Annotated in this window: 65 protein-coding genes and 2 tRNA genes (2 of these 67 cut by a window edge); 12 read left to right on the top strand and 55 right to left on the bottom strand. The window is 65.1% G+C overall.

The window, feature by feature from the left end; translation table 11 throughout:
• Nucleotides 1-292, bottom strand: partial view of an outer membrane protein gene (locus RPPS3_RS13285; RefSeq protein WP_234819949.1) — the start only. It extends 2,627 nt beyond the left edge of the window; 292 of the gene's 2,919 nt are visible here — the first part of the coding sequence; the start codon lies at nt 290-292; its stop codon lies beyond the left edge, outside the window.
• A gap of 272 nt (nt 293-564) precedes the next feature.
• On the opposite strand from RPPS3_RS13285, the gene RPPS3_RS13280 reads away from it, so the two are divergent.
• Nucleotides 565-912, top strand: a complete 348-nt coding sequence (locus RPPS3_RS13280; RefSeq protein WP_107344530.1) for a GrlR family regulatory protein — start codon at nt 565-567, stop codon at nt 910-912.
• A 43-nt stretch (nt 913-955) separates the two neighbouring features.
• Here the strand turns inward: RPPS3_RS13280 and RPPS3_RS13275 are convergent, their stop codons facing one another.
• Complete coding sequence (locus RPPS3_RS13275; protein WP_107344529.1) at nt 956-1,195, bottom strand: pentapeptide MXKDX repeat protein; 240 nt, start codon at nt 1,193-1,195, stop codon at nt 956-958.
• Between the two features lie 268 nt (nt 1,196-1,463).
• On the opposite strand from RPPS3_RS13275, the gene dctP reads away from it, so the two are divergent.
• The 3 genes from dctP to RPPS3_RS13260 are packed head-to-tail and all read left to right on the top strand — an operon-like array spanning nt 1,464 to nt 4,386.
• Complete coding sequence (gene dctP / locus RPPS3_RS13270; protein WP_107344528.1) at nt 1,464-2,483, top strand: TRAP transporter substrate-binding protein DctP; 1,020 nt, start codon at nt 1,464-1,466, stop codon at nt 2,481-2,483.
• Complete coding sequence (locus tag RPPS3_RS13265) at nt 2,480-3,031, top strand: TRAP transporter small permease (RefSeq protein ID WP_107344527.1); 552 nt, start codon at nt 2,480-2,482, stop codon at nt 3,029-3,031. The genes dctP and RPPS3_RS13265 overlap by 4 nt, the downstream gene beginning before the upstream one ends.
• A complete protein-coding gene (locus tag RPPS3_RS13260) occupies nt 3,028-4,386 on the top strand; it encodes a TRAP transporter large permease (RefSeq protein ID WP_107344526.1) in 1,359 nt (452 codons plus the stop codon). The genes RPPS3_RS13265 and RPPS3_RS13260 overlap by 4 nt, the downstream gene beginning before the upstream one ends.
• Before the next feature lie 107 nt (nt 4,387-4,493).
• Here the strand turns inward: RPPS3_RS13260 and RPPS3_RS13255 are convergent, their stop codons facing one another.
• From RPPS3_RS13255 to RPPS3_RS13235, 5 genes are all read right to left on the bottom strand, one after another.
• Nucleotides 4,494-5,351, bottom strand: coding sequence for a hypothetical protein (locus tag RPPS3_RS13255; RefSeq protein ID WP_107344525.1), 858 nt, complete (start codon nt 5,349-5,351; stop codon nt 4,494-4,496).
• Nucleotides 5,352-5,542: 191 nt separating this feature from the next.
• The gene (locus RPPS3_RS13250) at nt 5,543-6,457 is read right to left on the bottom strand and encodes a hydroxymethylglutaryl-CoA lyase (protein ID WP_107344524.1); all 915 of its coding nucleotides are present in this window, start codon (nt 6,455-6,457) and stop codon (nt 5,543-5,545) included.
• A 117-nt stretch (nt 6,458-6,574) separates the two neighbouring features.
• The gene (locus RPPS3_RS13245) at nt 6,575-8,590 is read right to left on the bottom strand and encodes an acetyl/propionyl/methylcrotonyl-CoA carboxylase subunit alpha (RefSeq protein WP_199852138.1); all 2,016 of its coding nucleotides are present in this window, start codon (nt 8,588-8,590) and stop codon (nt 6,575-6,577) included.
• A gap of 16 nt (nt 8,591-8,606) precedes the next feature.
• Nucleotides 8,607-10,211 carry a carboxyl transferase domain-containing protein gene (locus RPPS3_RS13240; RefSeq protein WP_107344522.1) on the bottom strand — a complete coding sequence of 535 codons (1,605 nt, stop codon included), beginning with the start codon at nt 10,209-10,211 and terminating at the stop codon, nt 8,607-8,609.
• Nucleotides 10,212-10,408: 197 nt separating this feature from the next.
• Complete coding sequence (locus RPPS3_RS13235; protein ID WP_107344521.1) at nt 10,409-10,714, bottom strand: ETC complex I subunit; 306 nt, start codon at nt 10,712-10,714, stop codon at nt 10,409-10,411.
• A 243-nt stretch (nt 10,715-10,957) separates the two neighbouring features.
• Between RPPS3_RS13235 and RPPS3_RS13230 the strand changes: the two genes are divergently transcribed.
• Nucleotides 10,958-12,232 (top strand): OpgC domain-containing protein, encoded by a 1,275-nt coding sequence (locus RPPS3_RS13230; protein ID WP_107344520.1) that lies wholly within the window; start codon nt 10,958-10,960, stop codon nt 12,230-12,232.
• Here the strand turns inward: RPPS3_RS13230 and RPPS3_RS13225 are convergent.
• The 5 genes from RPPS3_RS13225 to RPPS3_RS13205 all read right to left on the bottom strand — a co-directional run bounded on the left by RPPS3_RS13225 (nt 12,166) and on the right by RPPS3_RS13205 (nt 15,883).
• On the bottom strand, nt 12,166-13,284 hold the full coding sequence (locus RPPS3_RS13225; protein ID WP_107344519.1) for a glycosyltransferase family 4 protein: 1,119 nt from the start codon (nt 13,282-13,284) through the stop codon (nt 12,166-12,168). The two genes, RPPS3_RS13230 and RPPS3_RS13225, sit on opposite strands and share 67 nt — an antisense overlap.
• A 99-nt stretch (nt 13,285-13,383) precedes the next feature.
• Nucleotides 13,384-13,460: transfer RNA gene (locus RPPS3_RS13220), tRNA-Pro, on the bottom strand.
• A gap of 80 nt (nt 13,461-13,540) precedes the next feature.
• Nucleotides 13,541-14,026 carry a DUF192 domain-containing protein gene (locus RPPS3_RS13215; protein WP_199852137.1) on the bottom strand — a complete coding sequence of 162 codons (486 nt, stop codon included), beginning with the start codon at nt 14,024-14,026 and terminating at the stop codon, nt 13,541-13,543.
• Between the two features lie 184 nt (nt 14,027-14,210).
• Nucleotides 14,211-14,918, bottom strand: a complete 708-nt coding sequence (locus tag RPPS3_RS13210) for a cold-shock protein (RefSeq protein WP_107344517.1) — start codon at nt 14,916-14,918, stop codon at nt 14,211-14,213.
• Nucleotides 14,919-15,121: 203 nt separating this feature from the next.
• Complete coding sequence (locus RPPS3_RS13205; protein WP_107344516.1) at nt 15,122-15,883, bottom strand: SIR2 family NAD-dependent protein deacylase; 762 nt, start codon at nt 15,881-15,883, stop codon at nt 15,122-15,124.
• A 482-nt stretch (nt 15,884-16,365) separates the two neighbouring features.
• On the opposite strand from RPPS3_RS13205, the gene RPPS3_RS13200 reads away from it, so the two are divergent.
• Nucleotides 16,366-16,815 carry a VOC family protein gene (locus RPPS3_RS13200; RefSeq protein ID WP_107344515.1) on the top strand — a complete coding sequence of 150 codons (450 nt, stop codon included), beginning with the start codon at nt 16,366-16,368 and terminating at the stop codon, nt 16,813-16,815.
• A 279-nt stretch (nt 16,816-17,094) separates the two neighbouring features.
• Here RPPS3_RS13200 and RPPS3_RS13195 read toward each other — a convergent pair whose 3' ends face one another.
• Nucleotides 17,095-17,352, bottom strand: coding sequence for a PilZ domain-containing protein (locus tag RPPS3_RS13195; RefSeq protein ID WP_107346590.1), 258 nt, complete (start codon nt 17,350-17,352; stop codon nt 17,095-17,097).
• A gap of 337 nt (nt 17,353-17,689) precedes the next feature.
• Between RPPS3_RS13195 and RPPS3_RS13190 the strand changes: the two genes are divergently transcribed.
• The 3 genes from RPPS3_RS13190 to RPPS3_RS13180 all read left to right on the top strand — a co-directional run bounded on the left by RPPS3_RS13190 (nt 17,690) and on the right by RPPS3_RS13180 (nt 18,694).
• A tRNA-Glu gene (locus RPPS3_RS13190) sits at nt 17,690-17,764 on the top strand.
• Between the two features lie 6 nt (nt 17,765-17,770).
• Nucleotides 17,771-18,319, top strand: coding sequence for a thermonuclease family protein (locus tag RPPS3_RS13185; protein WP_234819947.1), 549 nt, complete (start codon nt 17,771-17,773; stop codon nt 18,317-18,319).
• 21 nt (nt 18,320-18,340) lie between these two features.
• Nucleotides 18,341-18,694: a hypothetical protein gene (locus RPPS3_RS13180; RefSeq protein ID WP_107344514.1), complete on the top strand. Its 354-nt coding sequence runs from the start codon at nt 18,341-18,343 to the stop codon at nt 18,692-18,694.
• A 60-nt stretch (nt 18,695-18,754) separates the two neighbouring features.
• On the opposite strand, the gene RPPS3_RS13175 is transcribed toward RPPS3_RS13180, so the two are convergent.
• Nucleotides 18,755-18,949, bottom strand: a complete 195-nt coding sequence (locus tag RPPS3_RS13175; RefSeq protein WP_107344513.1) for a hypothetical protein — start codon at nt 18,947-18,949, stop codon at nt 18,755-18,757.
• Nucleotides 18,950-19,225: 276 nt separating this feature from the next.
• On the opposite strand from RPPS3_RS13175, the gene RPPS3_RS13170 reads away from it, so the two are divergent.
• The 3 genes from RPPS3_RS13170 to RPPS3_RS24505 all read left to right on the top strand — a co-directional run bounded on the left by RPPS3_RS13170 (nt 19,226) and on the right by RPPS3_RS24505 (nt 20,323).
• Entirely contained in the window at nt 19,226-19,621 is a 396-nt protein-coding gene (locus RPPS3_RS13170) for a hypothetical protein (RefSeq protein WP_107344512.1), read from the top strand.
• 113 nt (nt 19,622-19,734) lie between these two features.
• Nucleotides 19,735-19,920: a hypothetical protein gene (locus tag RPPS3_RS13165; protein WP_159060683.1), complete on the top strand. Its 186-nt coding sequence runs from the start codon at nt 19,735-19,737 to the stop codon at nt 19,918-19,920.
• Nucleotides 19,921-20,062: 142 nt separating this feature from the next.
• Nucleotides 20,063-20,323 (top strand): hypothetical protein, encoded by a 261-nt coding sequence (locus RPPS3_RS24505; protein ID WP_159060682.1) that lies wholly within the window; start codon nt 20,063-20,065, stop codon nt 20,321-20,323.
• 13 nt (nt 20,324-20,336) lie between these two features.
• On the opposite strand, the gene RPPS3_RS13160 is transcribed toward RPPS3_RS24505, so the two are convergent.
• The 41 genes from RPPS3_RS13160 to RPPS3_RS12955 all read right to left on the bottom strand — a co-directional run.
• Nucleotides 20,337-20,693, bottom strand: a complete 357-nt coding sequence (locus RPPS3_RS13160) for a hypothetical protein (protein WP_107344510.1) — start codon at nt 20,691-20,693, stop codon at nt 20,337-20,339.
• A complete protein-coding gene (locus tag RPPS3_RS13155) occupies nt 20,690-23,107 on the bottom strand; it encodes a hypothetical protein (protein ID WP_159060681.1) in 2,418 nt (805 codons plus the stop codon). The genes RPPS3_RS13160 and RPPS3_RS13155 overlap by 4 nt, the downstream gene beginning before the upstream one ends.
• Nucleotides 23,108-23,120: 13 nt before the next feature.
• Nucleotides 23,121-23,357, bottom strand: a complete 237-nt coding sequence (locus tag RPPS3_RS13145) for a hypothetical protein (RefSeq protein ID WP_107344507.1) — start codon at nt 23,355-23,357, stop codon at nt 23,121-23,123.
• A 66-nt stretch (nt 23,358-23,423) separates the two neighbouring features.
• The gene (locus RPPS3_RS13140) at nt 23,424-23,612 is read right to left on the bottom strand and encodes a hypothetical protein (protein WP_107344506.1); all 189 of its coding nucleotides are present in this window, start codon (nt 23,610-23,612) and stop codon (nt 23,424-23,426) included.
• A gap of 21 nt (nt 23,613-23,633) precedes the next feature.
• Entirely contained in the window at nt 23,634-24,194 is a 561-nt protein-coding gene (locus RPPS3_RS13135) for a hypothetical protein (protein WP_107344505.1), read from the bottom strand.
• A 51-nt stretch (nt 24,195-24,245) separates the two neighbouring features.
• The gene (locus tag RPPS3_RS13130; RefSeq protein ID WP_107344504.1) at nt 24,246-24,578 is read right to left on the bottom strand and encodes a hypothetical protein; all 333 of its coding nucleotides are present in this window, start codon (nt 24,576-24,578) and stop codon (nt 24,246-24,248) included.
• 62 nt (nt 24,579-24,640) lie between these two features.
• A complete protein-coding gene (locus tag RPPS3_RS13125; RefSeq protein WP_159060680.1) occupies nt 24,641-24,829 on the bottom strand; it encodes a hypothetical protein in 189 nt (62 codons plus the stop codon).
• A gap of 16 nt (nt 24,830-24,845) precedes the next feature.
• Nucleotides 24,846-25,286, bottom strand: a complete 441-nt coding sequence (locus RPPS3_RS13120; protein ID WP_107344502.1) for a hypothetical protein — start codon at nt 25,284-25,286, stop codon at nt 24,846-24,848.
• A gap of 104 nt (nt 25,287-25,390) precedes the next feature.
• Nucleotides 25,391-25,891 (bottom strand): lysozyme, encoded by a 501-nt coding sequence (locus tag RPPS3_RS13115; protein ID WP_107344501.1) that lies wholly within the window; start codon nt 25,889-25,891, stop codon nt 25,391-25,393.
• On the bottom strand, nt 25,888-26,160 hold the full coding sequence (locus RPPS3_RS13110) for a hypothetical protein (protein ID WP_107344500.1): 273 nt from the start codon (nt 26,158-26,160) through the stop codon (nt 25,888-25,890). Before RPPS3_RS13110 ends, RPPS3_RS13115 begins: the two co-directional genes overlap by 4 nt.
• A 57-nt stretch (nt 26,161-26,217) precedes the next feature.
• Nucleotides 26,218-26,811 carry a DUF4376 domain-containing protein gene (locus RPPS3_RS13105; RefSeq protein WP_107344499.1) on the bottom strand — a complete coding sequence of 198 codons (594 nt, stop codon included), beginning with the start codon at nt 26,809-26,811 and terminating at the stop codon, nt 26,218-26,220.
• Between the two features lie 14 nt (nt 26,812-26,825).
• The gene (locus tag RPPS3_RS13100; protein ID WP_107344498.1) at nt 26,826-28,214 is read right to left on the bottom strand and encodes a hypothetical protein; all 1,389 of its coding nucleotides are present in this window, start codon (nt 28,212-28,214) and stop codon (nt 26,826-26,828) included.
• Nucleotides 28,207-28,824 (bottom strand): hypothetical protein, encoded by a 618-nt coding sequence (locus tag RPPS3_RS13095; RefSeq protein WP_107344497.1) that lies wholly within the window; start codon nt 28,822-28,824, stop codon nt 28,207-28,209. The genes RPPS3_RS13100 and RPPS3_RS13095 overlap by 8 nt, the downstream gene beginning before the upstream one ends.
• Nucleotides 28,825-28,832: 8 nt before the next feature.
• Nucleotides 28,833-29,963: a baseplate J/gp47 family protein gene (locus RPPS3_RS13090; RefSeq protein WP_107344496.1), complete on the bottom strand. Its 1,131-nt coding sequence runs from the start codon at nt 29,961-29,963 to the stop codon at nt 28,833-28,835.
• Nucleotides 29,963-30,556 carry a phage GP46 family protein gene (locus RPPS3_RS13085; protein WP_107344495.1) on the bottom strand — a complete coding sequence of 198 codons (594 nt, stop codon included), beginning with the start codon at nt 30,554-30,556 and terminating at the stop codon, nt 29,963-29,965. The genes RPPS3_RS13090 and RPPS3_RS13085 overlap by 1 nt, the downstream gene beginning before the upstream one ends.
• The gene (locus RPPS3_RS13080) at nt 30,556-31,065 is read right to left on the bottom strand and encodes a phage baseplate assembly protein domain-containing protein (RefSeq protein WP_107344494.1); all 510 of its coding nucleotides are present in this window, start codon (nt 31,063-31,065) and stop codon (nt 30,556-30,558) included. Before RPPS3_RS13080 ends, RPPS3_RS13085 begins: the two co-directional genes overlap by 1 nt.
• Entirely contained in the window at nt 31,065-32,111 is a 1,047-nt protein-coding gene (locus RPPS3_RS13075; protein WP_107344493.1) for a phage baseplate assembly protein, read from the bottom strand. The genes RPPS3_RS13080 and RPPS3_RS13075 overlap by 1 nt, the downstream gene beginning before the upstream one ends.
• A gap of 4 nt (nt 32,112-32,115) precedes the next feature.
• Nucleotides 32,116-33,333, bottom strand: a complete 1,218-nt coding sequence (locus tag RPPS3_RS13070) for a DNA circularization N-terminal domain-containing protein (protein ID WP_107344492.1) — start codon at nt 33,331-33,333, stop codon at nt 32,116-32,118.
• Nucleotides 33,334-33,336: 3 nt separating this feature from the next.
• On the bottom strand, nt 33,337-35,223 hold the full coding sequence (locus RPPS3_RS13065; RefSeq protein WP_107344491.1) for a phage tail tape measure protein: 1,887 nt from the start codon (nt 35,221-35,223) through the stop codon (nt 33,337-33,339).
• A 127-nt stretch (nt 35,224-35,350) separates the two neighbouring features.
• Nucleotides 35,351-35,764: a hypothetical protein gene (locus tag RPPS3_RS13060; RefSeq protein ID WP_107344490.1), complete on the bottom strand. Its 414-nt coding sequence runs from the start codon at nt 35,762-35,764 to the stop codon at nt 35,351-35,353.
• 7 nt (nt 35,765-35,771) lie between these two features.
• Nucleotides 35,772-36,161, bottom strand: coding sequence for a phage tail tube protein (locus tag RPPS3_RS13055; protein ID WP_107344489.1), 390 nt, complete (start codon nt 36,159-36,161; stop codon nt 35,772-35,774).
• 66 nt (nt 36,162-36,227) lie between these two features.
• Nucleotides 36,228-37,736 (bottom strand): phage tail sheath C-terminal domain-containing protein, encoded by a 1,509-nt coding sequence (locus tag RPPS3_RS13050; protein ID WP_107344488.1) that lies wholly within the window; start codon nt 37,734-37,736, stop codon nt 36,228-36,230.
• 6 nt (nt 37,737-37,742) lie between these two features.
• On the bottom strand, nt 37,743-37,967 hold the full coding sequence (locus RPPS3_RS13045; RefSeq protein ID WP_107344487.1) for a DUF2635 domain-containing protein: 225 nt from the start codon (nt 37,965-37,967) through the stop codon (nt 37,743-37,745).
• Between the two features lie 7 nt (nt 37,968-37,974).
• A complete protein-coding gene (locus tag RPPS3_RS13040; protein ID WP_107344486.1) occupies nt 37,975-38,727 on the bottom strand; it encodes a hypothetical protein in 753 nt (250 codons plus the stop codon).
• Between the two features lie 12 nt (nt 38,728-38,739).
• Nucleotides 38,740-39,153, bottom strand: a complete 414-nt coding sequence (locus RPPS3_RS13035; RefSeq protein ID WP_107344485.1) for a hypothetical protein — start codon at nt 39,151-39,153, stop codon at nt 38,740-38,742.
• 110 nt (nt 39,154-39,263) lie between these two features.
• Entirely contained in the window at nt 39,264-40,292 is a 1,029-nt protein-coding gene (locus RPPS3_RS13030; RefSeq protein WP_107344484.1) for a major capsid protein, read from the bottom strand.
• Nucleotides 40,293-40,306: 14 nt separating this feature from the next.
• Nucleotides 40,307-40,957, bottom strand: coding sequence for a head decoration protein (locus RPPS3_RS13025; protein WP_107344483.1), 651 nt, complete (start codon nt 40,955-40,957; stop codon nt 40,307-40,309).
• Between the two features lie 15 nt (nt 40,958-40,972).
• A complete protein-coding gene (locus RPPS3_RS13020) occupies nt 40,973-41,383 on the bottom strand; it encodes a hypothetical protein (RefSeq protein WP_159060679.1) in 411 nt (136 codons plus the stop codon).
• A gap of 116 nt (nt 41,384-41,499) precedes the next feature.
• Entirely contained in the window at nt 41,500-42,423 is a 924-nt protein-coding gene (locus tag RPPS3_RS13015) for a S49 family peptidase (protein WP_107344481.1), read from the bottom strand.
• 13 nt (nt 42,424-42,436) lie between these two features.
• Nucleotides 42,437-42,697, bottom strand: a complete 261-nt coding sequence (locus RPPS3_RS13010; protein ID WP_104512780.1) for a gpW family head-tail joining protein — start codon at nt 42,695-42,697, stop codon at nt 42,437-42,439.
• The gene (locus RPPS3_RS13005) at nt 42,697-44,352 is read right to left on the bottom strand and encodes a phage portal protein (RefSeq protein WP_199852136.1); all 1,656 of its coding nucleotides are present in this window, start codon (nt 44,350-44,352) and stop codon (nt 42,697-42,699) included. The genes RPPS3_RS13010 and RPPS3_RS13005 overlap by 1 nt, the downstream gene beginning before the upstream one ends.
• Nucleotides 44,353-44,366: 14 nt before the next feature.
• Nucleotides 44,367-44,885, bottom strand: a complete 519-nt coding sequence (locus RPPS3_RS13000; RefSeq protein WP_159060678.1) for a hypothetical protein — start codon at nt 44,883-44,885, stop codon at nt 44,367-44,369.
• Nucleotides 44,882-46,996 (bottom strand): phage terminase large subunit family protein, encoded by a 2,115-nt coding sequence (locus tag RPPS3_RS12995; RefSeq protein WP_107344479.1) that lies wholly within the window; start codon nt 46,994-46,996, stop codon nt 44,882-44,884. The genes RPPS3_RS13000 and RPPS3_RS12995 overlap by 4 nt, the downstream gene beginning before the upstream one ends.
• The gene (locus RPPS3_RS12990) at nt 46,993-47,622 is read right to left on the bottom strand and encodes a hypothetical protein (protein WP_107344478.1); all 630 of its coding nucleotides are present in this window, start codon (nt 47,620-47,622) and stop codon (nt 46,993-46,995) included. Before RPPS3_RS12990 ends, RPPS3_RS12995 begins: the two co-directional genes overlap by 4 nt.
• Before the next feature lie 193 nt (nt 47,623-47,815).
• Nucleotides 47,816-48,385 carry a hypothetical protein gene (locus tag RPPS3_RS12985; protein ID WP_104512776.1) on the bottom strand — a complete coding sequence of 190 codons (570 nt, stop codon included), beginning with the start codon at nt 48,383-48,385 and terminating at the stop codon, nt 47,816-47,818.
• Nucleotides 48,382-48,612 carry a hypothetical protein gene (locus RPPS3_RS12980; RefSeq protein WP_159060677.1) on the bottom strand — a complete coding sequence of 77 codons (231 nt, stop codon included), beginning with the start codon at nt 48,610-48,612 and terminating at the stop codon, nt 48,382-48,384. Before RPPS3_RS12980 ends, RPPS3_RS12985 begins: the two co-directional genes overlap by 4 nt.
• A gap of 597 nt (nt 48,613-49,209) precedes the next feature.
• Complete coding sequence (nusG, locus tag RPPS3_RS12975) at nt 49,210-49,920, bottom strand: transcription termination/antitermination protein NusG (protein ID WP_159060676.1); 711 nt, start codon at nt 49,918-49,920, stop codon at nt 49,210-49,212.
• Nucleotides 49,921-50,439: 519 nt separating this feature from the next.
• Nucleotides 50,440-50,709, bottom strand: coding sequence for a hypothetical protein (locus RPPS3_RS12970; RefSeq protein WP_159060675.1), 270 nt, complete (start codon nt 50,707-50,709; stop codon nt 50,440-50,442).
• Nucleotides 50,706-51,068, bottom strand: coding sequence for a hypothetical protein (locus RPPS3_RS12965; protein ID WP_107344474.1), 363 nt, complete (start codon nt 51,066-51,068; stop codon nt 50,706-50,708). The genes RPPS3_RS12970 and RPPS3_RS12965 overlap by 4 nt, the downstream gene beginning before the upstream one ends.
• Before the next feature lie 33 nt (nt 51,069-51,101).
• On the bottom strand, nt 51,102-53,465 hold the full coding sequence (locus RPPS3_RS12960; RefSeq protein ID WP_107344473.1) for a DNA primase family protein: 2,364 nt from the start codon (nt 53,463-53,465) through the stop codon (nt 51,102-51,104).
• On the bottom strand, nt 53,462-53,476 hold the 3' portion of the coding sequence (locus RPPS3_RS12955) for a DNA adenine methylase (RefSeq protein WP_107344472.1). Its footprint extends 861 nt past the window's final position; only the last 15 of its 876 coding nucleotides appear in the window; the start codon falls outside the window, past its right edge — the gene reads right to left on this strand; its stop codon occupies nt 53,462-53,464. Before RPPS3_RS12955 ends, RPPS3_RS12960 begins: the two co-directional genes overlap by 4 nt.

Genomic DNA, 53,476 nt, shown 5'->3' with positions numbered 1-53,476 from the left:
CATAGGTGCCGCGCAGGCATCGCGCCAGGCCGTTGATGGAACCGAAGCTGGCGTCGCCTTCGATGCCGAGCACGTAATTGCCGAACTGCGCGTTGTAGCCGCCTTGAATGCCGGCGATCGCATTGCCGCTCACGCCATGGCCGTAGAAGGCCTCTGCGGCCAGCGCGGCACCGCCGCCCGAGATGCTGTTCCACGCGCTATCCGACGCGGCGGCGCCGACGTGGCTGCCGACGTAGAAGCCGGTCCAGTTCGTGACTGCAACTGCTGATGACGGAAACGGAGCAGACGGCAAATCGGCAGCGTGCGCGCCGCTGCATCCAACGGCCACGATTGACCACACACTCAGCCACGCTGGAACCTCCTTCATCCTGTCCCCCTCGCTCGAAAAGCGCACCACCCAATCCAGGGCAAACATGATTCTGTCAGGGAACTCTACGGTCACGCACGCATGGTGACTGAGCAGAACACAACAAAGTTCCGCAGCCGTACGCTGCCGCGCAAAATCAGCGAAGGTTGTGAGCGCGGCTGATCTCAGTACACTTAGGAAAGGTACGGGGCGGCACGATGCGGAACGGGATGTACTCAATTCACATCCGGATGCTCGACGGCGTCCGCGCCCGTTCGAACGGCGTGATCCTGCTGCGCGATGGCCGGCTGCTCGGCGGCGATCCGTATTTCTTCACCACCGGCCACTACACCGTCGCCGACGGCCGCTGGAAAGGCGAGCTGCTGACACGGCAGCACACACCTTACAGCGAGACGCCGGGGCGACCGCTATTCTCCGGACATGACGTGACGACCGGGTTCTCCGGCAGCTTCGTTGATGATGAGTCCGAGGTGTTCGGCACGTCGCTGATCGGCAGCCGCAGCGTCAGCTTTCGCGCCACGCTGCGGCTGCTAGTGACGGACTAATCGGACGACGAACGTTCGTCGCCCTCGTCACGGACGATGCGAACTACTTCTTCATCTGGTCCTTGGACATGCCATCTTTGGACATGGCATCCTTCTTCATGCCGTCCTTCGCCATCGTATCTTTCTTCATGCCGTCCTTGCTCATCGAGTCCTTGGCCATGGAGTCGTGAGCCATGCCGTCCTTCTTCTCCATCTTGTCCATCGCGTTGGCGGCCGGCGCCATCGCGAGGCTGGAGGAGAACGCGGCGACCATCAGGGCGAGAACGATGCGGGTGCGGGTCATGTGATGTGATCCTTGTCGAAATCGATCGGTGCGGCGATTGCCGCCCTCTTGCTCGACGGATCGGGAACCCGGCTTGTTACGCCGCGCCGAAATAATTCTCGGTCGCAGCTATCCGGGACAACGGTGGTTCGGCACCGCAACAACACCCACGCCGCACTGCAACTAATAAAACCTGTCGCAATCGGCCGGATCTCTGCCTCTCGCCTTGACCGCTCAGCGAGCAATGCTTTAGCGATTCAGACAACAGAAAATGATCGGGAGAGAAACGATGCTGTCACGCCGCCACCTCCTCGTCTCCGCACTGGCAGCGCCCGCGGTCCTGAAATACGGGATCGGCTCGGCGCAGGCGGCAACGACGCTAAAGATCTCGCATCAGTTTCCCGGCGGCACCATCGACAAAGGCGACTTCCGCGACCGGCTCTGCCGCAAGTTCGCCGAGGAAATCAGCAAGCGCTCCGGCGGCGAACTGGTCGGCGAGGTATATCCGGGTTCATCGCTGATCAAGACCAACGCGCAGTTCTCGGCGATGCGCAAAGGCGCGCTCGACCTGTCGCTGTATCCGATGCCCTATGCCGGCGGCGAAGTCCCGGAGACCAATATCGGCCTGATGCCGGGACTGGTCTCGACCTATGAGCAAGGCCTGTCGTGGAAGACCAAGCCGGTCGGCAAGGCGCTGACCGACTTCCTCGCCGACAAGGGCATCGTGCTGGTCACCTGGGTGTGGCAAGCCGGCGGCGTCGCCAGCCGCTCCAAGGCACTGCTGTCGCCCGACGATGCCAAGGGCCTCAAGGTTCGCGGCGGCTCGCGCGAGATGGACATGGTGTTGCAGCAGGCCGGCGCCGCGGTGCTGTCGGTGCCGTCCAACGAAATCTACGCCGCGATGCAGACCGGCGCCTGCGATGCCGGCATCACCTCGTCAACCAGCCTGATCTCGTTCCGGCTCGAAGAAGTCGCCAAGCATCTGACCTCCGGCGCCGACGCTTCCTACTGGTTCATGCTCGAGCCGCTGATGATGTCGAAGGCGATCTTCGACAAGCTGCCGAAGAACCATCAGGACATCATCCTATCGGTCGGCGCCGAGCTCGAAGCGTTCGGCAAGCAAGGCGCGCAGGCCGACGACATCGAAGTCGCCAAGGTGTACGAGAAGGCCGGCGCCAAGGTCGACAAGCTCGACGCCGCCACGGTCGAGAAGTGGGCCGCGATCGCGCGCGACACCGCGTGGAAAGACTACGGCAAGAAGACCGCGACCTGCGCCAGCCTGCTCAAGCTCGCGACCGACGCGGCATGATGCACGGACCAGTTCCGGGCCAGCCGGATCCGACCAGCGCCGCGCAGCGCGAGACCGGCGGCCCGCTCGGCCACGCGCTGGCGCTGGTGAACCGCGCGATTCTGGTGCTGGCGGCGATCGCGCTGGTGGTCGCCTGCGGCATCCTCAGCTACAGCGTGGCAGTGCGCAGCCTGTTCCACAGCGCGACCTACTGGCAGGATGAGGCCGCGGTGTTCCTGCTGGTCGGCGCCACCTTCCTCACCGCCGCCTTCGTGCAGAGCCAGCGTTGCCATATCGGTATCGAGGCGTTCACCGGCCTGCTGCCGCCGGCGGTGAACCGCATCCGGCTGTTGCTGGTCGACATCGCCAGCCTCGCCTTCTGCGGCTTCTTCGCCTGGAAATCCTGGACGCTGACGCACGAGGCTTATGTCGACGGCCAGGTTTCGAATTCGATCTGGTCGCCGCCGCTCGCCATCCCCTACGCGCTGATGGCCGCCGGCATGACGCTGCTGTGCCTACAGATCGCGGTGCAGATCGTGAACTCATTCGGCAGGATCAAGCGCGCGTGACAGTCCTCGGTATTGGTATCAGCTACGGCCTCGCCACGCTGGCGGCGATGTTCTCCGGCATGCCGATCGCATTTGCACTCGGCGCCGTCGCCCTGGTGTTCATGGCGATCTACATGCCGCACGCCTCGCTCGATACGGTGACGCAGAACGTCTACGAGGAAATGGCGTCGATCACGCTGCTGTCGATCCCGCTGTTCATCCTGAAGGGCGCGGCGATCGGCAAATCCCGCGCCGGCCAGGACCTGTACTCCGCCCTGCACGCCTGGCTGCATCGCGTGCCCGGCGGGCTCGGCGTCGCCAACGTGTTCGCTTGCGCGCTGTTCGCCGCGATGGCCGGCTCGTCGCCGGCGACCTGTTCGGCGATCGGCTCGGCCGGCATCCCCGAGATGCGCAAGCGCGGTTATTCCGGTGGCTTCGCAGCCGGGATCATTGCGGCCGGCGGCACGCTCGGCATCCTGCTGCCGCCGTCGATCACAATGATCCTGTTCGCAGTCGCGGCGGAAAAGTCTCTCGGCCGGCTGTTCCTCGCCGGCATCGGCCCGGGCCTGCTGCTTGTGGTGCTGTTCGGCCTGTATGCGGTGGTTCGCTTCCGCCGCGAATACGCGCTCGCCAAAGAGCTTTACGACCAGACCGGCCAGACCTCGCCGATCCTCACCCGCGAGACCTACACCATGGCGCAGCGCTTCGGCGCGCTGCCGCGGGTGCTGCCGTTCGTCATCCTGCTCACCGGCGTGATGATCGCGCTGTACGGCGGCTACGCGACGCCGTCGGAAACCGCAGGTCTCGGCGGCTTGCTGGCACTGCTGCTGATCGCGCTGATCTATGGGGTGTGGAAGCCTTCCGACCTGTCGCCGATCATGACCTCCACGGTGCGCGAGTCGACCATGCTGATGATGATCATCGGCATGTCGCTGCTGTACTCCTACGTGATGAGCTATCTGCACATCTCGCAGTCGGCCGCCGAAGCCATCGTGGCGATGCAGCTGCCGCGCTGGGGGCTGCTGGTGGCGATCCTGGCGCTGGTGGTGGTGCTCGGCTTCTTCCTGCCGCCGGTGTCGATCATCCTGATGACCGCGCCGATCATCCTGCCGCCGCTGCGCGCCGCCGGCTTCGACATCATCTGGTTCGGCGTGGTGATGACCATCGTGATGGAGATGGGCCTGATCCATCCACCGGTCGGCCTCAACATCTTCGTCATCCGCAACGTCGCCCCCGACATCCCGCTGTCCGAGGTGATCTGGGGCACGCTGCCATTCGTGCTGCTGATGATGTTCGCGGTGCTGCTGCTGTGCCTGGTGCCCGGGATCTCGACCTGGCTGCCGGATCTGGTGATGGGGCCGGAGAGCCTCAGATAGATCGGAGGGTGGATCAGGCGCACTCGCGCCGCAATCCACCGCCCTCGCCGTATCAGAAACAAGATGGTGGGTTACGCGCCGACGGCGCTAACCCACCCTATCGGTTGCTACCACGTGACGTAGAAGTCGCCGCGATTACCCATGCTCAAAGCCAGCGCTTTGCCGCCATCGATCGCCGCCTTGGTATCACCGGTCGGCTTCACGCTTGTCGACCCCATCGTCCCGCCGCCACCGGCGTCGGCAAAATGAACCGCCCACGACTGCATGTTGAGGTCAGGCACGTCGGACGCCTTCTGGAATTTGAGCGTGCCGTTCTGCAGCGCGTCGCTGAGCGACTGCGCCTGCTCGGTCATGCCTTTGTCCTGAAGCGCGGTGATGTGACTGGCGATGGCCGAGTGCGTTGCAAAGACGAACATGACGTCGTCGGACACCACCTGGCCTTCGGTCGAACTCGCGAACTGGCCGCCGTTCTTGGCCAGATCCTGCATCGCTTGCGCATTGTTGTAGAGCTTGGCGCCGGCTTCCAGGATGGCGATGTTGTCCGCGTTGCCCTGTTGCTGCCAGAGCGGCGTTCCCGACAGCACACTGTCCCCCGCACTGGTTTGGTCCTTCGAACCTTTCAGCCCGTTGCCGAGATCGTGGATCTGATCGAAGATCGATTTGTTATTGGACGACGCTTTGTCCGACTGAGCCGAGCCCTTGTTGCTGGACCTGAAGGCATCGACCTGGGCCGCGAGTTTCTTGGCCGCGACCTGATCGGACGCGTTCCTCGCCAGCATTGCCTTGGCGTTGTCTGACAGATCCACGATCGTCGCGGGGCCGGACCGCGAAGACGCCGCTGCGCTCGGAGCCGCAAAGCTCCCGCTGCTGAGCCCGGAGATCACGCTGTCGCTGGTGGCGTTCTGCACGCCGATCACGGACTTGATCGCCGACCGGTCCGGAAGCGTGGGAGCGATCGTCGTCATGATGGGCCTCCCTGGCCGCGCCGCTGACCCGGTAGATGAAACGGGGTCGACTCGCCAAAATCGAGTATCAAATGATACGGGTATCTTCAGGCGCGCATTGTTAAGAATGAATTAACGCAACTGTCTTCGACCGGATCACGGCGACCCGCCTTGCCTAAGAATTGTTCTAGATTGGCCTGGGGCCGCGCGACCTAGGACGCTGAACGCACCCGCTTGTTCTTCGCATTCAGCGCATTGACGACGCGGCTGACCGGCGGGCGGCCGAGCAGTGCGGCGACGCTGTTGGTCGCGGCAATCAGCCTGTCCATGTCGACGCCTATCGGCACGCCCATGCCCTCCAGCATGTAGAGCACATCCTCGGTCGCGACGTTGCCGGTGGCGCCCGGCGCATAGGGGCAGCCGCCGAGGCCGCCGGCGGCGCTGTCGATCACGCGGGCGCCCTCTTCCAGTCCGGCATAGAGATTGGCGAGCGCCTGGCCGTAGGTGTCATGGAAGTGCATGGCGAGCGACTGCATCGGGATCGCCTCGGCACAGGCGCGCAGCAGCTCGCGAACTTTCTTCGGCGTGCCGACGCCGATGGTGTCGCCGAGCGAGATCTCGTAACAGCCGAGATCCCACAGCGTGGTCGCGGCATCGACCACCGCCTGCACCGGCACGTTGCCGTCGAACGGACAACCGAGCACGCACGAGATGTAGCCGCGGACCTTGACGCCGTCGGCCTGCGCGCGCGTCAGCACCGGCCTGAACCGCTCGATCGACTCCGCCACCGAGCAGTTGATGTTGGCGCGCGAAAATCCTTCGGAGGCCGAGGCGAACACCGCGACGACCTGCGCACCGGCGGCGCGGGCGGCGTCGTAGCCCTTCTCGTTCGGCACCAGCACATGGAATTCGCCCGGCAGCTTGAGCGAGGCGCGCAGCACCTCGTCGGAGCCGACCATCTGCGGGATCGCCTTCGGCGACACGAACGCGCCGACCTCGACGGTCGACAGCCCCGCCGCAACCAGCGCCTCGACGAAGGCGATGCGATCGGCGACGCTGACCGGCGTCTTCTCGTTCTGCAACCCGTCGCGCGGGCCGACTTCGACGATGCGGATGGTGTCGGTCATGCGCGCTCCACGTATTACTTCGTCATGCCCGGCCTTGTGCCGGGCATCCACGCCTTTCACCGGATCAACGCCCAAAGGCGTGGATGGCCGGGACGAGCCCGGCCATGACAGCGGTGGTTATTCCTCTGCGTCCGGCTCGACTTCCGCGAGCTCGGCGCCTTCCTGGACGATGTCGCCAACCTTGCATTTCACCGCCGTCAGCGTGCCGGCGAACGGCGCGCGCAGGGTCTGCTCCATCTTCATCACTTCGAGCGTGAGGATCGGAGCGCCCTTGTCGAGCTTGGCGCCGGCTTCCGCGAGCAGCGCCACCACGGTGCCGGGCAACGGGGCGACGATCTTGTCTTCGCCGGTCTGCTCCTCGCTCTCGCCGCCGAACGGATCGACCAGGTGCAGCTCGAACCGGCCATGGCGTGTCCGCACGTACAGCTCGGCGCCATCGACCACGGCCTGCACGCGCGAGCGCGTTTCGCCGAGGGCCACGTCGATGCCGTCGCCGGCAGCGCTCCAGGCGAAGGCAAGCTCGCGGCCCGCGATGCTCAGCGCCGACGTGCCGCCGCCATAGGTGAGTTCGATCTTATGGTCAGTGTGATCATGACCCTGTCCGCGGCGGAATAGGAAGGTGCGCTTGCGCCGACCGACCGGCATCCAGCCGGACGTGCGCCACGGCGACACTCCGTCCGCCTTGGCGGCTTCATCCTCACCGCGCAGGATCGCCGCAACCGCGGAAGCGAGTTCGAGATCGCCGAGCGCGTTCGGTGCCGCGGTGAGCGCTGCGAGATGGCGTTCGATGAAGCCGGTATCGATCGCGTTGGCGCGCACCTCGGGACGCGTGATCAGCGCCGATAGAAACGGAATGTTAGTAACGACGCCGCGGACGTCGGTCTCGTTGAGGCCGCGGTCGAGCCGGTCGATCGCCGCCTGACGGGTCGGCGCCCAGGCGATCACCTTGGCGAGCATCGCATCATAGTACGGCGACACGCTGTCGCCGCCGCGATAGCCGGCGTCGATGCGCAGGCCGTCGACCTCGGCCGGCGTCCGCCACGTCGTGATCTTGCCGACCGATGGCATGAAGTTCTTCGCCGGATTCTCGGCATAAACCCGCGCTTCGATGGCGTGGCCGTTCAGCTTCAATTGGTCCTGTGTCAGCGGCAGCGCTTCGCCGAACGCGACGCGAAGCTGCCATTCGACGAGGTCAACGCCGCTGATCAGCTCGGTGACCGGATGCTCGACCTGCAGGCGGGTGTTCATCTCGATGAAGAACACGTCCTTGCCGTCGGACACGAACTCGATGGTGCCGGCGCCGACATAGTTCACCGCGCTCGCCGCGCGCCGCGCCGCGGCACACACCGTCTCGCGCTGTGCGGCGTCGAGCGTCGGCGATGGCGCCTCCTCAATCACCTTCTGGTGGCGGCGCTGCAGCGTGCATTCGCGCTCGAACAGCGACACCAGATTGCCGTGGCTGTCGCCGACGATCTGCACCTCGATATGGCGTGGATTGTCGACATAGCGCTCGATCAGCAGCGTATCGTCGCCGAACGCCGCCTTGGCCTCGCGTTTGGCGCTGACGATTGCGGCGGCAAGTTCGTCGGCCTTGCGCACCACTCGCATGCCGCGGCCGCCGCCGCCGGCCGAAGCTTTCACCAGCACCGGGAAGCCGATCTTGTCCGCGGCCGCGGCGAGCGTCGCTTCGTCCTGCGCCGCGCCGTGATAGCCCGGCACCAGCGGCACGCCGGCCTTTTCCATCAGCGCCTTGGAGCCCGACTTCGAGCCCATCGCGGTGATCATCTCCGGCGACGGCCCGACGAACACGAGGCCAGCATCCGCGCAGGCCTGCGCGAACTCGGCGCTCTCGGACAGGAATCCATAGCCGGGATGCACCGCCTCGGCGCCGGTCTGCTTGGCGGCCTGGATGATACGTTCGATGTTCAGATAGCTGTCGCGCGCTCGCGCCGGGCCGAGCAGCACGGCCTCGTCGGCCTCGGCGACGTGCTGGGCGCCGGCGTCGGCTTCGGAGTACACCGCGACAGTGCGGAGGCCCATCGCGCGCGCGGTGCGGATGACGCGGCAGGCGATCTCGCCGCGGTTGGCGATCAGGAGCGTGCGGAAGCGACGATACAGGGCGGTGCTGGTCATCATCAGATCCTGATCATCACATCCGGAACAGGCCGAACTTGGTCGGCTCGATCGGCGCATTGCTGGAGGCTGAAAGCCCGAGCCCGAGCACCAGGCGGGTATCGGCGGGATCGATGACGCCGTCGTCCCACAGCCGCGCGGTCGCGTAGTACGGGCTGCCTTGCGTCTCGTATTGCGCGCGGATCGGCGAGCGGAATTCCTCCTCCTCCTCCGTGCTCCAGGCGCCGCCTTTGGCTTCGATGTTGTCGCGGCGGAGCTGGCTCAGCACCATTGCGGCCTGCTCGCCGCCCATCACCGAGATCCGCGCGTTCGGCCACATCCACAAAAAGCGCGGCGAATACGCGCGGCCGCACATGCCGTAATTGCCGGCGCCGTAAGAGCCGCCAATCACCACGGTGAATTTCGGCACATTGGCGGTCGCGACCGCGGTCACCAGTTTGGCGCCGTCGCGGGCGATGCCGCCGGCTTCGTACTTCTTGCCGACCATGAAGCCGGTGATGTTCTGCAGGAACACCAGCGGAATGCCGCGCTGGCAGCACAGCTCGATGAAATGCGCGCCTTTCAGCGAGCTTTCGCTGAACAGGATGCCGTTGTTGGCGATGATGCCGACGGGAAAGCCCCAGATATGCGCGAAGCCGCACACCAGCGTCTGGCCGTACAGCTTCTTGAACTCGTCGAACTCCGAGCCGTCGACGATCCGGGCGATGATGTCGCGCACGTCGAACGGCTTGCGGCTCTCCGCCGGCACGATGCCGTAGAGCTGCTCGGCCGGATACAGCGGCTCGCGCGGGGTGCGCATGTTCAGCGGCGGTCGCTGCGGCGGCTTCAAGGTGCTGACGATCTTGCGCGCGATGCCGATCGCATGGGCGTCGTTCTGCGCGTAGTGATCGGTGACGCCGGACTGCCGCGAATGCACGTCGGCGCCGCCGAGTTCTTCGGCCGACACCACTTCGCCGGTCGCGGCCTTCACCAGCGGCGGGCCGCCGAGGAAAATGGTGCCCTGGTTGCGGACGATGATGCTCTCGTCCGACATCGCTGGCACATAGGCGCCGCCGGCGGTGCACGAGCCCATCACCACCGCGATCTGCGGAATGCCGGCCGCCGACATATTGGCCTGGTTGAAGAAGATCCGGCCGAAGTGCCGCTCGTCGGGAAACACCTCGTCCTGCTGCGGCAGGAAGGCACCGCCGGAATCCACCATGTAGATGCACGGCAGATTGTTCTGCCGCGCGATGTCCTGCGCGCGCAGATGCTTCTTCACCGTCATCGGGTAATAGGTGCCGCCCTTCACCGTCGCATCGTTGGCGACGATCATGCATTCGCGGCCCATCACGCGGCCGATGCCGGTGACGATCGAGGCCGAATGCACGTCACCACCGTAGAGGCCGTTGGCGGCGAGCGGCGACAGTTCGAGAAACGCGGTGCCGGGATCGAGCAGCAGGTCGACGCGCTCGCGCGGCAGCAGCTTGCCGCGCGCGGTATGTTTGGCGCGGGCCGCCTCGCCGCCGCCAGCAGCGACCGCCGCCAGCTTGTCGTTCAATTCGGCGACCAGCGCCCGCATCGCATCGGCATTGCGCGCGAAATCGGCCGAACCGGGATCGATCTTGGAGTGCAGCGACATGGCGTTTCCGGCAGGTTCTGACTCGCTTCGGGACCGAAGCGTTGAAGACATCGTGTCATCGCCAGGCCGCCAGGCGCAACCCTAACCTGACCCGGCGCAGCGCAGGACGCGCATAGCCGTTCGGCGCAGCCTCAGGCTTGCGCCGAGCAGTCGTCGAGGTCGCCGCGGCACCTCACGGAGCCACGGCGGATGCCGGATCAGTGGGTCCAGGGCTCGGGACGGCGGAAGGCAAAATTGTCGGCGTAGGCCGCGCGGCGGCGCGCCGGCTCCTTCGGCTCGATCACCTGATACGGGATGCCTTCCCGCTCGCAATAGGCCACCGCCTCGTCGCGGGTGTGGAAGCGCAGGCTCACCTGCTGCTGCATGTCGGACGACGAGGTCCAGCCCATCAGCGGCTCGATCATGCGCGGCTTCTCGGGCTCGTAATCGAGCTGCCATTCCCGGGTCTTGGCGGTCCCGGATTGCATCGCGTTCTTGGCGGGCTTGTAGATCCGTGCGGTCATGGAAGGGTCGAGCCTGTCGGGGTGCGGCGCTGCGCCGGTTTGGTGGAAGCGGCGATCTTGGTGTATTGTTCCGCCGCGTAACGGATCGGGTCGGGATCACGTAGAGTTTTGAGGTTGGTCCCGGCCACTTGTGATTCCGTCGCCTGCGGTTTCGTTTCCTGATTTCCTATATTCCGTCCCCGGCACCGTGACAATCGTGGGGCCCGGCGGACGACCTTCGCAACAACACGGACGATCGGCTCCATGGAAATTCAGGCCATTCTGCCCAGCAAAGGGCGCGATCTGCGGCTCGACCTGTTCCGCGGCGTCGCCAACTGGGCGATCTACCTGGATCACATCCCGAACAACGTGGTGAACTGGATCACAACCCGGAACTGGGGATTCAGCGACGCCGCCGATCTGTTCGTCTTCATCTCCGGCTACACCGCCTCGTTCGTGTACGCCAAGATGATGCTGGAGCGCGGCTTCATCGTCGGCGGCACCCGGCTGACCAAGCGGGTGTGGCAGCTCTACGTCGCGCACATCGTGCTGTTCGTGATCTACATCGTGGCGATCGGCTACGTCGCGCAGCGCTTTTCCGATCCCGAGATCATCAACGAGTTCAACGTCGCCGGCCTCGTCGCCAATCCGATCGAGACGCTGCGACAAGGCCTGCTGCTGAAGTTCAAGCCGGTCAATCTCGACGTGCTGCCGCTCTACATCGTGCTGATGGGGCTGTTCCCGCCGGTGCTGTGGCTGATGCTGCGGCGGCCGGACGCGGTGATGATCGGCTCGTTCGTGCTGTATTTCGCCGCGCGCTACTTCGAATGGAATCTGCAGGCGTTTCCGGAAGGCACCTGGTACTTCAATCCGTTCTGCTGGCAGCTGTTGTTCGTGTTCGGCGCGTGGTGCGCGCTCGGCGGCACGGTGCGGTCGCGCTCGATCATCGACTCGCGCGGGATGCTGTGGTTCTGCCTGGCGTATCTGGTGTTCGCGCTGGTGATGACGATGGCCGGCCGCTTCCAGGAATTCGGCGACCTGTTCCCGCGCTGGCTGTACGACGCCTTCAATCCCAACGACAAAACCAACCTCGCCCCGTACCGTTTCCTGCATTTCGCGGTGATCGTGGTGCTGGTGATCCGGTTCGTGCCGAAGGATTGGAAGGGGCTGGAATGGCGCGGCTTCGACCCCTTGATCAAATGCGGTCAGCAGTCGCTCGCCGTGTTCTGCGTCGGCGTGTTCCTGTCGTTCGTGGCGCATTTCGAGCTGACCATGAGCTCCGGCTCGCTGCTCGCGCAGATCCTGGTCAGCGTGATCGGCATCGCTCTGATGACGCTGGTGGCCTACTACATCTCCTGGTCGAAGCAGCAGGACAAACCCGCCCGCCCTGCCGCCAAGCCCGCCACTCAGGCTGCGCCCGTTGCTCCGGTCGCAGCCTCAGGTGCCGAGCCGCAGCCGGCGCGGTCGCAGCTTCAGGACAGCGGCGTGCCTGCCGTCTCGCCGGCGATGATCGCGGCGGCGCGGTCGAGCCCGGAATAGAGATCGTGGCTGGCGCCGTAGCGGGCGCCGTTCTCGCTCCATGACGCACGGCGTCCCGGCGCCGACGCCTGACGCAGCGCCTCGATCAGATTGCCGGGACCGAACGGCTCCGGCAGCACCACGCCGGCATCGGCGGCTGCGACGTGGCGAGCATAGCCGCACACCGCGGTGGTGATCACCGGTAGGCCGTTGACCACCGCCTCCAGGATCGCGGTGCCGGTGGTGTCGACCCGCGCCGGATGGATCAAAATATCCGCTCCCGCCATCAATTCAGGAATGTCGCGGCGCATCCCGAGCAAGCTGATCCGGTCCGACACCTTCGCATCGCCGGCGAGCCGGCGCATCAGCCGCCCCTGCTTGCTGTCCTCGGCAACCCCGGCCACCACCAGCCGCGCCTCCGGAAATGCCGCAAGCGCGGACACCGCGCGGTCGAGCCCCTTGGTGAGCGGATGCGCCGCCACCGCGAGCCAGACGACGGTGTCACCGACGATGCCGAGCTCGCTGCGGATGCGCTCGCGGGTGCCGTCGGTGCGAAATTCCGGATGTCGCCGGCCGGGATCGATCGTCGGCGGCATCAGCGCCAGCCGTTCCGGCTCGGTGCCCCAGGCGAGTTGGAAACTGTCGAGCTGGTTCTGGCTCAGCAGCAGACACTGCGTCGGCCGTCCGGGTGCGAAACTCGCAGCCTCCAGCCCAAGCTTGATCCGGCGGCGCGCGGTGAAGCGATCGGACCACCGCGCCGGGCGCGCCTTGTCACAGCCGTCGGCGCAATACAGCACGTCGAGATCGATCAGCTTGCCGAAGCCGGCGAGCCGGTCGAAGTCCGGTTTGCGCTGCGCCGCCGCTTCGGCAAAGCGCTGGTCGCGGCCGTGATTGCTCCAGGCGCTGACCGGCAGCAGCTCGATGTTCAGGTCGGTCGGCAGCTCGCCCTGCCGCCGTGACGCCAGGATGGTGACGTCGTGGCCGCGCGCCATCAGCCGCCGGGCGATGCCCATGCAGTCCCGCTGCAGCCCGCCGCTCGGGAACAGCGACACGATCGCCAGTGCGATCTTCATCGGCCAAGCTCCGCAGCAGCCTCAGATACGGTGCAATCGGCACCGGCCGCGTGCCCTGGGAGGCCGCAGCGAAGCCATCGTGAAATGAAGGAAGACGGGTGGTCGGGGCAGCTGGATTCGAACCAACGACCTGCAGTACCCAAAACTGCCGCGCTACCAGGCTGCGCTATACCCCGATCCATGACCCGATCCATGACCCGGATCTCTGGGCCGACGGCCGTCGATACACGGTTCACGTCAGCCCAGCAAGCCGGCCTCAGCGCGACTTGAACAACGGATGCGCCACCCGGTCGCCGGCGGCGATGCCGAGCTTCTTGGCGGTGCCGCCTGAGACCTCGAGCACGCCCGCGACTGGGCCGCCGGAAGCGATGATCCGGGTCGACAGCGGCTCAGTGTTCTCGGCGATCCGCAGGATGGTGCCGTCGCCGCGGATGAAGATCATGTCGAGCGGGATGTAGGTGTTCTTCATCCACATCGAGACCTGCTGCTCGGGGCGGAAGTCGAACAGCATGCCCTGCCCGTCCGGCAGGCTCTTGCGGTACATCAGGCCGATTTCCCGCTCCTGATCGGTGGTGGCGATCTCGACGGTGAAGACGTGCACGCCGGTCTTGCCGACGATCTCGAGCGACTGCATCTGCGCCGCGACCGCGCCCTGCACCAGAAGGCCGCACAGCATCGCCGCCATCGCGAGCGCACCCAGCCACCGCAGCCGGCGGAACTTGAACATTTCAGAAGCCTGCATGGAATCGAACCTGTGTTTCGCGGGCGCCACGGCCGCGCATCGCCGCCGGGATCATGCCGAACGCATTTCCGCCGCGCAAACAACATGCGCGGCGGCCGTCAGCCGATTCACAAATTGGCGATCAAGGATGGCGCGATCAAGAACAGCGCACGTGCTGTGCGCCGTTTGCGCTCGGGTCGCCCGGTCAGTGCGAGGACAGCCCGGGTGCGCCGTTCTCCGGCTGGATCTCGGCCGCCATCATCCCCTTGGAGCCCGGCCCGAACCGCACCAGCACATACTGGCCCGGCCGCAGCTCGGTCATGCCATAGCGGCGCAGCGTTTCCATGTGCACGAAGATATCCGGCGTGCCCTCGCCGCAGGTCAGGAAGCCGAACCCGCGCAGCCGGTTGAACCATTTGACCTGCGCGCGCTCGAGCCCGCTGGTCGGCGTCACGCTGACATGGGTGCGCGCCGGCAGCATCTGGGCCGGATGGATCGCGGTCGACTCGTCCATCGAGACGATGCGGAATGCCTGGTAACCCTTGGCGCGCTGCACGCATTCGACGACGATGCGGGCGCCCTCATAGGCGGTCTGGTAGCCGTCGCGGCGCAGCACGGTGACGTGCAGCAGCACGTCGGGCCAGCCATTGTCCGGAACCACGAAGCCGTAGCCCTTCGAAGCGTCGAACCACTTGATGACGCCGCTGATCTCGACGAGGTTCGCGGCTTCGCCGAGACCCGTAAAGGCATCGCGCGGATTCAGATCGCGGGGAACTGAAAGGTCGCCATGCGCGCCGACCCCGAAGTCCCGCGGCGAGAAATCGCCTGCCGGAAACTCCGCTGCTCTCGGCTTCGCAGCGCTGGCTGCGGGCAAAACGCCCGGCCTTTTGGACTCAAATCCGTCCGACCCCATGACCCCGGACCCCGCACGTCATCAACAAATTCGTCGCATCCGCGACGAGGATGATTCGCCGAGCATTCCCTCAAACTACTCAGGATTGCGCCGCCGCGAATCTGTTGATTCGAAGATAACACCGTGGTCCAAACGGCAAAGACAAAAAAATCGTTACGCGACAACTATAAACAGCCTTGAAAGCCTGCGAATCTTACGAGGTTTCAGTTACCGACGAACGGTCCAAGCGTTTCTCCGATGTCATGACGGATCACCAGATCGGCCATTTCATCTTGTTCGGTCGGCTCTCTGTTGATGATCACGAGCTTGGCGCCGCACTCTTTGGCCAGCATCGGAAAGCCCGCTGCAGGCCACACCACAAGCGACGAACCGATCGCAATGAACAGATCGCAATGCTGCGCCAGATCGGTCGCGCGGCGCATCGCTTCCGGCGGCATCGACTGACCGAACGATACCGTCGCGGTCTTCACCGGCTCGTCGCACGCGGTGCAATGTGGCGCGTGCCCGGTGCGGAAGAACCATTCGCGCACCCACTCCAGCTCATGACGTTTGCCGCAGCCGATGCAGCGCGCGTAGGTGGTGTTGCCATGGAGCTCGACGACGTCGTGTTCGGCGAAGCCGGACATTTGATGCAGATTGTCGATGTTCTGCGTGATGATCGCCGGCACCTTGCCGGCTCTGTACAGCGATGCGAGCGCGCGATGACCGCGGGTCGGCCGCGCCTTCGCAAAGGTCTGCTCCATCGCGAAGCGCCGCCGCCACGCTTCGTCGCGCGCATCCTGGCGCGCCACGAACTCGTCGAACGGAATCGGCTGATTGCGGCTCCATAGGCCGCCAGGCGATCGGAAATCAGGAATGCCGGACTCGGTCGAAATGCCGGCGCCGGTGAATGGCACGATCGACGAAGCGTTCGCGATCATGTCGCCGAGCTGTTCGACCCCGCTGGAAAGGCTGGGTGCGATCATGGTTGGATCATTTCAAACTTACCCTGTCGTCGCGCAAGCGTCCGCGCGCCGCGAGCGAACCGGGAGGACGAGGCTGCGCCGACATCGACGCATCCGCCGCGGAGAAGTTGCCGGTTCCCGTGCTCAGATTCGAAGCCACATTTTTTTGAATTGCAAGAGGGCTGCCCCGGTCGGATAGTTGAACCCGTCTCAACGGATGACCTCCTCTGAAAGAGCCCCGCGCGACCTCCAAGGCGGGGCTCTTTTTCGTCGGTCGTCCGCCCGCGATCGGATGCGAAGTCACGATGTTCAGTGCCCTCGCCTCTCGTTCGCCACACCTCCCCGAGCGCGCATAAGGTCCGGAGCCTCGGCTCCGGACCTTCATCGTTTTGACGTCCGGTCCGGACATCATGGCCGGCGCCGCGAGCGCGCCGCCTGCGCTTTTCATCGCGGCCATTCCGTCGCAGAATCCCCGGCACCTTTCTCAAGGAGACCACCCGCACATGCGTTACCTGCACACCATGCTCCGCGTCCGCAATCTCGACACCGCCCTGAAGTTCTTCGTTGGCGCGCTCGGCCTCAAGGAGGTCCGCCGCATCGACAACGATAAGGGCAAGTTCACGCTGCTGTTCCTGTGCGCGCCGGAAGACGAGGAACTGGTGAAGCAGTCGAAGGGCCGCCCGGCTCCGACGATAGAACTGACCCACAATTGGGACGAAGAGACCTATGGCGAGGACCGCTTCTTCGGTCATCTCGCGTTCGAGGTCGACGACATCTACGCGACCTGCGCAAAGCTGATGGAGCTTGGCATCACCATCAACCGCCCGCCGCGCGACGGTCAGATGGCGTTCGTGCGCTCGCCGGATCTGCAGTCGGTCGAGCTGCTGCAAAAGGGCGACGCGCTGCCGCCGCAAGAGCCGTGGGCCTCGATGCCGAACACCGGCCATTGGTAAGGCCCCTGGGGTCCCGTCCAGCAGAGATCGCCCGCATCCGCTTCGTGAAGCGGAACGACGCGCACAACCTCGCGTTGGTCGAACAACCAACGGAGGACATCAATGGCGCGAGGACTGTTGCTTTGGCTGATCGGCGTTCCGATCCCGATTATCATTCTGTTGTGGCTGTTCTTCGGCCACTGAGCTGACGTCGCTCACCACGCTTTTTTGCCGGTTACAACGGGCTCCGCGAACAGTGGAGCCCGTTTTGTGTCGGCACTTCAGCGCGTCGACGTGGCCTCAACTGACGAACTTGACGCCGAGCGTCGTGCCGCGTCGCCAGACCACTTCGCACTGCCGGCCCTGACGCGCGTCGCGCGAGAAACCGAGCCGCAGCCGCGAGCCGAGCGACTCCGCTTCGCCGAGCACCAGCTTGGCCCCCGAACTCGACAGATCAAGCACCTCGCATGGCCGCGCGGCAAAGCCGCCGTCGAGCGTGATCCAGCCACTCTGGCGTACCGATTTGCGCGCCTCGCGCTTGGTCTTGTCCTTGGCCATGATGTCGTCCTCGGCCTGCTTGGATCGCTCGCCGGAGGGCACAGCGCCGCGGCCAGAGCGAAGCAGAAAGTGAGCGTTCGCGGGCCCCGATCGCTCAGGACCGTCTCTGCTCTAGGTCCCGGGCTGTTGAAAAATCGTTGCAAGATTTAGCGAAAAGTCGGGGTATCGGCAGATCGCTGCGGAGAGCGCTTGCCCCTCCGGAAAAACGCCACTATACGTTCGCCCGCTGCTTCGCCGCGGGCCCGTTCCGGCGCCTGCTGAAACAGCCGTTTCGGGTTAGACCGTGCGTTTCCGCCTGCTTGCGATCCTTGAAGGATCGCGCCAGTCCGGCGGCTTCGCTCCCTTCGTCTATCGGTCAGGACGCCACCCTTTCACGGTGGAGAGAGCGGTTCGATTCCGCTAGGGAGCGCCAAAATCGATGAAAATCAACAGCTTATCTGTCAGTGGGCCGCATCTTAGCGCCTATGTTTTACAGAGCTTTTCGAAGCTGTGTGACCCACTTTCCGGGCCCGGCCCGTTCTCGGCGTTCGCCGCGATCATCGCTTCGGCCGCGGCTGTTTTCGCCTTGGCCGGATCAACCGCAGCCGAGCCGATCGCCTCCGAGCGGATCGAGGTGATCGATGGCGACACGATCCGAATCGACGGGCGGTCGCCGTCGCACCGGCTGGTCGGCTTCAATGCGCCGGAGACGTTCCGGGCGGCAAACGCGGCCGAGCACGAGCTGGGCCTGAAGGCCGCGGAGCGGCTGCGCGCGCTCGTCCGTGCCGGCCATCTGGATTACACTGAGGTGCGGTGCTCCTGCCGGCCGGGCACCGAAGGAACTCCCGCCTGCAACTACGGCCGCCGCTGCGGCGCGCTCCGCGCCGGCGGCGAGGATGTCGGGACCATCCTGATCCGTGAGGGCCTCGCGGTCCCCTTCATCTGCGGCCGCACTGGCTGTCCGCCAACACCAAACCCGTGGCGGTGATCGGTAACGCGAGGAAACCAAATGACGATCGTTAATCGAAGCACCCTCGCCGCGCTGAAGGCCTATAAAGCGATGGACGATGGCAACGCCGTCGTGAACCGCCGGGCCCTGGACGAGGCAATTTCAGCCCTGGAAAACGCGACGGCCGACCCTGCATCGATCAAGATCAACCCGATGTCGACAGCCCCTCGGGACGGCACTCTGGTTTACATCTATGAGGAGAACGGCAGCAACATCCAGTCTACACTGGCTCGCGTCGTCCCGACTTGGGTGACCGACGAATTCATACCGCACGATATCAGCGCCACCGACACCAGCGGCATGAACCACGGCGCAATCCCCAATGAGTTCGCTCTCGGATGGCTCCCGGCTTGAACCTTCACCACGGCGAGAACATCCGGGTAACGATGCGGCGGCTGAAGGTGCCGCGACCCCTCAGAACGAACTGACTTTGATCTCGTGTTCGTACTTCAGGATTCCGCTGACGAGCACAATAGTGCGACCGCCCGGATGATCTTCCACGGAGATCTCAGAGCGCAGGCACCCGGCGGCCAATAGCCCGGCCAAAACATCTTCCAGCCATTCGCCTCTGGATTTTCTCGCGGCAGCCACGAGTTCGTTAATCGTCATCGGTCGGCACCATCCAGCGCATTACAGCGTGGACTCTGCACTTCATCCGGTTGTTTCGCAAGCTCAGGCCGCGCCGGCGTGGTTGCACAATCGGCGCCGCGCCTCACCTTCCGCGAGACACTGAGATGAAGTTGACGAAGGCGCGTTGATTTGCCGGCATCGCTTCAAGGCGCATGCACGATGCTGCGAAGCATGCGGAATTGACCGAGGCGCGGCCGAACCGGCGGACCGCTAAGCGAGACCAGTCTACCACAAGAACAACAAGACTGGGTCGCTTTGGAACTTCACCTCGCGTTTCGGGACGAGCGCCTGCTCATCGCCCGCTTTGTCGTCTCGCTTCTCCAGGATCTCCACACCAGCCTGTTCCCGGCCCGCTCCGGCAGCGTCGGGCGGGATGCGGATGCGGTGCTGGTAGCGTGCTGCGTCACCATCGGCCACGCCGAGGGCCGGCCGATGAACGCCAGCAAGGTGGCGCACGTGCTCGGCATGCCGCGGATGACCGCCGCCAGGCGCCTTGGCGAGCTTGCCGAGGCCGGCGCGATCACCCGGCGCGGCCGCGACTATCTGGTCTCGGACGAGCGGATGAAACAGCTCACGCTGATGGAGCTTCGCCGCATCGCCGCGCGGCTGCGCAAGGCCGCCGATGCGCTCGATCGCACCCAGGCGCGGTGATCCTGTCCGAACGGACAGGGAAAACCGCCCATTTTGGGCAGTCGTGTTGTTGAAACACCGCGCGAACGCGCCCCACAATTCCACCGTTAGTGAGTATGTGGAGTGCAATTGCCGTGATTTACCATTTCCAGGGGCTGCTCGAGACCGACGCCCGGATCATCGCCGAAGACGATACCTACGCCGTGATCGCCGTGCGGGTGGCGAAAGCCACCATCGCCCGCAATCTGCCCTTCCTCGCCGCCCTCGGCGATCTCGCCCCCGCCGCCAAGCCCGCCGCCGACCCGCTGCCGCAGCGCTGAAACGCCAAAGCCCCGCCGCTCGGCAAGAGCGACGGGGCTGGGCGTAAATCGTTGGCGCAGATTGCGCGGGGGAGTTGTCAAGCATATCTTGACAACTCATCCGATGGCGCCATCCAAGCTACGTTCGCAAGGAAAAACCCCGATGTCAGAGACACTACGCATCGATCTTACCGAGCACGAACGGGACGGCAAAACGATCGCGTTCGAATTCGAGATTGTCGATGGCAATGTCCGGATTACAGAGCACTGGTCGGAGGAAGACGAGAGCTACGGCCCCGGCTGTAGGATCAACATTCCACCGAGGGTTTGGGCATTAGGCTGTGCTTGGGTGCAACAGCGACGGGGCGGGGCGACAAGTTTACACTCAGCCGATCCGAATTTACTGATCGCCACTATCAGTTGACATATCGGCCGTTTTAGTTGCTGCCCTTGAACGGCGAGAACGTCACCTCGAACGGGCCGCGCCACAGCGTTTGCGGCGGAGCGCCGGGCAGCGTGACGCGCAGATAGTCCTGATATTGGTCGGCAGCGATCGCCGCGGTGAAGGCCGACGGCAGCGTGATCACCAGCTTGCCGGCGGCAGCGTCCACCACGGCGATATAGTCCGTGAGCGACGCGCGAGCGACCGTAACCTTCTTGTTGTTCACCAGCGCCCATTCGATCACCGCTCCGGTCAAATCCATCGGCGTGCCGTCGGCGTTCTTCGCGGTGCCGTTGATCTGCCAGCCGTCGCCCTGCGGCATGTCCGGCACGCGCGGATGCTGCAACGTCATGTGTCCTGCCCTCGCAATTGAATGGCGCCGCGCGCCTGCCCGATCACCGCCGCAGCGCCGGCCGCCTGCCCCCGCAGCACCACCGGCCCCGCCGCCTGCCCGGTGATGAAGCGCACCGCGATCCGCTGAATGGTGCCATTGCCAAACCCGACGATCAGGTCGATCGCCGGCACGCTCTCGGCCAGCCCGGTGTCGATCAGCACCACCGGCGCCGCGTCATCATCCGGCGCTGCGGACTCGCCCGTCGCCGCCGCGATCGCCACCCACAGCACGGCTTGATCGCCGGCGGCCGCAGCCGCGCTCGCCTGCGCCGCAGCGGAGATCGCCTGCGCCAGACTGTCCGTGAAGCTGGCCACATCAGCCGCAGCCACCGCAGCGACAGGCCCCGCGGCCGAAGCCTCGCCCGCCGCGGCGACGGCCGCCGCAGCGACGGCCAGGCTGGCGGAAGCCGCCGCACCATCGCCGGCCGCGCCGGTCGCAGCCATCACAGCGGCCGCGATCGCCGAGGCCACGGCCGCAAGATCTCCAGCCGCGATCGTCTCGCCTGCCACGGCCTGAAACCCAGCCGAGCCGGTCGCTGCATCGCCGCCCGCGCCGGCATCTGCCTGCGCCACGCTGAGCGTCGCCGCAGCCACAGCAACGCTGACTGCGGCATTGCTCTCCAGGGTCCCCACAACAGCCGAAGCCGTCCCGGCCGCAGCCGCTGCGGCCGCCGCCGTCTCGGCGGCACTCGCGGAGGTGGAGGATCCGGTCGTCGCGCTGTCGGCCGCACCTGCGGTGTCCGCTGCCGCCGCGGCGAGCGCCGCACCGCCCGCGCTGGCCTCTCCAGCCGTCCCCGTGTCGGCAACAGCACCGGTGACCGCAGCCGCGACGCTGGAGGCCTCAGAGGCCGCCCCAGCCTCGCTGATCGCCGGAGATGCAGCCGCCAAGGCAGACGCTGCACCCCCGCTGCCGGCCGTCTCAGCGCCCGCCAGCGCCACAGCACTGGCAGCCGTCAGGCTCTCGCCAGCCGCGCCCGAATCCGCCACCGCCGCGCTCAGCGGCACGCTGCTGCCGATCGCCTCGCCAGAGGCCGCGGTTTCGGCCGCCGCAACGGTAATCACCACTATTGCGGTCTGAGCGGCATCCGATGCCCCACTTTCCGCCGAGGCCGCAACCTGCGACACCAGGACAGACGCGGCGTCGCCGAGAGATGCGCTCTCGGTGAGCGATCCCGAGGCGCTGCTGCCACCGGCGGCCGCCGTAAAGGCAGCCGCGACCAAGACACCCGCGCTAGAATACGACACCGCTCGATTGGTCAGCCCGCCACCGGGGTTGTCGAACTTACCTCCATAGATAGTGTTGGTTGTGTCCGCATACGCAGAGGTGACGCCCACCCACGAAGATGGCGACCCACCTCCCGCAACCGCAATCAGCGAGCCGCCAGCCCCAACATCGATGACGCCATTGTCGGCTGGAACGCCGATCGTGTCGGATGGGGTTGCCCCGGTCGCACCAGAAAGCGCGAAGACGCCTTCAACAACCGATTGATGCGATGCTGCGCCAGTGGTTACGACGCTCGCAGAGGTTCCCGTCGGGACGACAGCGCTCAACAATGCCAGAACGGCGCCGACGTTAACCTGGGTGATTGTAGCAGGCACCCCGCCGATCGTAGCCGACATATAGTCTACGCCGGCCAGATTGAAGACGCATACCACCACGACGCGGTCGGCGGCGGCAGTCCCGATCGGAACGCCGGTAACTGTCGATGTCGTCCCGGTCGATCCCGTGCGCGCAGTGCTGTCCGTTAGCGTCGAGGTGACGCTCCCACCTCCGCCACCTCCAGAACTGGTCTCAGTGACCTCGATAAGCCAATTTATCCAGCCGGAAGCCGTTCCGGTGATCGTCTGGTTGGTCGATGACCAGGACGTCACGCCGCCGGTGCTATGCGCGGCGGTTTCTGCCGTCGCGTCGACACCGTCGGAGATGTTCGTCATGCCGCTCGGCGCGGTCTCGATCGTCGTATCGACGGATCGATGGCCGATGAAGCCGAGCAACATCGAGCTGCCGTCGGTGACGTTGAGCGTCAGCGCCGGCCAATTGATCGTGTTGGTCGTTCCAGCGTTGTTGACGTTGGCGCCGACATCAGCCGTCGTGCCGGAAGATGGACGGGCGATCGCGATTTGAAGCCGCGACGAGCTCGTCCACGTGCCCGTCGTCTCGCTCGACGATGCGGCGATTTTCTTGGCGAACCTGACCGAGCAACTGGTGCCCGTCTTGGTGCCAGTCCCGATCGCCGTCCATCCGGCCGGCAGCGTCGGCGGCGTGGTGGAGCCGTCGCGAAACCCAAAGCCGACGATGACGTCTCCCGCCTGATGAGACGGCAGCGTTGCCGATGTGGTCCCGACCGCTTGGCCGACGACGCTTGCAGTCACGAACGTGCGGTCCTCAGCCGATAGCGATCGACGTGATGTCGGCGTTCTCGTCGACGGTGATCACAATCCGGTCGGTCTGCGGCGGCCCGGCCGAGACACCGGGCTCGATCCAGCAATAGGGAATGCCGGTGCCGTCGAGCTTCGACATCAGCACGTCGGAAATCGGCATCGGAATCGACTCTTTGTCGGTGTTCCAATTCTTGCCGACATAGGGCTGCAGCTCGGCGAGCTTGTCTTGTAAAGCCGTCATGGGTCTATCCTTCAGGTGCTTTTTTGGATTGCGCGCGCAAACTCCGCGCCGCGCGGTCTCGGCGCGCTAGGCGGCCGCGGTGACGACTTCGAGCTGATCCTCGGCGAACCAGCGCTGCTGCTCGACGCCCTCGGCGTCGGTCCAGACGAACAGCACCTCGCGGGTGCCTTCCTTCGGGTCGAAACGCTGCTCGGCGAGCGTGCCGGTGAACGTCGAGTGCGGAATGCGCGCGGCATCCCCGACTTTGAGAGACATCGTGCTGTACTCCTAGGTGGTTTAGGTGATCGTTCCGGTCCAGGTGACGTTGACGGTCCAGCCGTTCTGCACCGTGAAGCTGCCGCCGGTGAACGCGCCGACCGAGTACATGATGCCGGTCGTGCCGCTCTTGGTGCTGTTGGTCACCAGGAAGGCGCCGGCCAGCGTGCCCGCGGCATTGATGCTGAACGAGGTGCTGGTGGTCGCCTTGGAGCCGGCCGACGCCGCATTCCAGCTCACGCTGGGGCGGGTCGAGTTGCTGTAGCCGACGTTCTCGGTCCAGCCCGCATGCGACGCGATGGTGTCGCCCGCGTTGTAAGTCGGTGTCGAGCCGCCGTCGACGAGGCCCATGTACCACGCCGCCGTGTAGGCCGATCCCGCGAAGTACTTGTCGAGCAGATCGTTCTTGCCGGCCGTGGTGACGAGATTTTCGATCTCGGTCTCCCACTGCTTCACGCCGTGCTCGTCGAAGCACTCGACCAGATACCGGCCGCGCGCCTTGGCCTGATCACAGATTGCACCTGGCAACCCGGCGACGACGGACGCAACAGCGCCCGACAGAAGCTCCTCAGCAGCGTTCATTGATGGTGATCTCCATGTTGATTTTGGGATGTGCAGAATCTGCAAACAACGTCACCGCGGCCCGGTCAGGCCGCGGTGTTCGATCGCGCCGAGCCGCGTTTCGACGGAGTCGAGGCGCACGTTCTGGCGGGCGTCGCTGGTGAGGATCTCGGTCATGCGATCGAAGCCGGCGGCGAGCTTGTCCTGCCCCTTCTCGACCGCCATCATCCGCAGCGAGATCAGCGCCAGTTCGCTGCGCAGCTGGGACATCTCGGTCCGCAGCGTCAGATAGACGCCGAAGCCCCCACCGATGCCGCCGGCCAGCCATCCGATCAGGATGAGGATATGGCCGAAATTGTAAGTCGGCTCGAACCGCGGCCGCGGCACGATGTCGTTCATCGTCATGAATGCCCACCCCGAAGTCTAACCGCCCGGCGCACCGCGCGCCGGACGGCATCAGTTGCCGATCACGAGCCCTGCCCGGCGAAGCGTTCGCGCTGGTGCTGCTGGCAGGTGCGGGTCGCGGTCAGATTGGTGTTGGCGCGCTTCAGCGCCACGACGTGCTGGGCCAGTGCGGCTTTCGGGTTCTGCCCCTCGTCGCGGCGCGGCGACGGGACGTTCTCGGCAAGGTTCTCGCAATCGCGCGGGATCTGCACCACCGCAGCCGGCGGGCTACCGCTCGAGGTCGCGCATGCGCTTAAGGTCGTCGCGAGTGAGAGGATCAACGCAACCTTTCCGCTTCGCCAATTCAGACTCATAGTCTTCGACCTTTCGTTGGGCATCGTTCGCTTTGGCTTCGGCCTGCTGTCGCAGCCGCGCAGCTTCCGCAGCCGAAGCGGCCTGCTGTTCGAGCTGCTTGTTCGACCACGCGAGATTGTCGCGCAGCTTCTTGGTCTCGGCGCGCTCGTCGGCGATGCGGGCGCCGAGCACCGCACCAAACATCAGCAGCGCGATGTAGCCGATGGCCGTCGCGGTGCTCACGTAGGTTTCCAGGGCCGGAAACCACCGCACCAACGGAAAGTTGGTGATCAGGATGGCGATCGCCGCAACGACCGCCAGCGACATGATCACCACGTCCGACGTGGCCGCCAACCAGAACAGGTCGATCAACATCTCACTTCCTCCAGATCATGCAGAGCAGCGAGAGCCCGACGAACACCGCCGTCAGCGCATAGAGCCCGCTCGCGTCGTAGCTGATTGCGGCTTGTCCCACGCGATCAGTCCTCCCGCAGGCACCAGGGCCGCTCGCCCCACATCGCATCGGTGCGGCGGTTGAGCAGGCCTTTCATGAAGTTGCCGTTGGCATAGACGTACTTGACCATCGCGTCGCAAGCCTCGCGGATGCGGCCGGCATTCAGATCGCGGGCGATCGACGTTCCGCACACCTTGCCGACGCCGAGATTGACCGCGAACGAGGCGATCGCCGCCTGACGGTGCGGCGGCATCTCCGGCAGCGACGGAACGCACAGCACAACCTTGTCGGCATAGCGCTCGCCGACATGCGCTAGCTCGTGCTCGCACTGCTCCTTGGTGAAGGTCATACCGGCCTTCAACCACGGCCAATCGTAGTTGGTGATTCCGCCGCACACGGTGATCACGCCCGGCGGATCGAACGGCAGGTGCTTCGCGACGAGGTTCATGCCCTCCCAATGCGCGATCAGCACGCCAGCGAGCGCTGCACCTGCAACGGACAGGCCGGCCTTGTGGGTCGTCTTCATGTGTCTGTTCCTGGTTGTTTGAGGATGCGGGCGAGCCCGTAGATGATCGACAGCGCCACGCCGATCACGGCGTAAGCTAGCGGTGGGACCACGCTGGCGATGCCGGGCCACACCATCAGCAGTCCGCCGACGGCCGACCACAGCAGCGCCCCGCCGAGCGCCGCGCGCATCGACCACAACCGCCGCGCCTCGCGCTTCCACTCGTCAATCAGGGTCAAGCGCTTCGGCCGCGCACGCGCGGGCGCGGCCTCGGGATCGAGGTCGGTCATGACGAATGCTCCGTTGATGATCGGCCGCTCGCCGCAGCCTGGACTTTCGGCCGCCCGCTAGGGCGTGGCTGCAAGAGCCGCGTCGATCGCAGCCGTTGTGGTGATCGCGCCGGCCGCGACCTGATCCTTGATGGTGCGTGCCGCGAAGATCAGCGCCTGTTTGCGCGCCGCCTGTGCCCGACCGAAGGCGATCACGGTCGGGGCATCCATCTTCACCTTGGTATTGTCGAGCGCGATCCACTCGAAGTCCGCATCGGGATCTGCCCAGCGATAGTTTCCAGGCTGTGCGCCGCCTGCCACAGCCATCGACGCCATCAGCGCCGCGCCGATGATGTTCTCGCGATCGGTCGGCCGCGATTGGTAGACGACGCCACCGAAGGTGAACCCCGCATCGATCAACTCGTCGCGCTTGATGGTCGTGTAAAGGCTAAGGTCGGCAAACAGACCATATGGCGTCAGCACATCCTGCAGCGCCGCGATGGTCTGACTTCCAGTCTGGTCGCGCGGCCACGGTGTCGGCCTGTTCTCGGCGGTCCATGCCACATAGGCAGGATGGCTTTCCGCCACCAACGCCTGCGCGGCGCTGGAGAACAGCCGCCCATCGTCGGAGAGCCAGTACCAGTCGAACGGATTGAATGGGTTCCGCTGCATTGCGATGATCTCCCTTACAGGTAATATCCTCCGGAATTCACGCCGGCCGTCGTACCAGGCAGGTAACTCCCCCCAGCTCCTCCGACATCGATGACCGCGCCTGCCGACACGTAGTACTTCTGCCCGGTCATATTCCCAGCCCCGGTGATTGAGGAGAATCCCGTCACGATCATTCCCTGCGTTTGAGAGTTGGCAAAGTAGCCGATCGCTACTGCAGAAGAGATCGACAGAGATGCGCTCCCGGAATGGAAAATGCGGCCGGCTCTATAAGCATATTCGTGCCCTCCGACTCCCGCCCCCCCGGAAATCGTCTCAAAAGCCCCCGCCAACGCCTCTGTTCCAAGCACATAGATAGTCCCGCCGTAGGCGGCTTCCTTGTGCGCGAAGTAACAAAAGCCATACTCGACGTTGACCAAGCTGATTTCGCTGGCCGATCCTTGTGCCGTGATGCCTGAGCCATGCGCACCGGTCGTGGCATTGTTGGCCGCGCTGGCCACCTTGACCCCGGAGAGCAGATAGCCCTTGCCGCCCGACGTCACCGCTGGCCCCTGCGAGGCAGAGATCAGAACGTTGGCAGGGGTCGTCACGTCGCCGACGAACTTGACCAAACCTCCCGCCACGCCACCGCCAGCGAGCGGTGGAAGCGTCACCGGCGCATACGTTCCGGGCGCAATGTGGACGGTAATCGTATAGCCGTTCAGAATGAAGTTCGAGGCGACATTCGCCACCTTTTGCAGGGTCTGGAACGCAGCGCCGAGTGTCAGGCCATCGTTGCTGTCACTGCCGGTCGAAGCGTTGACATAGTAGTCGCGCGGCGCGGTGAGCGTCATTGGCCCAGCGCTATTGTGGAGAGATTTCAACTCGAAATAGGTGCCGTTGTAGAACAGCAGCAGCGACGCGTTCATCGACCACTGTCCAGCGACGATAGCGCTGCCGTCCTGGTTCAGGATCAACTTTGCGCCGAGGCCGTTGAAGTTGACTGTGGTTGATCCTGTCGGCGCTGCGCTAGCCTTCACCCAGCAATGGAACCCGGCGCGATACTCCTTCAAGGCCGGCTGCAACGTGGCCACCATCGCGGCGGCGGTTCCGGCGGCGACGACATAGTTCGTAAGACCGCGCTGGATCAGGTTCTGCACCGCCTTGGTAAGCAGGTCGTCGTCGGTACCAACCTCAGCGACGATTTTATCCGACGAATCCGCAAGCGTCGCGCCATTGGCGCGCGCCAGGGAGCGCAACGCGGCAATGATGCCATTGAAAAATGACGCTTCGAGCTCGGTGCCGTCCTCCGCGGTCGCCGAGGAACAATCCTTGATCCAGGTGTCGAACATGTCGAACGTCCGCGTTTCCGCCGGACGCACCGTGACGGCATAGTCGGCCGTTGCCGGCCCGAAGATATCAGCCATTGGTCACCTCGTAGACGATCAGAATTTCCGCATGCACAACGCGGGCAAGAAGGCATTCGAGCGGCCCGATGTCGGGCGGACAGCCGAGCCGCCATCCGGCGCGGAATCGTCCTGCGCGCGGCGGTTGCGACCTTGGCCCGACATAGGAAAAGCTGGCACCGAGATCGACGACGATCTTCATCACCCCGCCACGCCGGCGGCCGGCCTGGGCGTTTCCAGCGCGAGCGCAACCGGCCCGCGCGCCGCACCGCTGCTCCTCGATACACCTGATCGACCAGCCGGCCCGCGCGGCGATCGCCGCGTAGTACTCGCAGCGCGTGCCGCCGATTGCCGCCACCTTGGTGCACAGATCCGGGAAAGGGTCGCAGGCATCCGGCAGCCCGTATTCGGTCATCCATTGATCGTGCGTCTCGCTGTGCGTCGCGCACCAGAATTCTGAACGCAGATCGCAGGCCCGCTTCGCCACGAAGGCAAACACCTCGGCGGCGGCCAGCCAGAATTGACCGAAGGGCGTCGCTGGCGACGGGCCGCCCTCGTGAGTCTGCCATGCGCGTCCGCGCGGCAATGCGACCCTGTCGAACAGGTCGTCTTTCGTCGGACAACGAAACATCGCTGCTCTCAGATCGAGGAGGCGAAGGTCACAGTGCCGAGTGTCGCGATCTCACCCGTCACAAGAGAGATGTCCGCAGCGGGCGCGGCCAGCACATGCCGATCCTCTCCCGTGGCATTGGCGATCGCCTGCCACAGCCAGGACCGCGAGAACGTCGCCGGCGTGGCCAGAAACGGCATTCCCGGGTGTACATCAGCGATGCCGGCGACACGTGAGCGCCGCAGGAAGGCGTCGCGCAGCTCGGCCAGCACCGCTTCGCGCACCGCCGTCGTGTCCGGCGTCAGGCCGCTGACGGTGATGTTGACCACCCGCGCCGCCGCCGCCTGCACCGCGAGCCGGACGCCGGCCGGCATGACTGCCTCGATCGCCAGACGCACCCGCGCGATGTCGGCCGCCTGCGGGATGCCGTCGGCATAGAGCCCGTCCATGATCGGCCATACCCGCACCGAGCCAGGCCCCGCGTAGCGCGGCTCGACATACACCCGGGTGACGCCGGAGACTGCGCTCGCCCAAATCACGTAATCGGCCGGCGACCCGCCGTGAGGCGGGTTGCGCTTCCGGAACAGGATGCGAGCCCGGTAGTCTTCGATGTCTTCCTGATCGAGGCCGAGCGTGATCCCGTCGGCGCCGACAGCGAATGTCGGCGCGGTATCTCCCGTCCACGTGACGCCGGACACAACCGCAAGCGGCGTCCCCGCCTCGGCGTTGCCGGCCTTGCCGTCGGCAGCCGCGATCACATCGAACGACAGCTCGCCGGCGCCGGTCAGCGATCCTCCCGCGGTCGCGAGGTAGATCACCCCGTCGCTGCGCGCGAACTGCGCCCCGGCTTCGATCGCGATCGCAGCGGCCGTGGTCGCCACCACCTTGCCGGGGCCGGCCGGCTGCGCCGATTTGATCGGCAGCCCGAATTCAGCGCCATGCAGCAGCAGGCTGTCGAGATCCGGCGCAGTGTGGGCAAACTTCTGCCGCGAGATGTACGACAGGAATCCGATTACCTCGAACGTCATGCCGCCGATCACTTTCGCGGACACATAGACGTTGTTCGGCCAGATCGAGGCGTCGGAACCCTTCAGGTTCGCGCGATAGGCCGCACGCGCCTTCTCCGCCATCTCGCGCAGGCTCTGGATGTAGAACGGCATCAGGCGATCCCACTCGGCAGGTCATTGAAATCTGGCGACGCCGGCGACGTCACAGACTGCCGCCAGATATCCTCGAACCGTTGGTCATAGACGCGCGCGCCGTCGCGGCCGTAGATCTGCACCGCGAGGTCGCAGCGGTTGAGCGCAAACTGCGCAACCGCCTGCGCCTCGATCTTGGCCGCGGCCCCCTGGTCGATCAGTGGCTGCAGCGCCTCGAGCGCGAGCCGCTCGACCCACTGCCTGATCTCTTCGGTGAGCGGCGCGCGCTCGAACACCCACAGCAGCGAGCCGAGCTCGGTCTCGTGCAGATCGGCGCGGACATCGACGCCATCGCCCCACCATCCGCGCGGATCATCGCCCTGCACCAGATAGCGCAGCGGGTGATCGTCCTCGATGCGGCGATCCGTGAACAGCTGAATGATGACCGCAGTGTGCAGCGCCGCCTTGGCCCGCAGGCCGCCGCGGTTCTGCGGCTCGTCCGCACCGGCGATCGCCCAATCCCCGCAGCCACCCCATGGCGACCAGATCGTATCCCAGCCAAGGTTCGGCTGCTCATCGGAGCTTTCGCCGATGCGGACCTGCAGCCTCGCCATCAGCCGACCCTCGCCATCACGTTGATCGACGCACCTTCCTCGGTCATCACCGCCGCATAGGTGCCGTCGGTGCCGTCGCCGCCGAGATAGACTTTCTTGCCGTCGCCGGGCTTCACCCAGACCTTCTCGTCGGTCGATCGCAGTTCGACCTGGCCTTTCTTCGCGGTGAGGTGGATGCCATCTCCGCTCTTCATCCAGACGACATTGCCTTTGTCGTCGTAGAGCACCGCATTGCCTTCGGCCGTGTTCTTTGGCCGGTAATCCTTGTGCTCGCCGCCGAAGAACATGGTGCGGTCTGAGCGGCCGCCGAGCTGCAGCATCACGCCCTCGGCCTGTTTCGGCGGGTGCGACGTGAAGCCGTGATCCTGAATGCGAACGATCTCCTCCGGCCGCTCGGACTTCAGGCCGCCGAGGTCGAGCAGCTGTTGGGAGCCGCTGTCATCAATCTTCAGCACCCGTGCCCGCCGCAGAAAGCTGCGCAGCGCGTCGTCATGCTCGAAATACGACATTAGCGCTTCCACTCTTCGCCGGATTTATTGCCCTTGCTGTCCTCGCCGCCATAGGAGCGAGGATCGGTCAGCCCCAGCGTTGCAATGCTGCCACCATCGTCCTGGTCGAAGTCGACGCTCTCGATCAGCATGTCCTGCGCAATGTCGAGAAACGGGCTTTCGGTCCAGATTAGCCAACCCGGCGTCCAAACGGTGCCCCCTTCGTCGCGGAATCCCTGCACACGGATCGTCGCCTTTAGGGCGTCGCCGGCGGCGCGTTCCTTGCGGTTCTTCGCCCGTTTCTTCGCCCGCTTCTTGTCGGTGTCTTCATCCTGGACGATCACCACCGGGCGATGCCGCTTGACCGTTTCGTCTTTCTCGCGCGCCTCGACTTCGAGATTGTCCTCGCCGTGGCCCGACGGCCGCTGACCGCGGACGATGTATTCAGAATGCTGGTTCGACCCGTCGTGATCAGCTGAACCGCCCTTAATGTTGACTCCCTCGATCAACCCACCGGCATGGCGCTTGCTTCCAGCCTTGGTGATGTCGACGTCGCCATCAGGACGGCCGGCCAGCGTCATGCCCTGCTGCCGCGCCAGCTTCTCGACACAGCGAAACACGCTCTCGCCCGGCGTCACCTGGTACTTTTCGACCTTGTCGAGCTGCTGATCGGTGCGGAACTTCGCTGCATATTTCTTGCAGACCTCGTTCCCGATCTGGTCCGGAGTCTTGCTCTTGATCGAGCCGGTCTCGTGCTCGGCACTGCCGTCGATCAAGTCAGCCGATTTCGAGCGGCCGGTGACGGTGATGCTGGCCTTTGGCGGATCGCCCTCGAACTGCGGCTGCCTTTTGTCGACCTGGCCGTCGAGCAGAAGGTCGGCGTTGGTATAGATCTTGACCGGCGTACCTTTGGCGAACAGCCGGTTGGTGGCCGATGAACCCATCTCGGCGGCAACTTCGAAACTGAACGACCGCGCCGCTTCGTTGAATGCGGCGTGCACATTGATCTTTTCGAACGCGGACCAGCGCGCGCCGCCGACCACGATGGTGATGATTTCAGGCCCCATCGCGTCACCGCGCCAAGGCTTCGAACGCCAGCGGCATCAGCGATGGATGCACGACGCCATTCCGCTCGACAAGCTCGCCCGATCGCGCCGGATCGGCATAAAGCCGCCAGGACCAATACAGCGACGACTTGCTGAGATTAGCCTCGATCGTCAGCACAGGCGCCAAATCGAGCACCACCCGCGACAGATACTCGATCACCGCATCACGGATAGCCCCGATGGCGCGCGCGAGGTCCATCTCCGACGCCGGCAGATCGAGCAGCTCGCTCTCGAACAACTCGGCAGCCTCGGCGCGGAGCCGAATGCCGCTCGGGCGATCTTTCAAGTCAGCGCGGGCGACAGCTTCGGCGAACGCGGTGAGCGCCGCCAACCGCAGGGCACGGTTCGCCGCATCCCGGTTCGCCGCCGCGGCCGCCGCCGCCGGCGTGACGTAACGCGCGCCAACCGGATTGGCTTGCAGCGACGGCTCGACTGCCAGGGATCGGAATGCCGCGAGCGCCCGATCAGCCGGCAGCGCGTCGCCCAATGCGCGGGCGACCGCAACAACGCCGGCCGGCACGCTGGCAATGGTCTGCGGATCCACGATCAGATCAGCAGCACCATCGAACAGTGCCTGGATCGCGTTGCGTTGCGCTGCGCTGGCGGTGACCTCGACAGGCTCGGTGCTGCGCACCGTTTCAAGCGCTGCCAGCACATCCTGTGTCGCCGCCACCGCTTCGTCGAACACGAAGTCAGGATTTGCCGGCGTCACATTGGCAACGAACGCAGCTGCAATCGCGCCCGCGATCGACTCGGCTGCGAGAAACACCCGGTTGGCGAGCATCGCCACCGAGACCAGCGCGCCGGCGGCGCCCTCACGAATGAAGTTGAGGCGCAGCGCGATGTAGCCCGCCATATCCCGCTCGCGGTAGCGGCGGGCGCCATTGCCACGAACCCGGATCGGGCCATGTGCCGGCAGCACGAGAATGCCGGGGCCGCGGGTCAGGCAAATGGCGACGACCGTCGCGGCGTCGACGTCGGCGCTGTCGGACGCGACGTAAGCCACCACCTCGAAAGTCCGCTTATCTTCGCCAAGATCCTCGAGGAACGGATCGTCGCGCATCGGAAACTGATGCACCACGATCCGCCGCCCGCCCTCCTCGGCGTCGCTCTCCACCCAGAACGGCACGCCCTTGTAGGATGCCGGCCAGAGGGTCTTGGTCCAGTCGCGCGCAACTGTCATCGATCACCTGTTACCCGCCACGCCCTTGCCGCCCGGCGCGGCGTCCGGAGACGAACGGCCAGTCGATCCGGCTCCGTTCGCGCTGATCATGCCCTGAAGCTTTGCGGCGCTTGCCTTGGCCGAGGCGACCGCCTGAACGAGCTCTGGCGCGGGCTTCAGTTCGACTTCGACCTTGACCGTGGTCTCACCCTTGACCTCGGCGCTGCCGGTGAGCTCCGCTTTCACCGGCGGCAGATCGAGAATGTTGCCCTCCCACGGCCGCGCCTTTCGCGGGTCCGACTGCGGCAGCGGTGTGCCGGGTCGCGCATTCTTCTGCTGCTGCTTCGCCGCATCGGCCTCGCTCTTCTTGCGCAGCTCCTCCTGCGCAGCCTTCACCGCCTCGATCTCCTTTTCGGACATGATCGGCGGCAGATCCTCCGGCGACGCCGCGGACATGGCGCCCTCGATCGCCAACAGCTTCAGCCGCAGATCGGCCAACAGCTTCCCGATGTTGGCGCCGGGGTGGCCCTTGATCCGGTCCATCACCGACGGGTCAGTGTTGTTACCGAAAGATTCGTAGAGCCGGATTTTCTCCTGAACAGCGGCCTTCTCTTTTTCGAGTCCGGCGCGACGGTCGGTTTCAGCGCGAACGCGGGCGCGCTCGACCTCCGGCTTGTTGCGGTACTCGATCGCCTCCTCGGTCTTGCGAGCGATCCAGTCCATGCCCTTCGAAGTCCCGATCGCGTCCAAAGCTGCGCCGGCGGCTTCCTTGAGCCGATCGAAGCTCTCCGACAGCCGATCGACGGCCACCTTCGGCCGGTCCAGCACACGCGCGAAATCCTTCATCGCCGAGCCGGACGACTTATCCAGCTTCTCGGTGACCTCCTTCATCAGGTCCCGGTACTGCATCAGCGCCCGCATGCCGCGAGCGAATTCCATATCGGTGAACAGCTGCGGGATCTTCGATAGATCGCCCTTCGTCGCCTTCTCGGTGAGCTCGAGGAACACGGTCAGCAGGTCGCGCCCGGACTTGCGCGCCTTGTCCATCTCCTTGCGCAGATCGATGCCGAACTTCTCGAATTTGCCCGTGGTGGTTTCGCTCTCCATCTTGGCGAAGATGTTCTGCAGCGAGGCCGCCGCCTCTTCCGACGTGCCGGTGCCCGCCCGGATCGTCTGCATCATCGCGACGATGGTCTTGAGCCCGGCCTCGCCCTTGAGGCCGATCGCGGCCGCAGCCGGCGCGATCGAAGCCATGTAGCGGGCCATGTCCTTCAATTCGAACTTGCCGGCCTTGCCGCCGGTGACCAGCACGTCGAACGACGACTGCATCTTGTCGGTCGCGATGCCGAGCGCCTGGTTGAGCGCCAACGTCGTGTTGGCCATGTCGGCGACTTCTGCGCCTGCGGCCTGCGCCGTCTTGACGATCGCCGGCAATGCCGGCATCGCCTGCGGCAGATCCATGCCGCCGGCAACCAGGCTTTCCAGGCCCTTGGTGACGTCGTCGAACGACTTACCCGACGCGAAGGCCAGATCACGCACCGACTTGTTGAGCTTGCTGATCTGTTCGTCGGTCGCATCCGCCGTGATGCCGATGCGGGTCAGCGCCATATCGGTATCGGCAAAGCGCTTGACCGACTGCACGCCGCCATAGGCAACGGCCGCCGGCGCCAACACCCGCGCCGCGGCGCCGACGGCGAGACGTCCGGCGGCGAGTCCGGCGGCGCCGCCAACGCGAGCATGCGCAGAGGCAGCGCGATCAGCCGCAGCAGCGACGTTTCCAGCCGCCGCAACACGGCTGCTCGCTCTTGCTGCGACACCGGAAAGCCTCTCAAGCTTCCTGGCAATGGCATCGAACACGCCGCCGGATTTGTCTGCGGCGCTGATGATCGCTTTGGCCTCAATGACCTTCATCGTCCTCGGCCCCCTCCCCGTCGAGTTCGCCGTTTCTTCGACCATGCGGCAAAACGCTGAAGCCAAATAACCATTTCATCTGCGGTCATCTTCATGACTTCAGAGAACTCGAATCCTAAGCCAAATATCAAGATGTCGGCGGCGTCGTGGGTGTCTGCGACGCCGCCCTGAAAAAATCCTTGACGGCCTCTGTCAAGGCAAGCGCATCGCGATAATCGGTTTGCTCAAGCAGTCCAGGATCGATCTTGTCTCCGGTAGCCGCATCGATCGACAGCGCTGCGATATATTTCGCAACTATTCCCATGTCGGTCTGCGGCAGCAGCGCGCCGACCATGGCGATAATCTGTGTGGGGTCGCCATGGGCCATGATATCGCTGTAGCGCGGCGGCCGCAGGCGGATGGCTGTGATGACCTTGTCACCATGCCCTTGGATCGGCTTGATCAGCGTGCGCGTGAGAGAGCCGTCGGGATCTCGGGTGAATTCAGGCTGGCGTATGGGCTTCGCCGTATCTGACGCGGCGACTTCGACTTGATCTGACATGACGCGATCAGCCGTTCAACGTCTTGTAGCCGCTCGCTGCGATCGAAAGACCGCTGACCTCGCCAGTCGCGAGATTGCCCTGCGGCTCACCCTCGAAGAACGCACCGGACAAGACATGAGTGAGGCCGGTATCGTCCTCGACGAAGGTGACCGGGATGTTCATCAGGTTCATGACGCGCTCGTCCCAGATCAGCGGGCGGTCATCGATCGTGACGAACCGATCGAACGTCAGCTCGGCCTTGCGCACCTTCGGCTTGACCAGCCGATAGACGGTGCCGTCCTGGTTGACGCCGGACTCGTTGGAGATGTTCGAGGCCGACAGCGTGATCTCGCCGCGGGCCGAATAAGGAACGCCGTTGATGACGGTCGAGACCCGACCGCCTGCCGTGTGGGACATGGCTCAGACTCCGCTGTGCAAAAATGAGGAGGCGAACGGCGCGGCAATGGCCGCGCCGGATGATCGTCAGGCCGGGTACTGCAGGAAGGTCGTGGCGTTCGCGGCGAACACGCGGAACTGATTGACCACGTCGACAGGCAAGTAAGCGTTGACGCGATTTGGATCCGACGAACGCTCGACCACGAGGCGCTGCGCGAACAGGTCGGAATTCTCGACCAAGCCGCCGGCTTCGAGCTCCATATAGGCGTGGACACACTCGGCTTTCAGGATCTTGGCGGTGACGATGCCCGGATTAGCGCTCGGGTTGTCGTCGGCCAGGGCACAGCGGCCGTACTTCTGCGTGATGCGCTGCCGCATGTAGCGCACGAAATACACCATCTGCAGCCGGGTCTCGATGTCCAGCCAGGTGATGTCCGGCTGGCCATAGGCGTTGGTCAGATAGGTGGTGACCACGCGGTCGAGCATCACCGTGCCGTCGGCGGCGACCTTGAAGCCCGAGATGGCATCCTGATAGTGCGTGTTCCGTTGAGTGATCGAAAACCAGTTGACCCGCGACTGCGGCGGCCGGATGCCGACCAGATCCAACGTTTGGACCGGCAGGCTGATGCGATAGGCCTGGTCGACTTCACCGCCGAGGTTCTTGTCGCTGGCGATCCGAGCCCCATAGGCCGCTGCCCAGCGCCACGGCGGCGATGGACTGTCGACCACGCCGAGGATCGAGACGTTTGGGTCGTTCCGGCCAGCGCCGAACGAAGCCAAGTTCGCGTAGCTGTCGAACATCACCGTGCAGTAGTGGCCGAACAGCTGCTGGATCGGCGACCACCGGCCGGAGGTGCCGCCGAGGAAATCCTTGACCACGTCGAGCGACGTGGTGTCGGCATAGGGCGAGCAGATGTAATCGAACTCCATGTCGCCGAGCGACGCCAGCGCGGTGCCGAGCGTCGGCACACCGGTGCCGGCGGTGCCGGCCGCGATCGTTAGATATTGCTGCAGCGGGCCCTCGTCGCCCACCAGATCCTTCAGCACCGAGAACTTCGCCATCAGGGCGCCGGCATGGCGCGCCGTCAGGGTGACCACGTTGCTCGCCGCAGCCGCGGTGACCGGGAACGACAGGCTGCGGCCGAACTTGGTGTAGCCCTTGTTGATCTCGGCCGCGAGATTGGTGGCGGCGTCGGAGGTGGAGTCCGTGGTGGCGACGCCAATGCTGACCTTCTCGCCGCCGAGATAGACCGGCAGCGTGCCGGACTTGCCGGCGAGCCCGGCTGCGATGGTGATGGTCCAGGTCTGCGTATTACCGGAGGGATCGGCGAGCGGCAGCATCCAGATCTCGCCGAAAGGGTGGTTCTGCCGTGCCCAGATCGCCTCCTCGGCCAGCATCGAGCCGGCGCCGACCAGCGACTGCGGATCGCCCGACAGGATGATCGGCACATTGGCCGAGGCGCTGCCGGTCGACAGTTTCTGGCCGATCAGCAGCGTACGGCTTGGGCCCTGATAGGGCGACTGGCCGGCATTGACCTCGGCATAGAACAGCGGAACGCGAAGGTTCGACGGGATCGAATTGAACGCGACAGCCATGGCGGATTACTCCTTCATCTGGGCGGTCTTTCCCGCCGGCTTGGTCTCGGGTTGGGTGGCGATCTCCGCGGCCGGAGGATCTGCGATCGCGATATCCCCGCCGATCAGCAGCCGCTCGTAGTAATCGACACGCGGCACCACCGCGCCTTCCGCCGGCATCACGTTGTAGTTGCGCTCCGGCATGCGAACGCGGCCGCCTTCCCGCGGTTTGACGTAGATCGACTCGGTCATGATCCCCTCAGTCCTGGTTCGGAAAATCGAGCGGCATCGAGATGTCAGGCACCGCCTCACGATCGGCGCCGGCGACGTTGACGGCGATGTCGATGCCTTCGAGCGGCGTCAGTGGCTTGGGTTCGAGCGCCGCGGCGATCGCCTTGCAGGTGTCACGCCCGGCGCTTTCAGCCGGCAGCGCATTGGCGACCTCGCGCAGCATCGGCGGCAGCAGGCCGAAGCCCGTCGCCGCCGGGTCAATCGGCAGATGGTCGTCGTCCTTGAACTGGCACTGCAGCGTCAGCACGCGGCAGGCCACCTTGATCCCGGCATCCGACAGGACTTCCCGGTTGCTGCTGCGCTTCCGAATGCGCACCAAGCGGCGAAACAGCACGGGCAGCGCATCGAGCTCGTGCCCGAACCGCCGTACGACCTGGTGCTCCAGCAGATCCAGCGCCGCTTCGAGCCGCGCGTCGGTGTCCGGATAACCGACGATGAACTCCTTGTCCTGCCGCAGCGACTGGATCATGCCGAGCTGGAAACTGATGTCGACCATGCGAGCGAACGGCGGCCCACCATTCTGCGCCGAGAGCGCATCGCCCTCGTCCGCGTCGGTCAGAATGATCACCGTCGGCATCGCATCGGAGTCGCAGTGCTCCGGCGCCAAATCATCGACGCGGCTATCGTAGACACGCCCCTCAGCGATCGTCGGACGGTTGCCCGCTTCACCTTGGACGATGGCGACGGCGAGCAGGCGCAGAGCGGTGCGAGCGAGGGACATGATAACCAGCCGTCAGATGTCGGAGCGCCGCCGCGCCGTCATATGGACGATGGTGCGCGCAGCGCCATCGGGCAGCGTCTTGGTGATCTCGAACTGCTCGCCGGTGCGGTTGCGTACCACCACATCCTTCGGCTGCAGCGGCCAGCGAAGGGACGCTGATGCGAAGGACACGTGCGGCGCACTCACAGCAACTTTCGGCGCGCGATCTTCCTGGAAGGGACTCCGCGCCTGCATGAACTTGGACTCGCTCGGAGCCCGGTAAGCGCCCGTGATCGTGAAGGCCGGCCGTGAAGCGTCGATCCCGCGCGGCAGATTGACGTCATCCTGCTCCGCCATTCCAATCAGCTCGAATCCCTCCTCCTCACCGAACACGCGATCAATCGCGCTCGATGCCTTGGCGGCGGCGATATCGAAGGGAGACGGCATGACGGTCGGACAAACCTGACGAATTGCTCTGCCCTATGACGCAAAAAGCCCGGCGTTTCCGCCGGGCTTTCCGTGAGAGCGGCGATTGCCGGGCTTGACCCGGCCATCCATCACTGCTGCTTGGCGCGCAGCAGCATTTCGGGGCGGGTCGGGATGAACAGCGGATAGCTGTACAGCTCGACACGGTCCCAGGCATCGCGGCCGGAAGTGTCGGCCAGCATCAGGCCGTAGTACTCGCGGCCACGCTGATTGAGGTACGGCTTGAACTCGTTGGCCGGCGCCCAGCCGACCTTGAACGCGCCGCGGGCGCCGATCGGGAAAAACCGCGCCTTGGTGGTGGCGATCGAGATCGTGGAGTCGTCGTCGGTGCCGCGATAGTTGATGAAGGTGATGCCTTCGATTTCGATCGCCGAATACCCTTCGATGTTCTCCAGCAGCGGCGCGCGTTCGTTTCCGAGCTTGGTTTCCTTGATCTGCTTGTGATTGACCAGCAGATCGAAGAACTCGTCGCCGACCAGCGCACCGACGCGGGTGCCGGGGGCCCAGACGCCCTTGGCCTTCTTCATCATCGCGCGCTTGACGTCGCGGCACTTCTTGCGAACGTCGGTGGTGTCGACGTTCAGCTCGAAGTTGATCTCGGCCGCCTCGCTGATGCCCCAGATCGAATACCAGTCGTGCAGCACCGTGGTGCCGTCGGCATCCAGCACCTTGCCCTGGATGGCGCCGAACCGCATGTGCTCCCAGGTCAGCTCGAGATCGTCCATGATCGACGCAGTGCGGTCGGTGACCTCCTGCGCAACGTCCTTGGTCTGCTGATCGAACGGCAGTGCCAGCACGCCGGCCATCTCGGCGGCCAAGATCGTCGATCCCTTGGCGAGACGAACCGCGTTGAACATCTTCAGATCGCCGGCGTTGACCTCCAGCTCCTGCGGCGGAGATCCGTTCGCCGAGGTCGGAATCAGCGTCAGCGTGCGGTCCTTCTGCGCGATCGCGATGGTGCGCGAGCGCGAATAGATCGGCTCGAACAGGTTGAGCGATCCGAGCAGCTGCGGCTTGAAGTCTACTCGCTCCACGATCTCCTCGTTGAACTCGATCGCACCCCAGCCGTTCTGGTTGAAGATGTCCGTGATCAGTGCCATGGCGGTTCGCTCCTTTAGCGGCCGATGATGCCGAGCGACGCCAGGGAGGCCAGCGCGGCGGTTTTCTGGCCGTCCGTGACGCCGGATTTCCACTGCAGCTCGGCAGTGGTCACCTCGGTGTCGCGGGCGGTGATGGTGCGGCGGACGGCGTTGTCGGTCGCATCGCAGCCCTCGTAGAGGATAGCGCCGGCCGGCTTGCTGCCGTCGTAGGGGGCGTAAACGATGTCGCCGGTCTCGATCACCACGTCGACATAGAACTTGTCGCCAACAACGTTGGCCGACGCCCCTGCCGTGATGGTGAACTTGATGCCGCCGCCGGTGAAGGCTGAGCCGTGGGTCGACACGCCGATCGCGACGCCGTCCGGATTTTCCCAATTCACCTTGGTGGCCGCCGAGCAGATGCCGATGTAGCGGCCGTTCTTGGCGGTCGCTGCGATCGGCGCGGTGCCGTCCATCGCGATGGTGCCCGAGTTGGCGGTATTGGCCGCATCAGCCGAGGCACTCGCCGCGGCATTCGCGATGACGACCTCCGGCGACAGCACGGCGCCAGCCAGCAGCTTGCCGGAGCCGGACTTGATCGTCGCCTGCTCGCGCGAGCGATAGCCCGCCGCCTCGGAGACGATGTAACCGCCCGTGCGGTAGATGTTCTCAGTCAACGTCACCATGATCTGATGCTCCCCTTACCGGCGCTTGTTGGTGGCGGCGACGGCCGCGGCGAGCGCGGACTTGTCGCCCTTGCCGTCGCCCTTGGCCTCCGGCGCGGCCAGGCTAGCGGCGGCGGAGCGCTGGGCGGCGTAGTCGGCTGCCGGCGTGGCCGCGGGCTTGCTGGCGGCGACGTTGGCCACCACGAAGGCAGCGACGTCGCCGCCGGACATGCCGGGCGACTTGACGGCGAGATCCAGCGCGGCGGCCATCCGGCCGGCATCGCCCTTGACGCCTTCGGCGCCGAGCGCGGCGAAGAGCCGATCGGTTGCCTCCTTGGCGCCGGCGGTGACGCCATCGGCGCGCGCGGCGCTGACCGCGGCGTCGTGAGCGGCTTGCGAAATGCCGGGATTGTTGTCGCCCCCGGCGGGCTGGCTCTGTGCAGCCATGCTACCTTCCTTGTGTTGAAGCGCCGGGGCGCTGGTTTCGCTCTCGTCGAGAGCAGCTTCGACCGTTCCGGCCACAGCACTGTGGACGGCGGCCAAAAGGCTTTTGTTCGCCACGATCAGGATCTCCGGTTGACTTCCTTGACGAAGGCCGCGAAGGCCTCCTGGCCGTCGCCGACAGCGTCGATCAGGCCGAGGTCGAGTGCTTCGGCCGCGGTGAAGCATTGCGCCTCGGTCTTCAGCGCATCGGCCTTACTGCAGCGCTTCTTGCGGCCCTGCCCGACCGCCGCCGCGAACTGATCGCGCACCGCGTCGACCTGCGCCTGCCAGCGCGCCTTGGTCTCCGCCGGCAGCGGCTCGAAGGCGTTGCCGTCGGTCTTGTGCGCGCCGGACTGGATCAGCGTCACCTTGATGCCACCCTGCTCGAGCGCGCCGGAATAATCAGCGTGCAGCATGACGCAGCCGATCGAGCCGGCGCCGCCGAACTGCGGCGCGATGATCTGGCGGCACTGGCTGGCCTGCAGATACGCCGCCGAATAAGCGAAGTCGGTGAGGATGGCGATCGTCGGCTTGGCCTTCGACAGCGCCGCAATCATCGACGCGGTCTCGAATCCGCCGTTGACCATGCCGCCGAAGCTGTCGACCTCGAACACCACGCCCTTGACGTCGGCGTTGCGGGACGCGCGGGCGATCTGGGTCTGCAGGCCCTGATACGACGTCTCACCGGACATGGCGCCGACCCAACCCCCCTTCTGCACCAGCGAGCCTTCGATCGGGATGATCGCGACGCCGTCGACCATGTCGAACGGCGCATAACCGTTGCGATCATAGGCGCGGCCCATGCGATCGCCGATCACGCCGGCGGAGGGACGGCCGTTCGCGAAGGCGACGTGATCGACGCCGCCGGTGCCGTTCACGATCGTGACCGACTGACCTGTGAGCTGTGGCCCCAGCGCCCGCAGCACCACCTCCGCCTTGCGCGGATCATACATCAGCGGCTGCTCGAACAGCTGACCGCAGAGATGCGGATAAGCCAGATCCATTGATCGACGTCCTTCAGCGCACGAAGCGCAGGCGTTTGGCGTAGCGGGTGCGAAGGCCCTGGGCGGCGGCGCACTTGCGCTCGTAATCGGCGATCATGTCTTGCAGCCGGGACAAGTTGGCCGCAGTCCAGCTCACCTCGTGGTCTTCAAACCGCGCGGCGATCACGCCGCCGCCGAGCGTAATCTCCATCTCCGCACGCTTCAGCGCGGCGACGACGGCGCAGGGCTCGTCGAGATCGACCGAGACGCCGTTAATGACGATCAGGTTCGCCATCAAACCGCCTCGCTCGGTTGCGGCTGCGCATCCTGCTGCTGGTCGGCGGCGACGTCGTTGCCGGCATCCTGCTTGCGCAGGAACGGCGACGGCATGCCGGCGGCGACGTACTTATCGTGCTCGCGCTTTCGCTGCTCGAACACTTCGTCCGGGTCCTTGCCATATTCGGCGCATTCGTCGGCGAGCGACGATGTGCCGTTGTAGATCCGCTCGGTCGACGCCTTCGCGCTCTTGCCGTCGTCGGCGGTCGGCTTGGCCGGGCCCTGGTGCAAGGCCCACACCAGCGCCTCGCGATTGGCGCGGAACGCCTCGTATCCGCCCTTGAGTGCGATGCGCCCCTCACCGATCTCTTCGTCGAGCCAGCTTTCGTAACCCACCTGCTGAATCGGCGCAGCGATGCGTTCGCGCCGACGCGTCACCACTGGCCAGATCGACGAATTCTCCATGCGGGTCGAGGAGTACGTCGCCCCCTCATAGTTCATGGTGAAGCCGCCGTAGCTGATGCCGATCGCCCGGGCCATGCCGCGCGACAGCTCGTTGTTGAGCGATTGGAACTGCGGCCCCGGCGTCTGCGCGCCGTGAAACTTAAGCTCCTCATCCGGCGCCAGGTGCGACACCTGCGGATCGCCGCCGATCGCGATTTCGCTTTCGGCCGCGCGCTCCATGGTGCCCAGGAAGTAGTCGCGGAATTCTTCAGCGAAGGACAGCGGCCGATCGGCGCCAGGGGTAGCCGGAATATCGTCGGCGAGCTGCGAGATCGCCTCGAACGCTTCCTTCGATGGCGACTTGCTGGTGAGCGTGATGCCGAACACCGTCTGGAGGATCGCGGTCTGAATCGTGGCGTCGACCAGAAGCTCCTGCTGAATGTGCTCGCGGAACGCCGCGGCAATCCGGCTGATGCCGCGAACGTCGCCGGCATCCATCGGGTCGAACACGTGCACCACCAGCTGCCGGCCCTCGGCATCATAGGCGCGGTAATCGCGCTTCACCGTGATGCCAGCTTCCTTCTGCTCGATGCGATAGGCGATCGGGCGGCCGTTCGGATCGTGGATCACGCCCTGGAACATGCCCTCGATCTCGCTGGTGTCCTGCACCAGCTTGGTCGGATTCACCAGGCACATCTTGGTGCCGCTGGTGATACCATAGGCGCGGCGCTCCGCCGGCGTCATGTAGCTGATGTGGCCGAGCGCCTCGCCATAGGCCATATCCCACCGCAGCGTGATGTCGATCTGCTGCGGCACGGTGAACTTGCCGCGGAGATCGCACTCGCGCGGGTTCCAGGCCCAGCGCTTCCAGCGCTGCTTGATGGTGCGGACGAGCTCCGCCGCCTCCTCCGGGCTGTAGCCGAGATCGGCCAGCACCTTCGGGTCCGGCTGCGGGTTCAGCACCAGCTCGACGCCGACGGTGTCGGCGATCACCTGATCGGCCGCGCCGCGCAGCCGCGAGGAATTCTGGATCAGATCCATCGCAATGCCGGCCGCCCGCCGCCAGGCGATGCGGACGTCGTCGCGATGATCGCGCAAGCTGGCCGTGCGGGTCGACAGCACCCGCGAGCGCGTATCGCGCAGATATCCAGCCCGCACCCGCGGCGGCGCCGTGGTGGCGCTTGCGGGTGCGGCCTTGCTACGGCCGAGGATGCGATCGAGCAGGGTCACAGTCTATCCAAAGATCAGGCCGCCTGAGCGAAGAACGGTAGGCGATAGAAGTGCCCAGGAAATGCGAGCTTCAGACGCTTCTTGTTGTAGAGATCGATGAACCGGAGCTGCTGCTCCGCGGTGAAGTGCTGGAAATAGAACTCCTCCTGCCGTGCATCTCCGTTCCGCACATAGAGCTTGTAGTCTTTATCGGTCGGAACCAGCTCTGCGCCGGCGTTGATCGCCGCGAACAGATCGTCCGGGTGCATCGAACCGCAGTAGCTGCACGACCGCTGCTCATCTTGCCGCTTCAACCACCAATCGCGCCGCTTCGCGAACGACGCCGGCGCGCCATCGGACCGGCGCGGGCAGAGATGCCCAACCTGGGGGTGCTCGGCTTCCATATGTCCTGTCAACTTCCAGAAGGCGTTTTCGGCGCAGGTCTCGTCACACGCCGCGACAGCAATGGGGCTGTCGTCGTCGCGGCCCCATGCGAAAGCGCGGGAGCATTCCGGGCAGATGTACGGCTGATCTGTCATGGTGTCCTCGCTCATCGCTTCTTCCACTTGTCGCGTCGCCGTGCCCGCTCCTGCTGGCGCTGCTCGCTGGTTGCCGCCGGCGGAGGCTTGCGTTCGAAGGGCGACGCCGCGGCGTCGAACAAATCCGGCGTCGCCGGCTTGCCGTGCACGATCAGCAGCAGATCGGCCCAGCGCGCCTCGTTCAGCCGATGCTTGTGCTCGAGGTGCCAGGCCAGCGCGAGCGCGTAGACCGTGGTGTCGAACCAGTCGTTGGCGCGGCCCGGCAGCTTCTGCCATTCGCGTGGCGCATTGGGCTTCACCAGCGATCGCGTTTTCTTGTTCGCGTTCGCCCGGCTTTCCTGCTCGGGATCGACCAGCCGCTCCGCCGTCAGCTCCTTGACGAAATGCTCGTCGGCGAGCTCGCCGGTGAGATGCAACGTGTTGCGCGGCCACCGGCCGGCCTTGTCCGGCCCCTCGACCAGATTGGCGAGGCCGGCGACCACTTCCGTCTTCACATCGTAAAGACCGACCGGATACAGCGACACCTTGCCGATGATGCGCTTGTTGCGATCCCGAATGTCACGCTTGGTCGGCGTGCCGAGCCAGGGCAGCTTTTGCTTATGCTGTCCGTCCAGCGCGAAGCAATGCGGGCGGTTCGAACAGAACCGATAGACACGATCGGTGCAGAAGCCGGAGTCGACGCCGGACAACTCGATGCCGACCTCTCCGCCGCCTGCGGTCGGATACTTCCGCCCCAGCGCATCCGACAGCGCGATCCAAGGCTCGTCTTCCTGATCCGGCTTTCCCTCGAACAATTCGCGGTCGATCAGCCAGCGTTGGCCGCGCGGACCGATCGCATACACCGCCCACTTGATGCCGTAGCTTTGGACGTCAGCCGCCGAGACGATCAGCCCGGCTTCCGCTGGCACCTTGCCGCGCGGATAGGCTCCAGCCTTCGCGGCCTCGAGCAGCTTCTCCCATTCCACCGCAGCGCCGCCCGGATCGTAGGGCTCGGCAAGATCCTGCTGATAGAACGTCCGCAGCTTCGTCGTGTCGGTCTGAGCCGCTTCCCAGCGGTCCCAGATATCGGCGAAGCGCTCTCGCGGCGCATAGCCGGCCCAAAGATGATAGCTCGGCTGCCAATCGGCGCAGCGGCCCTCGCAGGGGTCGCAACGCCAGCGCGGAAGCTCCGCCGGCTTGATGACCAGCGGCACCGGATCTGCTCCCTCCGGCACGCGCCGTGCGATCCACACGCCGCCGGCGAGCATCTCGTGCTTGTGGCCGTCGAGGATCACGCCGTCGCATGCGAGGCAACGGAAGTGCACCGGCAGCTTCTGCGCTGCATCGGCGGCCCGCATCTGCTCCATGGTGAGCGGCTGCAGCGCGGCGCAATGCGGGCACGGCACGTAGTAGTAGCGCTGATCACCCGCCAGAAAGTCGGCGGTGATCATACACTCGCCTTCGATGCCCGGCGTGGAGCCTTCCCACTCCTTGCCGAGATTTCCGAACATCTTCTGTCGGGCGCGAGCCTGGTCGCGGGGACTGCCACGACCGTCGACGTCACGCGGATAGCCGGTCACCTCGTCCATCGCGAGGTTCTTGATCGACACCATCTGCAGGCCCTTCGAGGAGCCAGCATTGACGATGACACAATAGCCGCCTGAAAACCGCTTGTAGGCCGTTGTCGAGGCCTTCTCGTCGCGGCTATTGACCGGCGCGACCTTGTGGTTCCAGGCCTTCGAGGCGGTGATCGTCGGATCAAGCTTGACCCGATTGAACTTCGTCGCCTCCTCCAGCGTCGGCAGCACGATCATCATCGGGCCAGGCGCTCGGTCAACGACGTACCCGAACCAGTTCTCGATCGCCGTCGACTTACCGAGCTGCGCCGCCCAGCGTGCCGTCACACGACGCGCCGGATGATCGGGGTGTAAGCAGTCCTGCGGCTCGCGCAAGTAAGGCACCCGATCGGTGCGGAACTTGCCCGGCCAAGGCGACCCCGACTCTGCCGAGACTTCGCGGTAACGATCAGCCCACTCGCTGATCGTCAGATCCTCGATCGGCTTGGACGCTGCGGCGAGCCCACCGAACAGCACCTTGGCGCCCCGCGGCAGATGCGGGAACCGCAGCCGCGGATCAATGAAGCTCATTGCAGCGGCGCCTCGACGGCGCTGTCGTCGCCCTGTGCTGCGGCCATCTCGGCCCGGTCGATACCATCGAGCATCTTCAGCACCTCGCCGTGAAACACGTCGAGGCCGCGCCGCGCATATGCCTTCAGCACCAGACGGACGATACGTTCGTCCCAGCTGTACTTCACAGACGCGGATGCGGCCTCGCTGTCGAGCGCGCGATCGAACGCGCTCATCATCAACGCGACCGCGTCACGTCCGGCCTTGTCAACTTCCGAAACCGGCGTCAGCTCGCCGCGACGTTCGGCGAGGTCCAGCTCGCGCATCTCGGCGTCGGCCTGCGCCTTGCGCGCCGCACCGTCGGCCTGCGAGCCGGGAAAACGGCTACCGGACGGCGACGACGATGGCGACGCCTGTTGCGGGCTGGACGGCATCGGCACGGCGCGCCGGAGCCTGACGTTCTCATTCCGGTGCAGTCGAAGAGCACCGAGTTCAACCAGGTTCGACTTGCCATCACGGCGAGTCGCTAACGCCTCGGCATGCTGGCTCACGTAACGCGAAAGCGTCGAGCGATCGACGGCGTCACCTTCCGCCGTCAACCTCTTCGCCGCGTCCGTGATCGAGAGCCATTCGCCGCCGTCCGTCATCCGTGCACCGACACGTGCGCCATCACGCGTTCACGTGTACCGAATTCAAATCGAGCTACTGCCGATATTTCAGGCCGCACTCGCGTCGTGCGCTCTGGATACCGTTTTTACGGTCCCTAACGCGCAATATTATTGCGCGCAATACACTCTAATTGATTTTTTGTTGCTGAAAATGCGGCGCTACCGTATCCCGCTACCCGAGCACGCGATAAAGCTCGTGCGCGATGCGAGGCGGTAGCTCCCGTTCGACCGTGGCGTAGAACGCCGCCTCCGAATTACCCGTGACCATCTCGGTCGGAATGTAGAGGCCGGACCGGACCACCTTCAGCGGCCCGCGAGATTTCCCGGTGCGCCGGAGGACGGTGCCACCCATCGACAGCGCGACGCGCTTGGGAAATCGGCCGCCTTTGGTGAACGTCCCGGGGTACACCTTTCGCCGGTTCCATGGCGACGCCGCGACACCCTTCCGCGTTTCGCGCGGCTTGAAGAACTTCAGCCGGATGTCACCGCCGCGCGACTTGATGACGAAGTCGCCGCCGTTGAAGGCCTTCTTCGCCGTCACCGCACGCTTCAGCGTCCGATACTTCAACCCGGTCTGCGGCACCAAGACGCGACGCATTTGGGTCAGGGCCTTGGCCCCGGTGTGATTGACGGCGCGGACCATTACCAGCGCGCGGGTTTGCCGCTGCAGCGCCCCGAACATATTCGCCATGCGCGCAATCGGCGCTGCATCGACCTTCAGGGTGAGCGGCGCACCACTCATCGGTTCAGCAGCCGCTGCTTTGACGCCGCAACACCACGGCTGAACAAATTGGCGATATCTTCGATCGAGGATCGGCCGACAAACTGCAGCTGATTGGCCACGTCATCGGCATCGCCTTTAACCGCCGACTTCGCGGCACTCACCAGCGCCTCGCGCCGCTCTTTGCATCGGCACATCGCTAAACCGCTTTCGTTCGAGCATCGGCCATCCGCGCCGAGGACGATCAACGCGGATGGCCTTTGCCGTCTCACCCTTGGAGGTCGGCGGCGGGCGCTTCGGAATGGGAAAGCCGGGAAGCCAGACCGGAGTCGCAGGCCGCTACCTATCACCGAAACGAAACGGCCCGCCGCACGGGTCCAGTGCGGCGGGCCGAAGTCTAGGGAGGAAACGCCTCACGTTGGGGACGTGAAACAGACGTGATCACAATCACGGTACCAACTCGCGCTGGTCACCCTATGACGTAAAAAGCCCCAGCGTTTCCGCCGGGGCTTTGAAAACAAGATTACTGATCCATCGGGCTAGAACGGGCCAATCATGAATCGTCCTCCAACCTGCATTGGGTAAATCTGTCGCACACCCTACGAAGCAAAAAGCCCCGACGTTTCCGCCGGGGCTTCGCACCGATCCGCGTCGGCTCGCCTACTCACAACCCTGTCCGGTGGTCGATCGTCTTACGGGGCCGATTGATACCCCAGCCGTTCCGGCCTTGCCCTGGTTGCTTTCGCTCGGGATTGAGTCCATCACACCCGCCGACCGCTTTCGCGTTTTGCCGGCTCCATCCGCCACCTCCGAGACCATGTCCTCGGTGACGGATCACCGAGCGGCTACGAGGAGAGGCCTAACAGTTCGCGCAATGCCCGATTCCGTCCCACGTCGTCAAGAGCCATCATCGCACGCGAAAACTCAGACCAGCCCCGAGACCCAAAGACAGCCGGCGCCTCCACGACGACCTCTTCAGGCTGTTCGCCCGCGTAGTGCTTGCGGCGCGGGCGCTTCTTACGCGTCGCCTGCGCCGCATCAGCGGCGCCGGCCAGCGCCACCGGCCTCAAGAAGTTTTCCACCGTTCTGATCTGGTCGATCGCCGCATCAGGCACCTTCACCGGCTCCAATCCACCTCGAAGGCGAAACGACACTCGATCATCAACGGCAGGGGCTCGCTGCGTCATCACCACACCGCGAACTCCAGGGCAGGCAAGGATGCGCGTGAAGTGCGCATCGATATCCCAAACGAATACGAACACGTAGCCAGGGAACATCAGCCTGACGACATCGACCTTTCGGCCTCTCCGATCCTCCACGAATTTCAGCTCCGGCAGATACACACCGAACCGCCGCGCACAGAGCCATGCCGCCGCGATCCGATCCTCCCCCGGAACCGTCTCGACCGCATACCACGCACCACGCGCGCCGGGCACGATCTCCGCCAAGTACTCGTTGCGGCCCGCATGATCGACGATCTGCCCGACTTGCAACTCACCCCGCAGCGCCTCGCGCACCTCATCCAAATTCCCCGCCTTCTCCGCCGCCATCGTCATCGCCGTCATCCCTCCGCAAGAATTAGTTCCAGTTCGGTACCAATTTCGAATTCGAGAGCGAAGATCAGGGTGGTCTCGGTTGCTTTGAGGGGCTGCGAGGGTTTGCGATAGTTTGAGAGGGTTTAGACGAAAAGTTGCGAGGGTTATTAGTGAAGTAGATCAGCTCGTTAGCTGAAATCTGCGAGGGTAGAGAGGGTTTGCCTCGTAACGTATGTGAGTCTTTGTTTCCGCTTCGCCGAGGCGCTGGGTGCCCCCACTCCCCCTTCTCACACGCATACACGCGCGCGAAACCCTCGCGACCCTCGCAGGAGCGCGAAAAGCCATTGCGGCACAGCGATTTCCGACGCGCGAGAGTTAGTTCGCGACCCTCGCGTAACCCTCGCAACTCTCGGTGCTTTGTGTGCAACACTGTCGCCGATCTGCCACGCTCGCGCGCGTGGATCGCGGCCGGCGAGGCGCGCGAGCCGCCGGGATCATGCCGGCGCGGCGGCCGATCGATGCTGGCGAGGCGATGCCCGGTCACGATGTCGCCTCCCCGGCCGGCGCCGCGCAGCACACGCCGTCGTGGCAGTCGTGGTGCACGTCGATCCACGCCTCGATCGCCGCGACGCTCTCGGCTGTCGGCGCGATCACCTGGTTGTCGGGGCCGAACCTCGCCGGGCAGTCCCACTCGCCGCTGCTGTCCTGCTGCGGCTCGCACAGGCTGTCGGCCTCGTCCGTGTTGCGCGCGCCGCAGCGCGGACACGCCGCCGGCACAAATACGAGCGCTGGTTGGGGAGGACAGATCATTTGGGCTGCTCGGCGGCTGGCTCAATCGGCTTAATCCACAAGGCGCACGGCCCATCTTCGGTGTCGTAGAGGCCGGCCAACTTCCAGCCTTCTCGCACCTCAGGAACCCACTCCTCGAGGACGGTTTCCGATTCTCCATTTTCGAAGTATCTGACCATCAAAGGATGGTCATCATCGAGCTCGCGCTCCATATAGGACGTCGCGATATCGAACCCGCATTCGCGCGCGATCTCTTTGTAGTCCGAGCCCTCCGGGGCGAAGTGAAACATTGCCGGGCAGAATATCCCGCCCTTGTATTTGACGATCTTGTCCGGCGCCGGCATCGCTTCGCTATCGATAAAATCGATCAAACGAACCATCTCAACTTCTCCACATTCTCCGGTTGAACACACTCAAAACTCCTCCCCGCCCGGCGCGTAGTCCGGCGGTTCGTTCGGGTGCCGCGTCTCGGGCAGATCGACCAGCTTGACGTTGATGTAGAACCGCACCCGCGCTTTCGGGTCGTTCTGCTCGAGCTTGGCTTTCATGATCCGGCCGAACCACGTCTCGTTGCGCGCGTTCATGCCGTTGGCGTGGGCGAAGGCCTGCCAGCCTTCCCACATCGCGCGCGCCTGCACGCCGGGCCCGCCGGGGTCCGGCCGCACATGGGCGTCGACATAGCGCTGCACCGGGTCCATCTCGGCGAAGTGCGCTTCCGTCGCGGCCGCGATCTCGTCGGAGATCTCCAGCCCGTTGTTGAGAAAATCCAGCGCGCCGGCGATCAGCCAATTCAGAATGCCGCTGCCTCCGGCGACGATCTCGCTCACCACATCCTCAAAGTCGCGGTGCTTCTCCGGCGGCAGCGTCACGCTCCACGGCACGATGACGAAGCGCCGCCGCAAGCCGCCGTCGGTGCCGTCGAGCTTCGGCTCGCCGTTGCCGCTCATATGCGGCTTGCCGGTCGGCTTGAACTCGAAATAGCCCTTGTACATCGTGCGCACCGGCCACTTCTCACCGCCGGTGAGGCGCTTCACCATTTCGGCCTTGACCGGCTGATCCTTCGGCAGCTCGGAAACGCGGATGAAGCGCTTCGCGTAGCAGCGGGCGATATCGGGCGTCGGCGCCGATGGATTGTTGTGCGCCTCGCCAGAGACGGATTCCGCCGGCAGGCCCACCGCCAGGCCGTCACCGAGCACGCGGCTGATCACCTCGAGGAACACGCTCTTGCCGTTTCCGCCGGTGCCGGTGTGATACATGATCCGCTGCACCGGCTGCGCCGTCAGACTCATGCCGGTGAATTGCTGCACGGTGCGGCGCTTCTTCGGCTCCGGCTGGAACAGATCCAGAAACTTGTCGAAGTCCGGACACGTCGCCTTGGGATCGAACGCGAACGGCACCACGGCGGTGATCATGTCGTCGCGGTCGTGGCCCTCGGTCACCTCCAGCCGCCAGCGCACCCGGCCGGTGGCGGGATCGAGCAGCGGCCGCGATGTGTTCGGGTCCGGATTCTCATCGTCCATCATGGGGACGAACCGCAGCGTGTGCGTCAGCGTCGCGAAGCGCAGCGGATCGGCGTTGAAGGCGTCCGGGTGGCGGCGCAGGTGCGGCGCGGCGCAGGCCAGCATCGCGTTGATGCGCGAGGCGTTCTTCGTGCTCACGCCCCATTTCTTGCGCGCCTGGCGCCGCTTGCTGCGCGCCGCTGCCGCATCGTCGGCGGCCTCGACGATATCCTCCAGCGCCGCGACATGCGCCTTGTCGGCCGGCGTCTGTGGCGGCGGTGCGTGCTTCAGCTGGTTGCGCGCGCGCTTGCCGGCGTCCACCGCCGCCTGTTCGGCCGGCGTGTATTCGATGTAACCGGCCTCCACCTTGATCAGGTCACCGACCTTCTGGCCGATCAAGTTTGCCAGCGCCTCGCCGCCGGAAAGGTCCCAGTGCGTCCCGGTCCAGGCCAGCTTCTGGCCGGCCGGCACGTCGTCTTCCTGCCGCACCAAGAGATCTTCGCCGAAGTAAGCGAGCAGCCTTTTGCCGTTGTCGACGTCCGATTGATCGAGCTTGGCGCAGGCGCGGAAGGTGTCGGGTGGAATCGTGTGCTCCGGCGGTTCGTCGCCGCCGTCGTCATCGCCCAGATCCTCGTCCTCGGCGTCGTCCGTGCCGTCGCCATTTGCGAGGGTTTCGCCTGCTTCCTCCCCGGAGGAGGAGGGGTCGGGGGAGAGCGCGGAGCGCGAAGACGAGGCGGGATCGAACTCACCGCCTCCAATCTGGTCGCAAAAATCAACATCGCCCTCCCCGGCCGCCTGTGGCGCGGTTTGCGAGGGTTCGCCGGTCTCCCCGCGGGGAGAGGGAGGCACGGAAGAAGAAGAATCGGGGGAAGAGAGAATGCGGTCGGGCGCGCGCGTGCGCGCCCGCCTCTGTTCGCCTGGCGCCGCTGCGCGGCGCATTGTCGCCAAGTCGATCGGCTCGGCCTCCCCGCGCCGCACAGCGGCGCTGATCGACGCCGTCACCGCAGTGAGCCCGATCTCGCGCGCGGCCTCGGCGAGATCGGCGATCGCCAGCCCCCTGTGCAGCGCCCCGGCGCCGATCAGCCGCCCCGCCTGCTCTGCGGCCTGTTCCAGCGCCGGAGCGCGCGCCTCGCCCGCAGCCGCGCGAAGGCCGGCGAGGATGCGGCCGAGCTCGCCAAACCCCACCTTCCGCATCGCATCAGCATCGATCGCCGCCGCCTGCGGTTCGAACGGCTCGGCCGAGTCGATCAGATCGAGGATGTCGGAGGGGCCGGTCATGCCTCGGCTCC

The sequence above is a fragment of the Rhodopseudomonas palustris genome (assembly GCF_003031265.1).
Taxonomy (GTDB): domain Bacteria; phylum Pseudomonadota; class Alphaproteobacteria; order Rhizobiales; family Xanthobacteraceae; genus Rhodopseudomonas; species Rhodopseudomonas palustris_H.
This window is presented reverse-complemented; position numbering and strand designations above follow the sequence as displayed.

Coding starts and splice junctions, on each gene's coding strand:
- RPPS3_RS13195 (WP_107346590.1), bottom strand. CDS start 17,352: ATGGCCAAGGACAAGACCAAGCGCGAGGCGCGCAAATCGGTACGCCAG.
- RPPS3_RS13280 (WP_107344530.1), top strand. CDS start 565: ATGCGGAACGGGATGTACTCAATTCACATCCGGATGCTCGACGGCGTC.
- RPPS3_RS13110 (WP_107344500.1), bottom strand. CDS start 26,160: ATGACCGACCTCGATCCCGAGGCCGCGCCCGCGCGTGCGCGGCCGAAG.
- RPPS3_RS13215 (WP_199852137.1), bottom strand. CDS start 14,026: ATGCAGGCTTCTGAAATGTTCAAGTTCCGCCGGCTGCGGTGGCTGGGT.
- RPPS3_RS13240 (WP_107344522.1), bottom strand. CDS start 10,211: ATGTCGCTGCACTCCAAGATCGATCCCGGTTCGGCCGATTTCGCGCGC.
- RPPS3_RS12990 (WP_107344478.1), bottom strand. CDS start 47,622: ATGACGGACGGCGGCGAATGGCTCTCGATCACGGACGCGGCGAAGAGG.
- RPPS3_RS13085 (WP_107344495.1), bottom strand. CDS start 30,556: ATGGCGAGGCTGCAGGTCCGCATCGGCGAAAGCTCCGATGAGCAGCCG.
- dctP (WP_107344528.1), top strand. CDS start 1,464: ATGCTGTCACGCCGCCACCTCCTCGTCTCCGCACTGGCAGCGCCCGCG.
- RPPS3_RS13225 (WP_107344519.1), bottom strand. CDS start 13,284: ATGAAGATCGCACTGGCGATCGTGTCGCTGTTCCCGAGCGGCGGGCTG.
- RPPS3_RS12965 (WP_107344474.1), bottom strand. CDS start 51,068: ATGGTTCGTTTGATCGATTTTATCGATAGCGAAGCGATGCCGGCGCCG.
- RPPS3_RS13025 (WP_107344483.1), bottom strand. CDS start 40,957: ATGGTGACGTTGACTGAGAACATCTACCGCACGGGCGGTTACATCGTC.
- RPPS3_RS12985 (WP_104512776.1), bottom strand. CDS start 48,385: ATGAGTGGTGCGCCGCTCACCCTGAAGGTCGATGCAGCGCCGATTGCG.
- RPPS3_RS24505 (WP_159060682.1), top strand. CDS start 20,063: ATGTCAGAGACACTACGCATCGATCTTACCGAGCACGAACGGGACGGC.
- RPPS3_RS13090 (WP_107344496.1), bottom strand. CDS start 29,963: ATGCCGTTCTACATCCAGAGCCTGCGCGAGATGGCGGAGAAGGCGCGT.
- RPPS3_RS13160 (WP_107344510.1), bottom strand. CDS start 20,693: ATGACGTTGCAGCATCCGCGCGTGCCGGACATGCCGCAGGGCGACGGC.
- RPPS3_RS13095 (WP_107344497.1), bottom strand. CDS start 28,824: ATGTTTCGTTGTCCGACGAAAGACGACCTGTTCGACAGGGTCGCATTG.
- RPPS3_RS13200 (WP_107344515.1), top strand. CDS start 16,366: ATGCGTTACCTGCACACCATGCTCCGCGTCCGCAATCTCGACACCGCC.
- RPPS3_RS13060 (WP_107344490.1), bottom strand. CDS start 35,764: ATGTCAGATCAAGTCGAAGTCGCCGCGTCAGATACGGCGAAGCCCATA.
- RPPS3_RS13020 (WP_159060679.1), bottom strand. CDS start 41,383: ATGGCTGCACAGAGCCAGCCCGCCGGGGGCGACAACAATCCCGGCATT.
- RPPS3_RS13180 (WP_107344514.1), top strand. CDS start 18,341: ATGACGATCGTTAATCGAAGCACCCTCGCCGCGCTGAAGGCCTATAAA.
- RPPS3_RS13230 (WP_107344520.1), top strand. CDS start 10,958: ATGGAAATTCAGGCCATTCTGCCCAGCAAAGGGCGCGATCTGCGGCTC.
- RPPS3_RS13065 (WP_107344491.1), bottom strand. CDS start 35,223: ATGAAGGTCATTGAGGCCAAAGCGATCATCAGCGCCGCAGACAAATCC.
- RPPS3_RS13145 (WP_107344507.1), bottom strand. CDS start 23,357: ATGACGGCTTTACAAGACAAGCTCGCCGAGCTGCAGCCCTATGTCGGC.
- RPPS3_RS12960 (WP_107344473.1), bottom strand. CDS start 53,465: ATGACCGGCCCCTCCGACATCCTCGATCTGATCGACTCGGCCGAGCCG.
- RPPS3_RS12970 (WP_159060675.1), bottom strand. CDS start 50,709: ATGATCTGTCCTCCCCAACCAGCGCTCGTATTTGTGCCGGCGGCGTGT.
- RPPS3_RS13100 (WP_107344498.1), bottom strand. CDS start 28,214: ATGGCTGATATCTTCGGGCCGGCAACGGCCGACTATGCCGTCACGGTG.
- RPPS3_RS13265 (WP_107344527.1), top strand. CDS start 2,480: ATGATGCACGGACCAGTTCCGGGCCAGCCGGATCCGACCAGCGCCGCG.
- RPPS3_RS13115 (WP_107344501.1), bottom strand. CDS start 25,891: ATGAAGACGACCCACAAGGCCGGCCTGTCCGTTGCAGGTGCAGCGCTC.
- RPPS3_RS13140 (WP_107344506.1), bottom strand. CDS start 23,612: ATGTCTCTCAAAGTCGGGGATGCCGCGCGCATTCCGCACTCGACGTTC.
- RPPS3_RS13205 (WP_107344516.1), bottom strand. CDS start 15,883: ATGATCGCACCCAGCCTTTCCAGCGGGGTCGAACAGCTCGGCGACATG.
- RPPS3_RS13175 (WP_107344513.1), bottom strand. CDS start 18,949: ATGACGATTAACGAACTCGTGGCTGCCGCGAGAAAATCCAGAGGCGAA.
- RPPS3_RS12995 (WP_107344479.1), bottom strand. CDS start 46,996: ATGAGCTTCATTGATCCGCGGCTGCGGTTCCCGCATCTGCCGCGGGGC.
- RPPS3_RS13255 (WP_107344525.1), bottom strand. CDS start 5,351: ATGACGACGATCGCTCCCACGCTTCCGGACCGGTCGGCGATCAAGTCC.
- RPPS3_RS13040 (WP_107344486.1), bottom strand. CDS start 38,727: ATGTCCCTCGCTCGCACCGCTCTGCGCCTGCTCGCCGTCGCCATCGTC.
- RPPS3_RS13015 (WP_107344481.1), bottom strand. CDS start 42,423: ATGGATCTGGCTTATCCGCATCTCTGCGGTCAGCTGTTCGAGCAGCCG.
- RPPS3_RS13130 (WP_107344504.1), bottom strand. CDS start 24,578: ATGACGATGAACGACATCGTGCCGCGGCCGCGGTTCGAGCCGACTTAC.
- RPPS3_RS13070 (WP_107344492.1), bottom strand. CDS start 33,333: ATGACAGTTGCGCGCGACTGGACCAAGACCCTCTGGCCGGCATCCTAC.
- RPPS3_RS13075 (WP_107344493.1), bottom strand. CDS start 32,111: ATGGGGCCTGAAATCATCACCATCGTGGTCGGCGGCGCGCGCTGGTCC.
- RPPS3_RS13185 (WP_234819947.1), top strand. CDS start 17,771: ATGAAAATCAACAGCTTATCTGTCAGTGGGCCGCATCTTAGCGCCTAT.
- RPPS3_RS13050 (WP_107344488.1), bottom strand. CDS start 37,736: ATGGCTGTCGCGTTCAATTCGATCCCGTCGAACCTTCGCGTTCCGCTG.
- RPPS3_RS13010 (WP_104512780.1), bottom strand. CDS start 42,697: ATGGCGAACCTGATCGTCATTAACGGCGTCTCGGTCGATCTCGACGAG.
- RPPS3_RS13030 (WP_107344484.1), bottom strand. CDS start 40,292: ATGGCACTGATCACGGACATCTTCAACCAGAACGGCTGGGGTGCGATC.
- RPPS3_RS13080 (WP_107344494.1), bottom strand. CDS start 31,065: ATGTCGTATTTCGAGCATGACGACGCGCTGCGCAGCTTTCTGCGGCGG.
- RPPS3_RS13275 (WP_107344529.1), bottom strand. CDS start 1,195: ATGACCCGCACCCGCATCGTTCTCGCCCTGATGGTCGCCGCGTTCTCC.
- RPPS3_RS13000 (WP_159060678.1), bottom strand. CDS start 44,885: ATGAGCGAGGACACCATGACAGATCAGCCGTACATCTGCCCGGAATGC.
- RPPS3_RS13235 (WP_107344521.1), bottom strand. CDS start 10,714: ATGACCGCACGGATCTACAAGCCCGCCAAGAACGCGATGCAATCCGGG.
- RPPS3_RS13245 (WP_199852138.1), bottom strand. CDS start 8,590: ATGACCAGCACCGCCCTGTATCGTCGCTTCCGCACGCTCCTGATCGCC.
- RPPS3_RS13135 (WP_107344505.1), bottom strand. CDS start 24,194: ATGAACGCTGCTGAGGAGCTTCTGTCGGGCGCTGTTGCGTCCGTCGTC.
- nusG (WP_159060676.1), bottom strand. CDS start 49,920: ATGACGATGGCGGCGGAGAAGGCGGGGAATTTGGATGAGGTGCGCGAG.
- RPPS3_RS13210 (WP_107344517.1), bottom strand. CDS start 14,918: ATGGGGTCGGACGGATTTGAGTCCAAAAGGCCGGGCGTTTTGCCCGCA.
- RPPS3_RS13120 (WP_107344502.1), bottom strand. CDS start 25,286: ATGTTGATCGACCTGTTCTGGTTGGCGGCCACGTCGGACGTGGTGATC.
- RPPS3_RS13045 (WP_107344487.1), bottom strand. CDS start 37,967: ATGACCGAGTCGATCTACGTCAAACCGCGGGAAGGCGGCCGCGTTCGC.
- RPPS3_RS13250 (WP_107344524.1), bottom strand. CDS start 6,457: ATGACCGACACCATCCGCATCGTCGAAGTCGGCCCGCGCGACGGGTTG.
- RPPS3_RS13035 (WP_107344485.1), bottom strand. CDS start 39,153: ATGCCGTCTCCCTTCGATATCGCCGCCGCCAAGGCATCGAGCGCGATT.
- RPPS3_RS13105 (WP_107344499.1), bottom strand. CDS start 26,811: ATGCAGCGGAACCCATTCAATCCGTTCGACTGGTACTGGCTCTCCGAC.
- RPPS3_RS13055 (WP_107344489.1), bottom strand. CDS start 36,161: ATGTCCCACACGGCAGGCGGTCGGGTCTCGACCGTCATCAACGGCGTT.